The organism is Mycobacterium sp. 852002-50816_SCH5313054-b, from assembly GCF_001667185.1.
Taxonomy (GTDB): domain Bacteria; phylum Actinomycetota; class Actinomycetes; order Mycobacteriales; family Mycobacteriaceae; genus Mycobacterium.
The window spans coordinates 1-55,566 of record NZ_LZIC01000050.1 but is presented as its reverse complement, the minus strand read 5'-3'; the positions used below and the strand labels follow the sequence as shown (position 1 = coordinate 55,566).

Here is a 55,566-nt window from a genome sequence, read left to right as displayed (position 1 = left end):
GAGCCCCCGGAGACGGCTCGGCTGATCGGCTTTCACGGCGGGGCCACCCCGGCCGAGATGGCGATCCCGCTGATCGTTTTCTGAGCTGCCCAGCTACCCCGGCGCGTCACCACCAGGCCATGCGGAACCGAGCTAAGTCCCTGAGCCGGACGAGGGCATGTCGCACCCGCGTCCCGACAGTCGCAGGGACAAGCGGCCTGCCGGCCCGTCGGCGCCGACGCCCTTCCCGGCGCTGCTGAGGTGAGGCTCCCTGCGTTGCGGAATCGGTGTCCACACCCGCCAGCCACCGGGGTGCCCCGGCCAATTGAGAAGGCATGGGTTCGTGCAACATCCGGGGCCGGCGCCCGCTGCCAGGCTTCCGGCAATAGAAGCCGTTGGGATCATTTTTCAGGGAGCCGTCGCGGGGAATCCACACCCCCGACGGGTGCTGGACAATTTGCCTGCCACAGTGGCGGCAGGTGGCCCCGTACAACTTTCGCCCCCTGTGATACTCGCTGCCAGACCCGCGGCGCCCCCGACTGCATCGCTGGTTATGTCAACTTTACGTCGCAGACGCCACAAAATGAAAGCGCATGTTTTCAACACAGCGACGCGGTGTCGAGCGCCTGAGGCAAAGACGCGGCATCGGCGCGGCGACCACCTGCCGACTGCGAGCGTTTTCACAGCTCGCTCCGATCGTTCATCAGGCTTTGCCTTCTAGATTCGGGCCAGCAGCCCGTCGCCGGCGAACCAGGTATGTAACCCCGGCGTCTATCCCAGGGAAGACCCCGAATGAGGGCGAGGTGGTAATGGATTTTGCGATGCGACCGCCGGAAATCAACTCCGGGCTGATGCATTCGGGTCCCGGCGCGGGATCGCTGTTGCGGGCCGCCAAGGCGTGGGACACCCTCGCCGACCAGTTGCGCAGCGCGGCGGCGCGATCGGAAGGCCCGCAGCCCTGTCTCGACTGGCTCGACACCGTTGCCGCGCACGCCCACCAGGCGGCCACCCAGCTCGCGGCGGCGGCCGGCGCCCATCAGTCGGCACGCACGGCGATGGTGCCCCCGCCCGCGATCACCGATAACCGCGCGCGGCGGCGCTCGCTGGCCGCCGCGAACCGCCTGGGGCAGAGCAGCCCGGCCATCGCGGACACCGACGCCGAGTACGAGCGGATGTGGGCGCGCGACGCCGCCGCCATGTACGCCTACGCCCGCGCCTCGGCCGACGCGGCGGCGCTGACGCCGTTCGCTTCGCCGCCGGGCACCCACCGCACGCACACCTGGGCCCTGGCGTCGGCGCCGGACGTCGTATCGGCCGGCGTCCGGGTGATGGCAGCGATTCCCAAAGCGCTGCAAGCACTTTCGGCGTCGCTACCGACATCGCTCGACGCCTCGCTCGCGTCGGCGACGCCCGCGCTGTCGAGACTGAGTTCGCTGTCGGCGCCGACGGACTCCGCGATCAGCCGCCTCAATTCCCTCAACAAGCGGGCGGCCCTGTGGGCGCTGTTCAGGAAGCCCGCACGCGCGGCGTCGATCCCGGGACTCGGTCGCGGCACGCCGGTCGGGCAGCTGTCGGCGCCACCGGCCTGGGCAGCGGCCACGGCGCGGCACCACCACCCGGCGGTCAGAGCGGGGTGACGTAGGCCGAGCTGATGCCGCCGTCGACCAGGAACGTCGACGCCGTGACGAAGGACGCATCGTCGCTGGCCAGGAAGGCCACCGCGGCGGCAATCTCGTCGGGTTCGGCGAAGCGACCCAACGGCACGTGCACCAGGCGGCGGGCGGCCCGCTCGGGATCCTTGGCGAAAAGCTCCTGCAGCAGCGGGGTGTTGACCGGCCCCGGGCACAGGGCGTTGACGCGGATGCCCTGCCGGGCGAACTGCACGCCCAGCTCCCGCGACATCGCCAGCACCCCGCCCTTGGAGGCGGTGTAGGAGATCTGCGACGTCGCCGATCCCAGCACCGCGACAAAGGACGCCGTGTTGATGATCGACCCCTTGCCGGCGGGTACCATGTGCCGCAGCGCGGCCCGGCAGCACAGGTACACCGATTTCAGGTTGACGTCCTGGACCCGTTGCCACGCCGCAAGTTCGGTGTTCTCGATGAGGTCGTCCTCGGGCGGCGAGATGCCGGCGTTGTTGAACGCGATGTCGACCCGGCCGTAGGCCTCGGCCGCGGCGTCGAACAGCGCGTTGACGGCGTCCTCGTCCGAAACATCGGTGGGCACGAACAAACCGGACAGCTCGTCGGCGACCGCCGCGCCGGCGTCGCGGTCGACATCGCCCACCACGATGCTCGCGCCTTCGGCGCGCATCCGTCGTGCCGCGGCCAGCCCGATGCCGCCGGCGCCGCCGGTGATGACCGCCACCCGGCCGGCCAGCCGCTGCGTCAGGTCCATCACGAATCCTCCTTGACGGCGATGAACACGTTCTTGGTCTCGGTGAAATGCAGTGGCGCGTCGGGGCCGAGCTCGCGGCCCAGGCCGGACTGCTTGAAACCGCCGAAGGGCGTGTTGTAACGCACCGACGAGTGGGAATTCACCGACAGGTTGCCGGACTCGATCGCCCGCGACACCCGCAGCGCGCGAGACAGGTCGTCGGTCCAGATCGATCCCGACAGGCCATAGGCGGTGTCGTTGGCCAGCGCGACGGCGTCGTGCTCGTCGTCGAACCCCAACACGGTGACGACCGGCCCGAAGATCTCCTCGGTGACGCTGCGGTCGGTGCGCCGGGGCGTGAGGACCGTTGGCGGAAACCAGAATCCGGGGCCGGACGGCGCCGTGCCGCGAAAGGCGACGGGCGCGTCGTCGGGCACGTAGGAGGCCACCCTGGCGCGGTGGTCCGCGGACACCAACGGGCCCATCTCGGTGTCGCGGGACCTGGGGTCCCCGACGGCGACGGCCCGCACCGCGGGCTCCAGCAACTCCATAAACCGGTCATAGACGCTGCGCTGCACCAGGATCCGGCTGCGGGCGCAGCAGTCCTGGCCGGCATTGTCGAACACCCCGGCGGGCGCGGTCGCCGCGGCGCGCTCCAGGTCGCAGTCGGCGAAGACGATGTTCGCGCTCTTACCACCCAGCTCCAGCGTCACCCGCTTGACGTGGGCCGCCGCGCCGGCCATCACCTTCTTGCCCACCTCGGTGGAGCCGGTGAACACGACCTTGCGCACCCCCGGGTGCGTGACGAACCGCTCCCCCACCACCGCGCCCCTGCCGGGCAGCACCTGCAACAGGTCCGCGTCGAGCCCGGCCTGCACCGCCAGCTCGCCGAGCCGGATCGTGGTCAGCGGCGTCAATTCGGCGGGTTTGACGAGGACCGCGTTGCCGGCGGCGAGGGCGGGGCCGATGCTCCAGGACGCGATCGGCATCGGAAAGTTCCACGGCGTGATCACGCCGATGACACCCAGCGGCTCGTGGAAGGTGACGTCGAGGCCGCCGGCGACCGGAATCTGCCTGCCGGACAGGCGTTCCGGACTGCCGGCGTAGAACGTCAGCACCTCGCGGACGTGGCCGGCCTCCCATTCGGCCGACGCGATCGGGTGCCCGGAGTTGGCCACCTCGAGCGCGGCGAGTTCGTCGGTGTGGGCGCCGACGGCGGCGGCGAAGGCGCGCAGGCCTTCCGCGCGTTGCGCCGGGGACAACCGGGCCCAGCGCCGCTGGGCCGCCGCGGCACGCGCCACCGCGTCGTCAACCTCGGCGGCGTCGACGAGCTCGACCGAGGTCAGCGCCTCCTCGGTCGCGGGGTTGACCAGTTCCGTTGCGGTCATCGGCTTTCCGCGTACGATTGCGCGGCTTGCACCACCGCCTTGAACAGCCGCAGGTCGTCGAGCGACTTCTCCGGATGCCACTGCACGGCAAGGGCGAACGACTCGCCGGGCAACTCCACGGCCTCGACCACACCGTCGGCGTCCAGCGCGCTGACCACCAGGGGATCGCCGACCTTGTCGATGGCCTGATGGTGGTAGCAGGGCGCATCGGCGGATTCGCCGAGCAGCGCGGCGAGCCGGGTGCCCGCCACGGTGCGGACCGGCAACCTGGTGAACACCCCGTTGCCCGCCCGATGGCCGTTGTGGCCCAGGATATCCGGGAGATGCTGGTGCAGCGTACCGCCGAATGCGACGTTGAGGACCTGGGCGCCGCGACAGATCCCCAGCACCGGCAGCCCGCGGTCCAGCGCGGCGCGCAGCAACGCCAACTCGAGGTCGTCGCGGTCGGTGCGGGGCCGGTCGGTGGCCGGATGCGGATCCTGGCCGTAGTGAGCCGGATCGACGTCATAGCCCCCGGTGATCACCAGCGCGTCCAGGCCGTCCAGCAGCACACCGGCCGCCTCGGCGTCCATCGGTTGCGGCGGCAGCAGTGTCGCGATGCCACCGGCCATGACGACGCCCTCGAAGTAATCGGCCGGTAGATACCCCGCGGGGATGTCCCAGATCCCGGTCGTCACCTGTTCCAGATAACACGTCAGTCCTACTACAGGTCTTCCACGGCGACCCGACCTAGAGGCGTTCAAAACCCCGCATCCTCTCCCAGTCGGTGACCGCCGCGTTGAAGGCCGCCAACTCCACGCGGGCGTTGTTCAGGTAGTGCGCGACGACGTCGTCGCCGAACGCCTCCCGCGCCAGCGTCGACCCGCCGAACACCGCGGCCGCGTCGGCCAACGTGGTGGGCAGCCGTTCGAGATCGGTTGCCTCGTAGGCGTTCCCGACGTAGGGCGCGGGGGGTTCGAGGCCCCGTTCGATACCATACAGCCCCCCGGCGATCAGCGCGGCCACCGCGAGGTAGGGGTTGACGTCACCGCCGGGGATCCGGCACTCGACGCGGATGTTGCGGCCGCGCCCGACCACCCGCAGGGCACAGGTGCGGTTGTCCAGGCCCCAGGCCACCGCCGTCGGCGCAAAACTGCCGTCGGCAAACCGCTTGTAGGAGTTGATGTTTGGCGCGTAGAACAGGGTCAATTCGCGCACGGTGGCCAACAGGCCCGCGAGGAAGCCGCCGAACGTTGCCGACATGCCGTGCGGGCGGTCGCCGTCGCCGAACACGGCGGCGCCGTCCCGGTCGCGCAGCGACAGATGGATGTGGCAACTGTTGCCTTCCCGCTCATCGTATTTCGCCATGAAGGTCAGGCTCTTGCCGTGCCGGTCGGCGATCTCCTTGGCGCCGTTCTTGTAGACGGCGTGGTTGTCGCAGGTGACCAGCGCCTCGTCGTAGCGGAAGCCGATTTCCTGCTGGCCCCTGTTGCATTCCCCCTTGACCGCCTCGAACCGCAGGCCCGCCCCCTCCATGCCCAGCCGGATGTCGCGCAGCAGCGGCTCCATCCGCGCCGACGCCAGCATCGCGTAGTCGATGTTGTAGTCGCTGGCCGGCGTCAGCCCGCGGTAGCCGCCGGCCCAGGCCTGGCGATACGACTCGTCGAACACGATGAACTCCAGCTCGGTGGCGACGTCGGCGGTCAGCCCGAGCGCGCCCAGCCGCTCGAGCTGCCGGCGCAGGATCGCCCGGGGCGCCACGGCGACCTCGCCCCCGTCCGCCCAGCCGAGGTCGGCGATCACCAGGGCGGTGGCGTGCAGCCACGGGGTGAGCCGCAGGGTGGACAGATCCGGGGTCATCACCATGTCGCCGTAACCGGTCTCCCAGCCCGACATCGCATAGCCGGACACGGTGTTCATCTCGACATCGACGGCGAGCAGGTAACTGCAGCACTCGGCCCCGTGCGCGGCCACTTCCTCGACGAACAGCCCCGCCGCCATCCGTTTGCCGACCAGCCGGCCCTGCATGTCGGCGAACGCCACGATGACGGTGTCCACCGCGCCGCGTTGCACCAGCTGTTCCAGCGCGGCCAGCGACAACACCGCGGAAGGCGCTACCACGTGCTGGTGCGCAAGACGATCTCGGCGGCCAACTGCGCCGTCGACTCCTGCGCGGTGCGCCGGCCCAGGTCCACCACGCGGTATTCGGCGTAGACGTAGCGCTGGCTGGCCGCGGCGGCCGCCTTGGCGGCCGGGGAGCTGACCAGCACCGTGGTGCCGATTTCCACTGGCGGGCAATGCTCGTCGAGAACCACTCCCTTGGGGTCGGGCACCCGCGGATGCCCGCGGTCGATCACGATCAGGCCCACGAATCGGCCCAGCCGGGTCGCCGCCAGCTCCCAGGCCAGCTCGCCGCCGGCGCGGTCGCCGAACACCACGGCCCAGCGAATTCCCAGCGCATCGAGGATGCCGACCACCGATTTGGCGGTCAGCCGCTGATCGAGGCCGATGACGACGGTCCGCAGCGATGCGGTGTGCAGGCGGTCGCACACCGCGTCGTAGGCGACGGGCGCGCGTTCCTGGTCGCCGAGGATGACGACGACGACGCCCTTTTCCGGACCTGCCACGGCCACCGGGACCGGAAATCCGTCGAGCGTGTTCATCATCGAGTGCACTCACGCACGCTACAGCCAATGGGCCAGCTCGCGCGAGGTTTACTGGCCCTCACGGCCGCAGCCGGATCGCGACGTGCGGCCGTCGCGGCGGCGGCCCCTCGAGTAGGTCCAAAACGGCGTCGACGTCGAGATGGGCGGCGAGCAGGTCGGCGATCGCGTCCAGCTGGGCGTCGCGCCGCGCGGCGACGTTGGTGTCGGCCAGGACGAACCCGCTCCGGCCGGCCGCATCGGCGACCCGGGTGAGCCACCCCCGGCGGAAGTCGTCGTTGTCCAGCAGGCCGTGCCAATGGGTGCCGAAAACCGCGCCGCGCGCGATGCCGTGCGGTCGCGAACCCACCGTGAACCACGCGTCCTCGGCGCAGCGCGAGAGCCGCCCATGATGGATTTCATAGCCGCTCAGGGGCCGCTGCCAGCGCCGCAGGACCTTGGCCTGCTCGAAGGCGATGTCGGCGTCCAGCAGCCCTAGGCCGTCGACCTCCCCCGCACCGGATTCCACCGTGTCCTCGATGCGCCGGCACAGCATCTGGAACCCGCCGCAGATGCCCAGCACCGGCCTGCCGGCCCGGGCGTGGTCGACGATCGCGCCGGCCAGGCCGCGATCACGCAGCCAGGACAGGTCCGCGACGGTGGCCTTGCTGCCGGGCAGCACGATCAGGTCGGCGTCGGCCAGGTCGGCGGGGTCGGTGACCCAGCGCACCAGCACGCCCGGCTCGCAGGCCAGCGCCTCGACATCGGTGGAGTTGGAGATCCGGGGCAGCCGGACCGCGGCCACCCGCAGCCACTCGTCGCCGCGCGGCGGGGCGGGCGTGCCCACGACGCGGTGCGCGAGGACCGACAGCGAGTCCTCGGCGTCCAGCCAGAGCTCCTCGGCGTAGGGCAGCACGCCGTACGTCGGGCGGCCGGTCATGCAGCGCAGCTGCTGCAGCCCGGGTTCCAGCAGCGCCCGATCCCCGCGGAATTTGTTGACGACGAAGCCGGCGATCAGCGCCTGGTCGTCGGGATCGAGCACCGCGACCGTCCCGAACAGGTGGGCGAGCAGCCCGCCGCGGTCGATGTCACCGACCAGGATCACCGGCAACTTCGCGGCCCGGGCCAGCCCCATGTTCGCCAAATCCGTGGCCCGCAAGTTGATTTCGGCGGGCGATCCGGCGCCCTCGCAGATCACCGCGTCGAATTCGTCGCGAAGGCAAGACAAATCGTCGAAGACGATGCGGGCGAGCCGATCGCGATGCCGCACGTAGTTCGCCGCGGAGACCGACTCGGCGACCTGACCCCGGATCACCAGCTGCGACGTGCGGTCGCTGCCCGGTTTGAGCAGGATCGGGTTGAATCGCACGCTGGGCTCCAGCCCCGCCGCCCGCGCCTGGATCGCCTGGGCGCGGCCGATCTCGCCGCCCTCGACGGTGACCACCGAGTTGTTGGACATGTTCTGCGCCTTGAACGGCGCCACTTTCGTGCCGCGGCGCGCGAGCAGCCGGCACAGCCCCGCCACCACCACCGATTTCCCGGCGTCGGAGCTGGTGCCGGCGACCAGCAGGGCCCCGCTCACAAAGTCACGGCTTGCTATACCGACGTGAGGATCTCGGCGCCGGTGTCGGTGACCAGCAGGGTGTGTTCGAACTGCGCGGTCCACTTGCGGTCCCTGGTGACGACGGTCCAGCCGTCGTCCCAGATCTCGTAGTCCAGCGCGCCGAGGTTGATCATCGGTTCGATGGTGAACGTCATGCCCGGTTGGATGATCGTGGCCACGGAGGGCTGTTCGTAGTGCAGCACGACCAGCCCGTTGTGAAAAGTGGTGCCGATGCCGTGGCCGGTGAAGTCGCGAACCACGTTGTACCCGAACCTATTTGCGTACGACTCGATGACGCGCCCGACGACCGAGAGCGCGCGGCCCGGTTTGACGGCGTTGATCGCGCGCATCGTGGCCTCGTGCGTCCGCTCCACGAGCAGCCGGTGCTCCTCGGTGACGTCGCCGGCCAGAAACGTCGCGTTGGTGTCGCCGTGCACCCCGTCGATGTAGGCGGTGACATCGATGTTGACGATGTCCCCGTCCTCGATCACCGTCGAGTCGGGGATGCCGTGGCAGATCACCTCGTTGAGCGACGTGCAGCACGACTTCGGGAATCCCTTGTAGCCCAGCGTCGACGGGTAGGCCCCGTTGTCGATCATGTACTCGTGGGCGATCCGGTCCAGTTCGTCGGTCGTCACCCCCGGCGCGACGGCCTTGCCCGCCTCGGCCAGTGCGCCGGCCGCGATCCGGCCGGCGACGCGCATCTTCTCGATGACCTCGGGCGTCTGCACCCACGGCTCGCTGCCCTCCCGGGCGGTCGGCCTGCCGACGTATTCCGGGCGCGGGATGCGGCCGGGCACCGGCAGAGTCGGCGATATCACTCCGGGGGAAAGCGCGGTCCGAGCAGGCATGGGGCCAGCTTAGCGACGCGCACCCCGCCGCGCCGTCGCCGAGCCTGTAATTTTGCAGGCCCCTACTCGCGCTTCTCCTGCGGATTTACAGGCTCGGCGGATCAGACCCTGCCGCGGCGCAGCAACGAGCGGCGCGGCCCCCGGACCGTCACCGACCCGCACACCACCCGGCCCGTCAGCACGACGTGCGGCGTGCCCTCGCCCCGGGCGTCCTTGCGCCGGTCGCTGGCGCTGCCCACGTAGACCTCGACGTCGTCGATCGAGGCGCTGGCGCCGTCGGGCAGGCGGACCTCCACCGAACCGAACCTCATGTCGAGTTCGATGACCACCACCGGCCCCGCGAAGCGGGCCCTGGTCAGGTCGAGTTCGACCGAGCCCAGCCGGCGCACCAGCGCCAGCCGGGTGGGCACGGTCCATTCGCCGTGGCGCTTCAGCGAGCCGGCCCAGCCGCGCAGCTCGACGCGGTCGGCCGCGGACGTGACGATCGCGCCCGGCCCGGGCAGGTCGCCGACCAGCCCGTCCAGCTCGCCCCGGGTGCGCGCGTATGACACCTGCGACGAGCGCTGCTCGAACTCGTCGATGTCGATCAGCCCGAGCGCGACGGCGTTGTGCAGCCGGCGCATCGTGCCGTTGCGGTCGGCGTCGGAGACCCGCAGCGCCACCATGTCTCCGCCGGATGTTTCGCCCACGCTTGCAATTTACCGCCGCGACCGGGCGGGAGCTCTAGGCCAAATAGTCCCGCGGCAGCGACTCGAACATCACCTTGGTCATCCGGACCGCGTATTCCGAGCTGCCGCCCCCGACGATCAGCGCGGCGAACGCCAGGTCGCCGCGGTATCCGGCGAACCACGAGTGCGATCCGCCCGGGAACTCGGCCTCACCGGTCTTCCCGTAGATCTCGCCGCAACAACCGGCGATCTCCTTGGCGGTCCCGTTGGTCACCACCAGCCGCATCATCGGCCGCAGCGCGTCGACCATCTTCGGCGAAATCGGCGTGTCGTCGCCCTCGACCGTCGTCGGCCGCCCGGCGATCAGCTGCGGCACCGGCGTTTTGCCGGCGTCGACGGTGGCGGCGACCAGGGCCATGCCGAAGGGGCTGGCCAGCACCTTGCCCTGGCCGAAGCCGTCCTCGGTGCGCTCGGCCAGGTCGACCGTGGGCGGCACCGACCCCGTCACGGTGGTGATGCCGTCGACCGTGTAGTCCAGCCCGATGCCGTAGCGGTTGGCCGCCTGCGTCAGGCCGCGGGGCGGCAGCCTGCTGCTCAGCTCGGCGAACGTGGTGTTGCACGAACTGGCGAAGGCCCGCGACATCGGCACCACGCCCAGGTCGAAGCCGCCGTAGTTGGGGATGGTGCGGTGCCCGATGTCGATGCGGCCCGGGCAGCCCAGCATCGTGTTGGGCGTGGCCATGTCGCGGTCGACGGCGGCGCCGGCGGTGACCATCTTGAAGGTCGACCCCGGCGGGAACAGGCCGTTGGTGGCCGGCAGGCCGTCGGCGTCGGCGCCCTTGTTCTGCGCGATCGCCAGGATCTCCCCGGTCGACGGCTTGATCACCACGATCATCGCCCTGCCGCCGCGGGTGTCCACCGCGTGCTGCGCGGCGTTCTGCACCGCGCGGTCCAGCGTGATCGACACCGACGGCGCCGGGGAGCCCTCGACCTCGTGCAGCACGGCCACGTCGACGTTGTTCTGGTTGACGCTGACCACCCGCCAGCCGGCCTGGCCGTCGAGCTGGTCCAGCACGGCCTTTTTCACCTCGCCGATGACGGCCGGCGCGAAATGCGGGTCGGTCGGCAGCATCTCGGCCTGCGGCGTGACCACGATGCCGGGCAGCCTGCCGATCGCGGGGAACACCTTGTCGTTGTCGTCGGGATGCAGCGTGACCCCCAGGTCCAGCGGCTGCGTCGCCGAGGTCGCCTGCTCGGCCAGCAGCTGCGGGTCGGTGAGCGTGCCGTTGAACGGCCGCAGCACGTCCACCACCGCGTGCGTCGTCCCGATCAGGGCGGGCCCGGCCTGCGTGGCGTCCAGCGTGTAGTGGTACAGGTAGCCCGGCGCGAGCACATCGCTGCCGCCGAGCTCGTTCACCGAGGCCCGCCGCGGCCGGTCGGCCCGCAGCGCGAACGTCTGATGCTCGCCCAGCTTCGGGTGCAGCCCGGTGGTGGCCCAGCGGACCTCCCAGCGGCTCTCGTCGCGGGCCATCTGCAGCTGGCCGTCATAGCTCCAGGTGCGGTTCTTGGGCAGGTGCCAGGTGAAGCGGTAGTTGACCGTGCCGGTGTCCTCGGCGTACTTGGCGCCGAGGACCTGCGCGTCCAGGTGGGTCGCCTGCAGCCCCGCCCAGGCGGCGTTCAGCGCTTCGCGGGCCTCGTTGGGGTTGTCGCTGAGCTGGGCGGCCGTCGCGGTGTCCCCGACTCCCAGGGCGCGGAAGAACTTCTCCGCGGCCGGGCCGGGGCCGTCGGGCCTCGGGGTGCACCCGGACAGGGCGATGACCGCGACCAGCAGCACGCCGGCCGCCGCTGATACCAATGGGGTTTTTGTGACCATCGGTACAGATGTTATAACCGCGCCCCCGTCACGGGCGCCGACACACCGAGACCGAACCGTTATGGCGTTCTTCTTGCCGAGCGATGGCCCCGCGGATCAGTCCAGCAGGACCGTCGCGAAGGTGCCGACCTCGGCGAAGCCCACACGCGCGTATGCGGCGCGGGCGACCGTGTTGAAGTTGTTCACGTACAGGCTCGCGATCCGGCCGCTGCCGACGATCACGGCGGCCACCGTCGCGGTGCCCCTGGTGCCGATGCCCAGGCCACGCCACTCCGGGTGCACCCAGACCCCCTGGATCTGACCCACCCCGGGCGACTGCGACCCCACCTCGGCCTTGAAGACGACCTGGCCGTGCTCGAAGCGCGCCCACGCCCGCCCCGCCGCGATCAGGCTGGCCACCCGCCGCCGGTAGCCGCGGCCTCCGTCGCCGACCCGCGGGTCGACACCGACTTCGCCGATGAACATGTCGACGGCGGCCACCAGGTAGGCGTCCAGCTCGTCCGGCCGGACCTGGCGCACGCCGACGTCGATGTCGCAGTTGGGGTGCTTGGTCAGCGCCATCAGCGGCTGGTCGTCGCGCACGTCGCGCGCCGGGCCCCAGGCCGACTCGAGCCGCTCCCACATCGGCATTACCAGGTGCGCCCTGCCGACCAGCGAGGAACAGCGCCGCGTCCCGCTCATCGCCTCGTCGGCGAAGGCGTTCAGGTCGGCCGGCGCGCCGCGCAGGGGGATGAGGTTGGCACCGGCGAAGCACAGCGACTCCTCCGGCCCGCGGCGGGTCCACAGTTCCCCGCCGATCGAATCCGGGTCGATGCCGTGGTCGGCCACCCGGGCCGCGACCATGCACGAGCCGACCGGGTCGTCGTCGAGCACCCGCCAGACGGCGGCGGCGTCACGCACCACGGACACCCGCCGCTCGCCGACAAGGCGCATGATGGGCGGAGCCGACATCTACGGAACTCTCTGTGGTGCGAAAAGACGATCAGTGCGGGACGCAAAAACCCCTATCAGCTTACGGTCACAATCGGCGAACCGCTCGCTTCTGTTTGAGGATCGTGACCGGTCCCCATCTCGGCCGCCAGCCGCATGGCCTCCTCGATGAGCGTCTCGACGATCTGGGCTTCCGGCACGGTCTTGATCACCTCGCCCCGAACGAAGATCTGGCCCTTGCCATTTCCGGACGCGACGCCCAGGTCGGCCTCGCGGGCCTCCCCCGGGCCGTTGACGACGCAGCCCATCACGGCCACCCGCAGCGGCACGTCGAGACCGTCCAGCCCGGCGGTGACCTCGTTGGCCAGGGTGTAGACGTCGACCTGCGCGCGACCGCACGACGGGCACGACACGATCTCCAGCCCGCGCGGCCGCAGGTTGAGCGACTCGAGGATCTGGGTGCCGACCTTGACCTCCTCGACGGGCGGGGCCGACAGCGACACCCGGATGGTGTCGCCGATGCCGCGCGAGAGCAACGCACCGAAGGCGACCGCGGACTTGACGGTGCCCTGGAACGCCGGACCGGCCTCGGTGACGCCCAGGTGCAGCGGGTAATCGCACTGGGCGGCCAGCTGCTCGTAGGCGGCGACCATCACGACGGGGTCGTTGTGCTTGACGCTGATCTTGATGTCGCCGAAGCCGTGCTCCTCGAACAGCGAGGCCTCCCACAGCGCCGACTCGACCAGCGCCTCGGGCGTCGCCTTGCCGTACTTCTCCATGAACCGCTTGTCCAGCGAGCCGGCGTTGACGCCGATGCGGATCGGGATGCCCGCGGCCGCCGCGGCCTTGGCCACCTCGCCGACCCGGCCGTCGAATTCCTTGATGTTGCCCGGGTTTACCCGCACCGCGGCGCAGCCGGCGTCGATCGCGGCGAAGATGTACTTCGGCTGGAAGTGGATGTCGGCGATCACCGGGATCTGGCTGTGCCGGGCGATCTCGGCCAGCGCGTCGGCGTCCTCCTGACGCGGGCAGGCCACCCGGACGATGTCGCAGCCGGCGGCGGTCAGCTCGGCGATCTGTTGCAGCGTCGAATTGACCTCGTGCGTCTTGGTGGTGCACATCGACTGCACCGAGATGCGATAGTCGCTGCCGACCCCGACGTCGCGGACCATCAATTGCCGCGTTTTGCGCCGGGGGGCAAGGGTGGGCGCCGGGGCGTCCGGCATGCCCAGGCCAATCGTCACTCTCTGCCTTCTCTCACTTACTGGCTCTCAGTTACTGGAAAAGCCTGATGGGGTTGACCAGATCGGCGGTCACGGTCAGCAGCATGTAGCCGACCACGAATACCAGCACCACGTACGTGGCGGGCATCAGCTTGAGGTAGTTCACCGGCGCCGCCGCGACCATGCCGCGCGCCGAGCGGATCAGGTTGCGGACCTTCTCGAACACGGCGATGGCGATGTGGCCGCCGTCGAAGGGCAGCAGCGGCACCAGGTTGATCGCGCCCAGGATGAGGTTCAACTGGGCCAGGAAGAACCAGAACGCCACCCACAGCCCGTGGTCGACGGTGTCGCCGCCGATGATGCTGGCGCCGACCACGCTCATCGGCGTCTGCGGGTCGCGCTGCCCGCCGCCGATGGCGTGCACCAGCGCCCCGACCTTCGTCGGGATCGTCACCAGCGCCTTGCCCACCTCGGCGGTCAGGTCGCCGGCGAAGGCGACGGTGGCCGGTATCGCCGACAGGACGTTGTAGTGCGTCGGCGCGGTCTTGATGGCGCCGACGCCCATGGCACCGACCGTGGTGGGTTCGGGCTTGCCGCCCTGGCCCTTCGAGATGTAGCGCTGGGTGGGTGTGACGTCGACGTAGGTGGTGATGGTGGCGCCGCCGCGCTCGACGACGACGGGAGCGGTGCCGTGCAGCTTGCGGATGGCCGCGGCCATGTCCTCGAAGGTGGACACCGGGGTGTCGCCCACCTTGACGACGACGTCGCCGGAGCGAATCCCGGCCAGCGCCGCCGGACCGGGCCCGGTGCAGTCGCCGACCTTGCCCGGGGCCACTTCCGGTGCGACACAAGCGGTCTCGCCGACGATGGCCTTAGTGGGCGGGTGCAGGTTGGGCAGCCCCCAGACGAGCGCGATGCCGTAGATCAGCACCAGGCAGATGACGAAGTTCATCCCCGGGCCCGCGAACAGCGTCGCGACCCGCTTCCAGGTCGCCTGCTTGTACATCGCGCGGTCGGTCTCGTCGGGCTCCAGGTCCTCGACCGGGGTCATGCCGGCGATGTCGCAGAAGCCACCCAGCGGGATGGCCTTGACCCCGTACTCGATCTCACCCCGGCGCGTCGACCACAGCGTGGGCCCGAAGCCGACGAAATAGCGCCGCACCTTCATGCCGGTGCCGCGGGCGACCCACATGTGGCCGCACTCGTGCAGGGCCACCGAGATCAGGATGGCGAGCGCGAACAGCACAATGCCGATAACGAACATCATCAGGCTGCCAGGACCTTTCTCACACCATTCCGGGGATCTTGTGGGCACTCGCGTCTCCGACCGCACGCTGCGCCCGCTCCCTTGCCCAGCGCTGCGCGTCGAGTACCTCATCCACGTTAGCCGGTACTTCGCTGAATTTGGGGGCCCATTGGTCGGCGGCGTGCAGCACGTCGGCGATGGTGTTGACGATGGCGGGGAACCCGATGCGGCCCCGCAGGAACGCCGCGGCGGCTTCTTCGTTGGCCGCGTTGTACACGGCGGTCATGCAGCCGCCGGTCACCCCGGCGTGGCGGGCCAGCTCGACGGCGGGGAAAATCTCGCTGTCCAGCGGCTCGAACTCCCAGCTAGAGGCTGTGGTGAAGTCGCAGGAGGCCGCCACCCCGGCCACCCGGTGGGGCCAGCCCAGGGCCAACGAGATGGGCAGCTTCATGTCCGGGGGGCTGGCCTGGGCGATGGTCGAGCCGTCGATGAAGGTGACCATCGAATGAACAATCGACTGGGGGTGCACGACGACCTCGATGCGGTCGTAGTCGATGCCGAACAACAGGTGCGTTTCGATGAGCTCGAGCCCCTTGTTGACCAGCGACGCCGAGTTCAGCGTGTTCATCGGGCCCATCGACCAGGTGGGGTGGGCGCCGGCCTGCTCGGGCGTGACGCCCTCGAGGTCCGCGGCGGCCCAGCCGCGGAAGGGGCCGCCGGAGGCCGTCAGCACCAGCTTGGCGACCTCGTCGGGGCTGCCGCCGCGCAGGCACTGGGCCAGCGCGGAGTGCTCGGAGTCGACGGGCACGATCTGGCCCGGCCGCGCCGCCTGCAACACCAGCGGACCGCCGGCGATCAGCGATTCCTTGTTGGCCAGGGCCAGCCGGGCCCCGGAGTCCAGGGCGGCCAGCGTCGGTCGCAGGCCCAGGGCGCCGACCAGCGCGTTGAGGACGACGTCGGCGTCGGTCTCCTGGACCAGCCGGGTCACCGCTTCCGGGCCGCTGTAGGGGACGTCGCCGACCTGCTGCGCCGCACGCTCGTCGGCGACGGCGATGTTGGTGACCCCCGTCTCGGCGCGCTGTCGCGCCACGGTCTCGGGGCTGGCCCCCCCGGCGGCCAGCCCGACCACCTGGAAGCGGTCCGGGTTGGCCGCGATGACCTCGAGCGCCTGGGTGCCGATCGAGCCGGTGCTGCCCAGCACCAGCACGCGCAGGCGGCGCTCGGTAGTCGCGTTGGTCACTCACCCATTGTGCCCGCTCGGACTCGCGGCGGATGTGCCAGAATCTCACCTACCAGCCGATCACGAAAGGGATTCGCCGTGGCCAGTACCGAGGTGGAGCACTTCAACGGCGTCGACGTCGCCGAGGTGCCGTCGGCAGCGTGGGGGTGGAGCAGGATCAATCACCGCACCTGGCACGCCACCGGGCTGGTCATCGTGATCTTCCTACTGGCCATGCTGCGCGGGAACCACGTCGGCCACATCGAGAACTGGTTCCTGATCGGGTTTGCCGCGCTGACGCTCTTCGTTCTGGTGCGCGACCTGTGGGGCCGCCGCCGCGGCTGGGTCAGGTAGCCGCCGCACCCGGCGATACCAGGCGGCCGCGACCGCCCCGGACACCAGCACGAACAGGGCCACCGCCCAGGGCGCGACGCCGTGTTGGTGAACCCAGCCGGCCAGCGCGCCCTGCAGCCGGCCGGCCGAGGTGATCACCGTGTCCCCGGGACTCGCGTAACCGTTGAAGAGGCGCAACTCGTAGACGCCGTAGTAGCCGACGTAGAGCCCGACCAGCACCAGCAGCGCGCCGCTGATCCGGTTGACGAACGGCAGGGCGCGGCGCAGCCGATCGGCCAGCGCCGAGCTGGCGCAGGCCGCGGCGATCGCCAGGACCCCCACGACCAGGGTCAGCCCCGCGACGTAGGCGAGGTAGACCGAGACGCCCGTGAGGACCGATCCCTTGACGCCGGCGGCGGTGACCGCCAGGAACGGCCCGACGGTGCACGACAGCGAGGCGATGGCGTAGCTGACGCCATACGAATACATGGAGCCCAGCCGCACCGTCGGGGCCCACCGCGGGCCGAGTGGGCGGGGCGCCAGCGCCGTCAGGTCCCGCCCCGAGAGCAGCCAAACCCCAAGCGCGACAAGCACAATCCCGATCACCACGGTCCCATAGGGCAGGTAGCGCTGCACGGTGCTGGCCGCCGAGATGGTCAGCGCGCCGAACAACCCGAAGACGGTCACGAAGCCCAGCGCCATCCCGAGGGTGGCCGCCAGGGCACGGCCGAGCGGGACCAGGGGGCCCGTCCCGTACCGTGCGCCGAACGTGCAGCGGCGGCGAGATTTCGGTGATTTTTTCGCCGTGAGTGCACGTTCGCGGGACCGCGGCCCGCGCACCACGAGCAGCAGGTATCCGGGCAGCATGGCAAACCCGCAGGGGTTCAGGGCCGCGACCAATCCGGCGGCGAAGGCCAGGCCCACCAGAGCGCGGTCCATCCGATCAGCGCAGCGCGGCCACCCGGCCGGCCAGTTCACTCTGGGGCATGGCCGCGGTGGGGTTGTTGACGAACGTCGAGCTGCCGTCGGCCCGGTAGAACACGTAGGCCGGCTGCCACGGAACGTTGTAGCGGGCCCAGATCGAGCCGTCGGTGTCGTTGAGGTTGGTGAAGTTCAGGTTGTACTTGGAGACGAAGTTCTGCATGGCCCCGACGTCCGAGTGCGCCGCGACGCCGACGAAGGTGACGCCCGGGTTGGCGGCCGCGACCTGGCTGACCCCGGGGGCCTCGGCGTTGCAGAACGGGCACCACGGCGTCCAGAACCACAGCACCGCGGGCTTGCCCTGCAGGCTGGCGCCGTTGAACGCCGCGCCGCCGAGCGTGGTCCCGGTGAATTGCAGGCGGTCGTCGGCGGCCGCCGAGCGCGGGGCCTCGGCCAGGCCGAAGATCAGTGCTGCGGCGAAAACGGCCGCGGCAAACAACTTGAGCGGAGACAACAAGCGAAGCATCATGGCACCCCCTGGTTTGCTGGGTTATGCCTTGAAGACGCACCGGCGGGCCGCCCGGTTCACCCCGAGGGCTCAGTGCTCGGCGGCCAGCTGCCCGCACGCGGCGCTGATCTCACGCCCGCGCGTATCCCGCACCGTGCAGGACACCCCGGCGGCTCGCACCCGCCGCACGAATTCCCGCTCCACCGCCTTGGGGCTGGCATCCCAGTCGCTGCCCGGGGTCGGGTTGAGCGGGATCAGGTTCACGTGCACCAGCGGGCCGAGCGCGCGATGCAGCCGCTTGCCCAGCAGGTCGGCCCGCCAGGGCTGGTCGTTGACGTCGCGGATCAGGGCGTACTCGATTGACACCCGCCGGCCAGTCACGTCCGCGTAGTACCGGGCCGCCTCGAGCGCCTCGGCGATCTTCCACCGGTTGTTGACGGGGACCAGCGTGTCGCGCAGTTCGTCGTCGGGCGCGTGCAACGACAGCGCCAGCGTGACGGCGAGGCGCTCGTCGGCGAGTTTGCCGATCGCCGGGGCCAGGCCCACCGTGGACACCGTCACCGAGCGGGCCGAAATGCCGAAGCCGTGCGGCGGGGGTTCGGTGATGCGCCGCACCGCGGCCAGCACCCTGGCGTAGTTGGCCAGCGGCTCCCCCATGCCCATGAAGACCACGTTGGACAACCGGTCCCCGAAGTCGTCGCGCAGCGCCGCCGCGCCGGCCCGCACCTGTTCCAAGATTTCGGCGGTGGACAGGTTGCGGGTCAGCCCGCCCTGGCCGGTGGCGCAGAACGGGCACGCCATGCCGCACCCGGCCTGCGACGAAATGCACACCGTGTTGCGGTCCGGGTAACGCATCAGCACCGACTCGACGGTGGCGCCATCGAGGGCCCGCCACAACGTCTTTCGCGTCTGCCCTTCATCACAGGTGACCTCGGCCGCCGCGGTGAGCAGCGTCGGGAACATCGCCTGGGCGATCACGTCACGCACGGCCGCGGGAAGGTCCGTCATCTGTTGCGGATCGGCGATCAGCCGGCCGTAGTACTGGTGCGCGAGCTGCTTGGCGCGAAAAGCCGGCAGGCCCAGCTCCGCGACGGCCGACGCGCGGCCCGCGGCGTCGAGGTCGGCCAGGTGCCGCGGCGGCTTGCCCGGGCGGGATTCGGTGAAGACCAGTTGTTGGACCATGACCCGTCCAGTATCGGCCACCTCAGCGCACGAGCGTCAGCACCGTCCACGCCGCGACCGCCGAGGGGAGCACACCGTCGAGCCGGTCCATCAGGCCGCCGTGACCGGGCAGCAGCCGGCCCATGTCCTTGATCCCGAGGTCGCGCTTGATCTGCGACTCCACCAGGTCACCCAGCGTGCACGTCAAAACCAGGACGACGCCGAGCAGCGCGCCGACCCAGATCGGTTTGTGGGCCAGGAAGGTCGCGGTCAGGATCGCGGCCGTGATCCCGAACACCAGCGAGCCGACGAGCCCCTCCCACGACTTCTTCGGGCTGATCGCCGGGACCATCGGATGCTTGCCCAGCAGCACCCCCACGGCGTAGCCGCCCACGTCGGAGGCGACGACGGTGATCATCAGGCAGAACACCCGCCCGGCGCCGTCCTTCGGGTAGACCAGCATGGCGGCGAAGGAGGCGAACAGCGGGACCCAGGCGGCCAGGAAGACGGTGGCGGACGCGTCGCGCAGGTAGTTCGCCGAGGGTGAACCGGCGAACGGCTCCGGCCGCCTGCTGTTGTCCTGCTGGAACAGCCGCCACACCATGCAGGCCACCACGGTAGCCCCGAAGCCGGCCAGCGCACCGGCCGAACGATACGGCCAGGTCAGCCAGAGGGTGACCTGCCCGCCGATCAGCAACGGGATGAGCGGAATGACGTATCCGGCCTCGCGCAGTCGCCGCACCACCTCATGGCTGGCGACCAGGATCGCCCCCGAGCACAGGATCACCCAGCACCGCGGGGCGAACACCAGCGTCGCGACGAGAACGCCGCCGATGCTGAGGCCCACCGCGATCGCGGCCCGCAGGTCGCGCCCGGCCCGCGAAGTCTTCTTGGCCGGCTGCTGCGTCGCCTCCCGGGACCCACGCCGCGGCTCGTCGGACGGGCTGCCTGCGCCGGTAGTCACCACGGATACGTTGCTGAACGGCCGCTAGACCTCCAGCAGCTCGCCTTCTTTGTGCTTGACCAACTCATCGATCTGGGTGACGTACTGATGGGTGGTCTTGTCCAAATCCTTTTCCGCCCGGCCGACGTCGTCCTCGCCGGCTTCGCCGTCCTTGCGGATGCGGTGCAGCTCCTCCATGGCCTTGCGGCGAATGTTGCGCACCGACACCCGCGCCTCCTCACCCTTGTGCTTGGCCTGCTTGACCAGCTCGCGGCGACGCTCCTCGGTCAGCTGCGGCACCGCCACCCGGATCAAGGTGCCGTCGTTGGTGGGATTGACGCCCAGGTCCGAGTTGCGAATGGCCGTCTCGATGGCGTGCAGCTGACCGGCCTCGTAGGGCTTGATCACGACGAGCCGCGCCTCGGGAACGTTGATGCTGGCCAGCTGGGTGATGGGCGTGTTGGTGCCGTAGTAATCGATCACGATCCGGTTGAACATGCCCGGGTTGGCGCGCCCGGTGCGGATGGTGGACAGGTCGTCGCGGGCGACCGATACGGCCTTCTCCATTTTCTCTTCCGCGTCGAAGAGAGCCTCATCAATCATGGGCGCCACTCCTCTCCCCCGCAAGCGGGTGGTACCCCCACATCGCCGCTTTTGCACTATCGCCGGCGCAAATCATTTCCGCGTCTTCCCCTCAGGTGGTGACCAGCGTCCCGATCTTCTCACCAGCGACCGCCCGAGCGATATTCCCATTGGTCAGCAGGTTGAACACCAGGATCGGCATGCCATTGTCCATGCACAGGCTGAACGCGGTGGCATCGGCCACTCGCAGCCCGCGGTCGATGACCTCGCGATGGCTGATCGCGGTGATCAGCTCGGCCTCGGGGTTCAGGCGCGGGTCCGCGGAGAACACCCCGTCGACCGCCTTGGCCATCAGCACCACGTCGGCGCCGATCTCCAGTGCCCGCTGCGCGGCCGTGGTGTCCGTGGAGAAGTACGGCAGGCCCATGCCGGCGCCGAAGATCACCACCCGGCCCTTCTCCAGGTGCCGGACGGCCCGCAACGGCAGGTAGGGCTCGGCCACCTGGCCCATCGTGATCGCGGTCTGGACCCGGGTGACGATGCCCTCTTTCTCCAGGAAGTCCTGCAGGGCGAGGCTGTTCATGACGGTGCCGAGCATGCCCATGTAGTCCGAGCGCGTGCGCTCCATGCCACGCTGCTGCAGCTGCGCGCCCCGGAAGAAGTTGCCCCCGCCGATCACCACGGCGACCTGCACGCCGCCGCGGACCACCTCCGCGATCTGGCGGGCGACCTGGGCGACGACGTCGGGATCCAGCCCGACCTGGCCGCCGCCGAACATTTCGCCACCGAGTTTGAGCAGGACTCTCGAATACTGGGATCGGCTTTCCGGTACGCCGTTGGCGCTTCTCGTCGGCTCCGTCATCAGACTCCTCGCATGAGAGTGCCATCCCGGGCGAACTCATCCGGAACGGCATTTCACATCCTGCCTCATCGCAACACAATGTGGCGCGGGCGGGGTGCATTATCTGCACAGTTGGCGATTTAAGTGGATTCCGGCGCCGCTTCCCTTCCGGCATCGGATGTTTGAGCGGGCGGCGGCACGGGGAATAGTCACCATCGCGGGGGGCGAACTTACGGTCTGGAGAATAAGGACCACGCCCCACCGTGTAACGGGCCGATCGCTTGTGCGATCGGCGCTGAGCAGTTGCTCAACCACGTACGCCAATGAGGAGGAACAATCCATGGCGGACAACGAGAACAAGTCAGGACCTGCCGAGGCGGTCAAGGGCGTCGTCGAGGACGTCAAGGGCAAGGCCAAGGAGGCCGTCGGTGCGGTGGCCGGGCGTGATGATCTCACGCGCGAGGGCCAGGCCCAGCAGGACAAGGCTGAGGCTCAGCGCGACGCGGCAAAGAAGGAAGCCCAGGCCGAGGCCGCGCGCGGCGGTGCCAAGGCGGCCGAGGAGCGCCAGAAGTCCAACCAGTAGCAGCTTGTCGCAAGGATGGGTCCGGTCCGTGTAAACGGGCCGGACCCATCGGCATTCCCGGGCCGGAGCATGGACCCCGCGAACTGGGGCAATAAACTTTGCATAGTTTGGCTCTGAATCGGGTACCCAGCGCTGCGCTGGCAGACATCTCGCCGTGAGGTGCCTACGGGTGGGGGGCGATGACAAACTCACGAGTTTGGAGATGTCGTTGGACGTTTTACTACTTACGGGTGTAGACGACTTCGAAACGGCCCTGCCCACCCTGAAGCATTTCGCGCACCAGGTGCGGCGTGTTCCCCTCACCGGCGGCGTCCCCGATAACGGCGACGTAGCGATCATCGACGCGCGCACCGATCTCGAGGCCGCACGCAGTGCCTGCCGCCGGTTGGCTTCCGACGCGCCGTCCATCGCGGTGGTGGCCGTGGTGGCGCCGGCGGACTTCGCGGCGGTGGACGTCGACTGGCACGTCGACGACGTGCTGTTGCCCGCCGCCGGGGCCGACGAGCTGCAGGCGCGGCTGCGGCTGGCGATCTCGCGCCGCCGCAGCGCGATGGACGGCACCGTGAAATTCGGCGATCTGCTGCTGCACCCGGCCAGCTTCACCGGGTCGCTCGACGGTGCGGACCTGGGGCTGACGCTCACCGAGTTCAAACTGCTGAATTTCCTTGTGCAGCATGCCGGCCGGGCGTTCACACGTACCAGGTTGATGCACGAAGTGTGGGGCTATGACTGCAACGGTCGCGTCCGCACGGTCGATGTTCACGTGCGGCGGCTGCGCGCCAAACTGGGACCCGAACACGAATCCTTGGTCGACACGGTGCGTGGGGTGGGCTACATGGCGTCCACGCCGCCGCACCCCGAATGGGTCCTCAGCGGGTCGACGCTGCCCCCCCTCTGGACGTCGACGACACGGCCGGCCAGCGACCCAGTGGCGCACTAGCCGCGACGAATCCCGTGGCGCAAGGTTTTTCGCGGATCGGCTCACGCGAAGAGCGGCAGCGCCCGCTTTCGCGCCAGCGCGTCCATGCCTTCCTGAATCGAGTCCTCGACCTCGTGGTACTTGCGGTCGACGTAGTCGTCATCGTCGGCACGTGCCGGGTCGCGCTCGAGCTCGACGGCGGGCATGAACCGGGTCCTGATCTTGGCCGGCACCGGCAACTGCGGCAGCGCCGCCGGGGCGATACCCCACGGTATGGACACGGCAACCGGGAAGACCTTGAGCCGCAGCAGCCGGTCAAGCTTGAGCGCCCTCGACAAGCGGTCGCCGCGGATCAGCACCGGCATCGCGTCGGCTCCGCCGACGGTCGCGATCGGCACGATCGGGACGCCGGCACGAATCGCCATTTTCACGAAGCCCTTTCGCCCGGCGAGGTTGGCGCGGTCCCGCTCGATCCACGGACGCAGCGAGTCCACTTCCCCGCCGGGCCACAGCGCCACGTCGCGCCCCTCCGCCAGCGCGGTGGCGATCGCGTCCGGGGCCGCCGGCAGCACGCCCATCGAGCGGAAGTAGCGCCCGAAGACCGGGATCGCCATCAGCGCGTCGTGGGCCGTGCCGTGCAGCGGGCGGTCCTGGCCGAAGCGCCGCCACCACTGCAGGCCGACGGTCCAGGCGTCCCAGACGAACGGGGCGCCCGAGTGGATGCCCACCAGCAGCGCCGGCGGCTGCGGCGGGATGTTCTCCCAGCCGTCGACCTCCATCCGGAACCAGTAGTCCACCAGCACATTCCAGAAAAACTTCTGGCGCTGCAGGGTGGCCTCGTCCTGGCCGCTGAGGTCCCACCTGCCGGCGCGGTCCGCAACCCAGCCGGCGATCCCGCCGTCCGTCTTGCTGCGTCGCTCGTCCATCGCCACGCGCGCCCGTCTGGCATTGAGCTTGGCTTGGGCGCGTACTTCGGCTGGTCTGTGATCGGGATTACTCATGAGTGTCGGGTACCCGATTCGGGCGCGCGGGACTCCCGGATACGCAAATCTCCCCGCGCCATCGGGGTGGCGCGGGGAGATGGCTGCTACCGGACTACGCGTGGGGCGCCGGGGCCGGCGGTTGGCCCGGTGCCGGACTTGCGTTCGGCGGCTCGCCAGGCGTCGAGGCGCCGGGCACGTTCGACGTCCACATCAGGATGTCCTGCATTCCGTCGTTGTAGACGACGCCGTTCGGCGGCGCGCCGGTCACGTCGAAGTACAGCGTTCCGGTGGACTCTTGGCCCTGCGGGATCGGCGCCGGGTTGAGGCTGCCCGGCGCACCGGCCTTGTCGATCAGCTTGTAGGTCTGACCGTTAGGCCCGCGGGCGCTGAAGTCCTTGACCATCGGGGTGACGATCCCGGCATCCGACCTGGCCGTGATGTCGGCCTGGTAGAGCGTTCCCTTGGGCGTGTAGCCCGGAATCGAAACGTTGCTGGGCTGCAGATTGCTCACCGTGTAGTTGGTGACCATGGGCCCGTCGACGAGCTGTTCGCTGGTGCCGAAGCCCTGGATGTTGGGCGCGGCGGAAGCGGTTGCTGCTGCGAAAACGCCTGCAGCCGCTACAGCTCCGGCAGCAATAGCACTCTTTACAGCGGTAGTGGTGACCTTCATCGTATTCCTTTCGTGTCGAACAATCGCTCCCACACAGAGGGCGATAACCGCACTGCGTGGAGATAACCCTTTGGCCGGGCCGCTAAACTCCGAATCACCGCCGAATTGTCCGAAATGTGCGCCGCTACCTGCATTAACGGTGCCGGTGATTATTTTTTCCCGCAGCGACTTTCACGCCACAGAATTAACATTGGCACCATTGCCATCACCCCGTGAGGACGCGATTAGTTCCGCCCGCGCGGGGTAGCCGCAGCCAAAGGGGGGGTGTTGAAGCCAATGCGAAAGCGTGAAAGGACCTGTCAGAAATGAGTTTTGCGGCGCAGCAACAAGAAGTTCCGGGTGTGCAGGCGCAAATGGATCCCGTCCCGGACTGCGGCGAAAACAGCTACCGGGGCTCGGGCAAACTCTCCGGCAAAAAGGCGATCATCACCGGAGGCGATAGCGGCATAGGCCGCGCCGTCGCCATCGCATTTGCGCGTGAAGGCGCCGACGTGCTGGTCTCCTACCTCAACGAGGACGACGACGCGCGCGATGTCGCCCGCTATGTCGAAGACGCCGGCCGCAGCTGCGTGCTGATGCGCGGCGACCTCTCCGACCCGGCCCACTGCCGCGCCGTGGTCGCGCGGGCGGTCGAGGAATTCGGCGGCGTCGACATCCTCGTCAACAACGCGGCCTACCAAATGATGCACAAGAGCCTCGATGAGATCAGTGACGAGGAATGGGACTACACGTTCCGGCTCAACATCGGCGCCTATTTCCACCTCGCCAAGGCCGCCGTGGCGCACATGAAACCGGGCTCGTCGATCATCGGCAGCTCGTCGGTCAACTCCGATTCGCCCAACCCCACCCTGGCGCCCTACGCGGCGACGAAGGCGGCGATCGCCAATTTTTCGGCCAGCCTGGCGCAGCTGCTGGGCGACAAGGGAATCCGGGTCAACAGCGTGGCGCCGGGCCCGATATGGACGCCGCTCATCCCGTCGACGATGCCCCCGGAAAGCGTGGAGTCGTTCGGCGACAACGTACCGCTGGGGCGCGCCGGCCAGCCGGCCGAGCTGGCCCCCATCTACGTGCTACTGGCCTCCGACGACGCGAGCTATATCTCCGGCGCGCGAATCGCCGTCACGGGAGGCCGGCCAATCCTGTAGCACCCGAACCGTTGAGGAGCCCCGGTCCTCGCCCGACTCCCCGACGATCGGGCTTTAAAGAGCCGACTTCCCGGCGCCATCGCCGCCCAAACGCCGTCAGCGGCCGCGCACCCGCCGGTTCTGCTTCTTGATCGCGTCGACCAATTCCGACTTGTTCATCGTCGACCTACCGCGCACATCAAGCCGGCGCGCCACGTCGAGCAGATGCTTCTTGCTGGCGTTGGCGTCAACACCTTCGGCCGACCGGCCGCTGTTGTCCGGACCGCCGCGCTCGGCCAGCTCGTCCGACGGGCCCTTCTGTTCCTTGGGCTCCCAGTGGTCTCCGACCTTCTCGAAACCGTGCTTGAGAGCCGAGTACGCCACCCGGTGGGCGCGCTCCTCGCTGCCGTACTCCTCGGCGGCCGAGTCGTGGGTCTTTGCGAACGTGCGTTGCGCTTTGGCGTCGGAGCGCTGCAGGGTGCTCGGCAATTCGCTCTTCTTTGCCGCGCCGCCTTTCGTCGTCTTGGGCACTGGACCTCCTCGGTTGTCAGCCCTCGGCCAGCTGCTGGGCCCGCGCGTAGGCCAGCTGCAAGAAATCGGCGCCGGCCAGGGCGGTGAAGGTGCCCGCGATCAGCCGGGTCGGTCTCGGCACGAAGATCAACCCGATGACGAACGCGGTGGCCACCCACATGTCCAGGCAGAAGGGGCATGTCAACAACTCCCCCAAGCTGTGCCGCAGCGCGCTGCCGTGGCGCGTTTCCTCCATCACCTCGGCCGGGCCGCCGGAACCCGCGTAGCGCGCAAACGGCGCCCGTAAGGGGCTGGTCACGGCGTCCTTGGACACCGTGCGCGACAGCTTGTGGGTGCCGATGGTGACGGTCAGGAGGTCCTGGACACTCCAGCGCTCTGGCAGCGTGCGTCCGGTGGCCGCGGCGATGACGCCGGCCAGGGCGACCAGGGCGCCGTAGATCGCGAGGACCACGGTGTAGCCCTCCAGCGGTCGGGGGTTGTCGCCGCGGTAGGCGTCGGCTTCCCGCCGCGCGTGCTCGGCCACCCCTTGAGTCATTTCGATTGCATCGCCCATCGGCGCTCCTTCACGTCTGGATCCCCTGTGGGTTACCCCGTTGGGCGCCCGGGAACCACGTCTGCGCTGAACCGCACCGGCGAAGATGCGCAGCCCGGCGCCCCGGATATGTCAAGATCGCTGACATGGGCCAGGCCGAAGACGCTCCGCTGGGTTACCTGCTGTACCGGGTGGGAGCCGTGCTGCGGCCGGAGGTTTCCGCGGTGCTGGGTCCGCTGCGCCTGACGCTGCCCGAATTCGTCTGCCTGCGCATCCTTTCGATGCACCCGGGAATGTCGAGCGCGGAATTGTCCCGGCACACCAACGTCACACCGCAGGCGATGAACACGGTGCTGCGGGGGCTGGAAGACGTTGGGGCCGTGGAGCGGCCGGCGTCGGTCTCCTCCGGCCGGGCGCTACCGGCCACGCTGACCGGTCAGGGCCGCGCGCTGCTGAAGCGCGCGGAGGCCGCGGTCCGCGTCGCCGATGCCCGTATCCTGGGCAAGCTGACCGACGCGCAGCAGCGCGAGTTCAAGCGCATGCTCGAGAAGCTCGGATCCGACGGCTGATCACACGGCGATCGCGAGGGCGGCGAAGCCGGGCGAAACGGGTCGCCGCCACCAAGCTACGCGGCCTGGATGCGGGCCCACGGCCGCGCCTCTTCGAGTTCGTAGGCGAGTTCCAGCAGCGTCGATTCCTGCCCCAGGTCGGCCGACAGCATCATGCCCACCGGCATGCCGTCGGCGGATTGGGCCAGCGGCAGCGAAATCGCGGGCTCGCCGGTGACGTTCTGCAGCGGGGTGAACGACACCCAGTCGATCAGCCGGTCGATGACCTGGTGATAGTCGGTGGGCGCCAGGTAGCCAATGCGGGGTGTCTCGTCGGCGAGCGTCGGGGTCAGCACCGCGTCGTAGGTGCCGAAAAGCTGCGCGGTGCGCCGACGGATTCGGCGCAGGCGCACGATCGCCAGCGGGAGCCGGTGCAGGTTGCGGCCGGTGTTGCGCTCCAGCCCCAGCGTCAGGCTGTCCAGCTTCGTGCGGTCGAACGTCTTGCCGAACAGGCGGGTCCCGGTGCGCACCTGCGCCAGCGCCAAGAATCCCCAGTACAGCACGAAGTCGTCGACGAAACTGGCCGGCACCGGCGGTTTGTCGAGGTACTCGACACGGTGGCCGAGTTCCTCGAGCAGGGCGGCGGACTTCAGCGTCAGCTCACGCACTTGCGGGCTGCACTCGCGCAGGACTGACCGCGTCACCACGGCGATCGTCAGGCGCCGCCTGCCGGGGCCGGCGACGTCGCCCACCGGCGCCAGCTTGGGGTTGCGCCAGATGCGTTCGGCCTCGCGATAGAACGCCGCGGTGTCGCGCACCGAGCGGGTCACCACCCCGTTGGCGACGATCCCCACGGGCATCCGGCGCAGCTGCGGGTCCAGCGGCAGCCGCCCCCGCGACGGCTTGAGCCCGACCAGCCCGTTGCAGGCGGCCGGGATCCGGATCGAGCCGCCGCCGTCGTTGGCGTGCGCGATCGGCACCACGCCCGCGGCGACGAACGCGCCCGACCCCGACGACGAGGCGCCGGCGCTGTAATCGGTGTCCCAGGGGTTGCGGACCGGCCCCAGCCGCGGGTGTTCGGCGGACGCGCTGAACCCGAATTCCGACAACTGCGTCTTGCCCACGGGCGCCACCCCGGTGGCCAGGTAGAGCCGGGTGAATTCGCTGTCGGAGGTCGCGTTCCACGGCGTCCACGCGTCGGTGCCGTGCATCGTCGGCTGGCCGGCGACGTCGACGTTGTCCTTGACGAACGTCGGGACGCCGCTGAAGAAACCCGCGGCGGGGCCGCCGGCCGCGGCGGCCCGCGCCTGCTCGTAGGCCTTGTGCGCCGTTCCGTTCAGGACCGGGTCGACGGCCTCGGTCCGGGCGATGGCGGCCTCGGTGACCTCGGCTCTGCCGACTGAACCCGCCCGGAGGGCGTCGGCCAGGCCGACTGCGTCGAGGTCACCGAGGGCATCGTCACCGAAAGCGTGCACGCGTCGCATGACAACGACGCTAGCCGCTGTGGCGCGCCGGTTAAGCCTGACCCACCTCAAAGCGAACGAACCGCGTCACCGTCACCCCGGCCTCGTCGAGCAGGGCCTTGACGGTCTTCTTGTTGTCGGACACCGACGGCTGCTCGAGCAGCACGGCGTCCTTGAAGAAGCCGTTGAGGCGGCCCTCGACGATCTTGGGCAGCGCCTGCTCGGGCTTGCCCTCGGCCTTGGCGGTCTCCTCGGCGATGCGGCGCTCGCTGGCCACCACGTCCTCGGGGACGTCGTCGCGGGACAGGTAGCGGGCCTTCAGCGCCGCGATCTGCAGTGCGACGGCATGCGCCGCGTCCTGGCTCTCGCCCTCGAACTCGACCAGCACGCCGACGGCCGGCGGCAAGTCGGCCGCGCGCTTGTGCAGGTAGGCCTCGACGTTACCGTCGAAGTACTGCACGCGGCGCAGTTCGAGCTTCTCGCCGATCTTGGCCGACAGGTCGGCGATGGCCTGCTCGACGGTCGTGTCGCCGATCTTGGCGACCTTGAGGGCGCCGACGTCGGTGGCCTTGGCCTGCAGCGCGGCCTCGACGACCTGGTCGGCAAGCTTCTGGAACTCGGCGTTCTTGGCGACGAAGTCGGTCTCGCTGTTCAGCTCGATCAGCGCGCCGCCCTTGGCGGCGACCAGTCCCTCGGCCGTGGCCCGCTCGGCGCGCTTGCCGACGTCCTTGGCGCCCTTGATCCGCAGCGCCTCAACGGCCTTGTCGAAGTCGCCGTCCGTCTCGGCCAGCGCGTTCTTGCAGTCGAGCATGCCGGCGCCGGTGAGTTCCCGAAGCCGCTTGACGTCGGCAGCGGTGAAATTCGCCAATGGTCAGCCTTCCTATGAAGGGTCAGTTGTCGATTCGGTGGGGCCCGCAGCGGCGTCGGTGGGGGCGGTAGCGGTGGCGGCGGCCGTTGCTGTGGCCGAGGCCAGCAGCTCCTGCTCCCATTCGGCCAGCGGCTCGGCGGACTCCGCCTCGGGCTTGCCGTCGCCGCGGCCCAGCCCGGCGCGCGCCTGCAGGCCCTCGGCGACCGCGGAGGCGATCACCTTGGTCAGCAGGGCGGCGGAGCGGATCGCGTCGTCGTTGCCCGGGATCGGGTAGTCGACCTCGTCGGGGTCGCAGTTGGTGTCCAGGATCGCGATGACCGGGATATTGAGCTTGCGGGCCTCGCCGACGGCAATGTGCTCCTTGTTGGTGTCGACGACCCAGATCGCCGACGGCACCTTGTTCATGTCGCGGATGCCGCCGAGGCTGCGCTCCAGCTTGTTCTTCTCGCGGGTCAGGCCCAGGATCTCCTTCTTGGTGCGACCCTCGAAGCCGCCGGTCTGCTCCATCGCCTCGAGCTCCTTGAGGCGCTGCAGCCGCTTGTGCACCGTGGAGAAGTTGGTGAGCATGCCGCCCAGCCAGCGCTGGTTGACGTACGGCATGCCGACGCGGGTCGCCTCGGCCGCAACGGACTCCTGCGCCTGCTTCTTGGTGCCGACGAACAGCACCGTGCCTCCGTGGGCGACGGTTTCCTTGACGAACTCGTACGCCTTGTCGATGAAGGTCAGCGTCTGCTGCAGGTCGATGATGTAGATGCCGTTGCGGTCGGTGAAGATGAACCGCTTCATCTTGGGATTCCAGCGACGGGTCTGATGCCCGAAGTGGGTGCCGCTGTCAAGCAGCTGCTTCATGGTTACGACAGCCATTGCCGCGATTCCTTTGTTGTCGGTTGTCGCCCGGCATCGGGTGAAGCCGGGCCCTGGCGCCTGCGGAATGCCGCACCCGTCCTGGATGTCCCGGACGGGACCGCACGGCAATCTCTTGGTTGCAGGCGCGCGAAGTCAGCCCGCTAACGAGCTGCGACCAGGAGTTTACACCGTCTCAGCAGGTGCTTTTTCCACAGCGGTGAGTGGCGGGGTCGCGCGGGCCCCGCTGTACTCGCCCAGTGCGGCCGGCGATGCTCCTGATCCTGGCACTGCTGTGCGCCGCGCCGGCGCGGGCCGACGACGTGCGGCTGGACTGGCCGCTGCGGCCGCCGCCGGCCCTGGACCGGCAAGCCCGCGGATTCGACGCCCCGTCGCCCGACTGGCATCCCGGGCACCGGGGCGTGGACCTGCCGGGCTCCCCGGGTCAGCCGGTCTACGCCGCCGGCCCCGCGACCGTGGTGTTCGCCGGGCTGTTGGCCGGGCGGCCCGTGGTCTCACTGGCGCATCCCGGCGGGTTGCGCACCAGCTACGAGCCGGTCCGGGCGGTGGTGCGCGCCGGCCAGGCGGTGACGGCCGGGACCGTGATCGGGTCGCTGGAGGCCGGGCACGCCGGCTGCCGGGCCGCGGCCTGCCTGCACTGGGGGGCGATGTGGGGGCCCGCGTCGGGCGCCGACTACGTCGACCCGCTGGGGCTGTTGAGGTCGACGCCGATCCGGCTGAAGCCGCTCGGCGGGTAGGTCGCCCCGGCCGTCACGCCCGCGGATGCGCCTGGTCGTGCACCGCCCGCAGCCGCGACACCGCGACATGGGTGTAGAGCTGGGTGGTCGCCAAACTGGAATGGCCGAGCAGCTCCTGGACGACGCGCAGGTCGGCGCCGCCTTCCAGCAGGTGCGTGGCCGCGCTGTGCCGCAGCCCGTGCGGCCCCATGTCGGGCGCGCCGTCCACCGCGGCGACGGTCTGGTGCACGACGGTGCGGGCCTGACGCACGTCGAGCCGCCGGCCGCGCGCGCCGAGCAGCAGCGCCGGCCCGGAGTCCGCGGTCACCAGGGCGGGGCGGCCGTCGGTCAGCCACGCGGTCAGGGCCTCGGCGGCCGGCATCCCGAACGGCACGGTGCGCTGCTTGTTGCCCTTGCCGAGCACCCGGACCAGCCGATGGTGGGCGTCCACGTCGTCGAGGTCCAGGCCGCACAGCTCGCTGACCCGGATTCCGCTGGCGTACAACAGCTCGACGATCAGGCGGTCTCGCAACGCGAGCGGATCGCCTTGCTGGGCACCGGATTTCGCGGCGGCCATTGCGTCGAGCGCCTGATCCTGGCGTAGCACCGACGGCAGGGTGCGGTGCGCCTTGGGCACCTGCAGCCGGACGGCCGGATCCGCCGCGAGCAGGCCGCGCCGCGCCGCCCACGCGGTGAACGCCTTGATCGCCGAGGTGCGACGGGCCAACGTGGTGCGGGCCGCGCCGGCACCGGCGGCCGCGGCAAGCCACGCCCGCAGCACCGGCAGGCTCAGCGCCTCCAGGCCCCGGCCGTCGAGGAACGCGAACAGCGAGCGCAGGTCACCGAGGTACGCGCGGCGGGTGTGCGCCGAGCGGCCGCATTGCAGGTCCAGGTACTGGTCGAACTCGTCGAGGATCGCCTCCACGCCTTTACGTTCGCAGGCGCCGGGGCTTGGGCTCAGGTGACGCGCCGGAGCGTGTCCGGGGTGAGATCTTTGCGGGTGGGATAACCGTCGACGGCCATGATCAGGTCGGCCTCGGCGAGGATCGCCCGCAGCACGTGCACGATGCCGTCGACGCCGCCGAGGGCCAGGCCGTAGGCGTACGGGCGGCCGATGCCGACCGCCGTCGCGCCCAGCGCGAGCGCCTTGACGACGTCGGCGCCGCTGCGGATGCCGGAGTCGAAGAGCACCGGCAGCCCGTCGGCGGCCGCCACCACCCCCGGCAGGCAGTCGATCGCGGGCAGGCCGCCGTTGGCTTGCCGCCCGCCGTGGTTGGAGCAGTAGATGCCGTCGACGCCGCCGTCGATGGCGCGCCGCGCGTCGTCGGGGTGGCAGATCCCCTTCACCAGCAGCGGCAGGTCGGTCAGCGAGCGCAGCCAGGGCAGGTCGTCCCAGGTCAGGGGGTTTCCGAAGACCTGGACCCAGCGCAGCGTGGCGCCCTGCGGGTCCTCCTCAGGCGGCCGCGGCAGGCCGGCGCGGAAGACGGGGTCGCTGGTGTAGTTGGCCAGGCAATGCCCGCGCAGTTGCGGGAAGTTCGACGTGCCCAGGTCGCGGGGGCGCCACCCGGTGACCCAGGTGTCGAGGGTGACCACGATGCCCTTGAAGCCCGCGGCCTCGGCGCGCTGGACCAGGCTGGCGGCCAGGTCGCGGTCGGTCGGTGTGTACAGCTGGAAGAAGCCGGGGGTGTCGCCCAGGGCGGCGCCGACGTCCTCCATCGGGTCGACCGTCAACGTCGAGGCCACCATCGGGACGCCGGTGCGCGCGGCCGCGCGCGCGGTGGCCAGGTCGCCGTGGCCGTCCTGGGCGCACAGGCCGATGACGCCGATGGGCGCCATGAAGACCGGCGATGGCAGGGTCATGCCGAACAGCTCGACGGACAGGTCGCGTTGGGCGGCGCCGACGAACATGCGCGGGATCAGGCCCCACCCGTCGAAGGCCGTGCAGTTGGCCCGCTGCGTGCGCTCGTCGCCGGCCCCGCCCGCGACGTAGGACCAGACCGAGGGTGGCAGCGCCGTGGCGGCCTTGGCCTCCAACTCCGCGAAGGCCATCGGCAGCGGCGGCACCACTCCGGCCAGGCCCTGCAGGTAGATCTCGTTCTGGTAGTCGCCGAAGTGGGCCATGGGTTAAGCGCCCGCCTCCGCCTCGGCCAGTTCCCTCTTCCACTGCCGGAACGTCTCCTCGGTGCGGCCACGCCGCCAGTAACCCGAGATCGACGACGCCCATTTCGCGTCCACGCCACGCTCTTTGCGGATGTAGGGCCGCAGGTTGTGCATGACGGCCTGGGCCTCGCCGTGGATGAACACGTGCACCTGCCCGGGCAGCCACGGGGCGGTGGTGACCGCCTCGATGAGCGGCGCGAAATCCCCGGCGCGGTCCTCGGGCACCAGGTCGGCGCGGCCGCCGCGGTAGACCCAGCTCACCTCGACGTTCTCCGGCGCGGTCAGCGGGATCTCGTCTTCGGGCCCGGCGACCTCGAGGAAGGCCTTGCCGACGGCGTTGGGGGGCAACGCTTCCAGCGCGGCGCCGATGGCCGGGAGCGCCGATTCGTCGCCTGCCAGCAGGTGCCAGTCGGCGGCCGGGTCGGGGGTGTAGGCGCCGCCGGGGCCCATCAGGTAGATCGGCTGACCGGGCCGGGCCGACGCCGCCCACGCGCCCGCGATCCCGTGCTCGCCGTGCACCACGATGTCCAAGGTCAGCTCGCGGGCAGCGACGTCGACGCCGCGGACCGTCATGGTCCGCACCGAAGGCCTCTTCTCCGGCGACAGGTCGGCGAAGCTGTCCAGGGTCAACGGCTGCGGCAGCCCGGCCACGTCGACGTCCTCGGCGACGAATGCCAGCTTGACGTAGGAGTCGGTGAACTTGCTGGGCGTGAACGTGTCGAAATGACGGCTGCCGAGCACCACCCGAACCATATGCCGGGTGAGTTGCTCGGTGCGGACAACTTCGAAGCTTTGCAGAGGTCGACCCGCCACTTGTCCTCCTGTCCAGACCCGACCCCCGTCGACTATACGAGCCGCGCCGCTGAGCTCCCGGCCGCGGAGTGGCGGCCGGCGGCCCGGACGATCCGCCACCGCCCGTCCTGGCGCTGCGCCAACCCGGCCAGCTCGAGGATCGCCAGCGGCCCGAGCACCTGCTGCGGGGGCAGCGCCGACGCGACGGCGACCTCGTCGACGGTGGCGGCGCCGCGGCCGGGCAAGGCCTCAAACACCCGGCGCTCGGTGTCGCCCAGCCCGTCGAGTGCGGTGGTGGGGCGCGATTGTTCGGGTGCCAGCTCACCGATGCGGCCCACCAGCTCGACGACGTCGTCGGCGCGGGTGACCAGCTGCGCGCCATTGCGCAGCAGCGCGTGACAGCCCGCCGAGGCCGAGGAGGTCACCGGCCCGGGCACCGCGGCCACCACCCGGCCCAGCGCCCGTGCCCAGGCGGCGGTGTTCGCGGCGCCGCTGCGCAGGCCCGCCTCCACCACCACCGCCGCCCCCGCGACCGCGGCGACCAGGCGGTTGCGGGTGAGAAACCGGTGCCGGGCCGGGCGGACCCCCGGCGGGTATTCGCTGAACAACAGCCCGGTTCGGCCGACGCGATGCAGCAGCCCGGAATGTCCTGCGGGATAAGGGATGTCGAGACCGCCCGCCAAGACGGCCACGGTGCTTCCCTCGCAATCCAGCGCGGCGCGGTGCGCCGCGCCGTCGATGCCGTAGGCGCCGCCGGAGACCACCGTGACGTCGCGCTCGACCAGCCCGGCGGCCAGGTCGGCGGCCACCTGCTCGCCGTAGGCGGTCGCGGCGCGGGTCCCGACCACCGCGGCCGCGCGGTGGGCCACCTCGTCGAGGCGCTCGGGGCCCATCGCCCACAACACCATCGGCGGCCCGCCGCGCGACCTGACCTCGGCGTTTCCGAAGGCCGCGAACGCGAGCAGCGGCCACTCGTCGCAGTCGGGTGTGATCAATCGCCCGGCGCGGTCGCCGAGAAGCTCGAGATCCGCCGCGGCCCGGTCTATTTCGCGCCTGGCCTCGGTGTGCCGCGCCAGCTCGGCATCGACCGACCCGCGCCGGACCCGGTCGGCAGCCTCCACCGGGCCCACGCGTCGTACCAGCGCGGCGAGCGGCTGGCAGGGCGGTTCGGCCACCCGGGACAGGTAGGCCCACGCCAGCGACACCGGATCGTTCATCGCCGCGCCCCCGGCTGCCGGAAGCTGAGCGCGGTGGAGACCTCGTCAAGCCCCGGCGAGACCCGGCCGGCCAGGTCCGCCAGGCTCCACGCGACCCGCAACGTGCGGTCCAGGCCGCGGATGCTGAGCAGCCCGTGGTCCAGCGCCCTTTTCAGCGGCTCCATCGCGGCGTTGCTGGGGCGAAACTTGCGCCGCAGCAACGTCCCGCTGACCTCGGCGTTGGTGCGGAAACCGTGTGGTTTCCAGCGTTCGGCGGCCGCGTCGCGGGCCGCCGCCACCCGCCGGCGCACCTGCGCCGTCGATTCCCCCGCGGTGACCGCGAACGCCCCGGCACGCACCGGATGCATCTCCACCCGCAGGTCGACCCGATCCATCAGGGGCCCGGACAGCTTGCCCAGGTAGCGGCGTTTGGCCGCGGCCGCGCACAGGCAGTCCTGCGGGTCCGCCGGCGCGCACGGGCACGGGTTGGCGGCCAGCACCAGCTGGAAGCGGGCGGGGTAACAAGCCACGCCGTCGCGTCGGGCGAGGCGAATCTCCCCGTCCTCCAACGGGGTTCGCAGGGCTTCCAGCGCGCTGACGCTGATCTCGGCGCATTCGTCGAGGAACAGCACCCCGCGGTGCGCCCGGCTGACGGCGCCCGGGCGCGCCATCCCCGATCCCCCGCCGACGAGCGCCGCGACGCTGGAGCTGTGGTGCGGCGCCACGAACGGCGCCCTGGTGATCAGCGGCGTGTCCGCCGTCAGCAACCCGGCCACCGAGTGGATCGCGGTCACCTCGAGGGACTCACCGTCCGACAGCGGCGGCAACAATCCCGGAAGGCGTTGCGCCAGCATCGTTTTGCCCACCCCGGGCGGCCCGGTCAGCATGAGGTGATGCGCCCCGGCGGCCGCGACCTCCACCGCGAACCGCGCCTGCGCCTGTCCGATCACGTCGGCCAGATCCGCCGCCGGCTCCGGGTCCGTGGGCCCCGCGCCGATCCTGGGCTCCAGCCCGCCGGAGCCACTAAGCCAACCCTGCAAGTGCCGCAGCGTGCGCACGCCCCAGACGTCGATCCCGTCGATCAGGCTGGCCTCGGCCAGGTTGTCCACCGGGACGACGACGGCCGGCCAGCCGTCGCGCTTGGCGGCCAGCACCGCCGGCAGGACCCCGCGCACCGGGCGCACCCGGCCGTCCAGCGAGAGCTCACCCAGCAGCACCGTCTTCTCCAGCCGCTCCCACGGGCGCTTGCGCTGCGCCGACAGCACCGCGGCGGCCAAGGCGATGTCGTAAACCGACCCCATCTTCGGCAGCGTCGCCGGCGACAGCGCGAGCGTGAGCCGGGCCTGGGGCCAGTCGTTGCCGCAGTTGGTGACCGCCGCCCGGACCCGGTCGCGCGACTCCTGCAGGGCCGCATCGGCGAGGCCCACCAGGTGCACCCCGGGAAGGCCGGACGAGATGTCGGCCTCGATTTCCACTGTCGCGCCGTCCAATCCGCGCACCCCGACCGAGAACGCCCGCCCGAGCGCCATCAGCCGACTCCCTGCAAGTGGGTGATCTCCGGGATCCGGCGGCGCCCGACCCGCACGCCGATCACGTCGATGCGCAGCGCCGCCCACCGCCTGTCCTGGCCGGCCAGCCACAGCCCGGCCAGCCGGCGCAACCGCCAGACCTTCCGCGGTGTCACCGCGTGCGCCAGCCCGCCGTAGCCGTCGCCGGTGCGGGTCTTCACCTCGACGAAGACCACGGTGCGGGTGGCCTCGTCGGCGGCGATCACGTCCAGCTCGCCGTAGCGGCAGCGCCAGTTGCGGCCCAGGATCCGCAACCCCATCCGGGTCAGGTGATCCACGGCGAGCGCCTCGCCCATCGCGCCCAGCTGGACACGAGTCATCGTCTTATGGGTCGTCATGGGGGCCACGGTGCCCGTTGACCGCGACAGGGCGGACCGCCACTGCCGCCCGCGCCCGCCGCAAACACCGGGTTATCCCCAGTCGGGCGCCCATCCACAGCGACTACGTGACGCGGTCCGCCCTGGTGTAGACGTTCATCGAGTCCTTGCGCAGGAAGGCCACCAGCGTCAGCCCGGCGTCCTCGGCCAGCGACACCGCCAGCGACGACGGCGCCGACACCGCCGCCAGCACGGGAATCCCTGCCATCACGGCCTTTTGCGTCAACTCGAACGACGCCCGCCCGCTGACCAGGAGAATGCAGGCCTGCAGCGGTACCCGCTCATGCTCCAGTGCCCAGCCGATCACCTTGTCGACCGCGTTGTGCCTGCCAATGTCCTCGCGCGCCACCAGCGCGGTGCCGTCGACGCCGAACAGGGCCGCGGCGTGCAGCCCCCCGGTGCTGTCGAAAACCTTTTGCGCGGAGCGAAGTTGGTCGGGCATGGCCTTCAGCGTGGCCGCGGCGACGGTCGCCGGATCCGCGCCGGGCGAGAAGCGGCTCGTCAGCCGCACCGCCTCCAGCGACGCCTTGCCGCACACCCCGCACGACGAGGTGGTGTAGAAGTTGCGGGTGACGTCCAGCTCGGGCGGTTCGACCCCGGGAGCCAGGGTCACGTCCACGACGTTGTAGGTGTTGGTTCCGTCCTCGCCGCGGCCGCCGCAGTAGCGGATGGTCAGCACGTCGTCGCGGCCCGCGATGACCCCCTCGGTAAGCAGAAACCCTTGCGCCAGTTCGAAATCCGAGCCGGGGGTGCGCATCGTCACCGTGACCGGGGCGCCGTTGACGCGGATCTCCAACGGCTCCTCGACGGCCAGGGTTTCCGGTCGGGTGACGGCCCGATCGGCGGTGAGATGCTGCGCGCGTCGACGCGCCGTCACATGGCTCACCGGCGCCGGAACCTCATGCGATCAAACTACATGGGCCAGCGCCGCCAGCGTCTCCTGCGCCGAGTGGACCGGCCGCCAGCCCAGCTGGGTCCTCGCCTTGGTGGTGTCCATCACCACCGATGTCCGAGCGACGTGCAGCCATTCCAGCATGGACGGGACGAACGGGACCCGCGAAATCGCCGCGGACGCCGCCGAGGCGGCCACGGCGGGCACCCGTACCGGCCGGCCGCCCAGCGCCTTGACCACCTCGGAAACCGTCACCAGGCCGTCGCCGGCGATGTTGTATGCCCCGGGCGGCGCCGGGGCCGTCGCCGCCAACGCGATCGCTTCGGCGACGTCGTCGTGGTGGACCAACTGCAGCGGGAAACCCGGATCGGGCACCACCGGCTTGAGCATCGGCGCCACCTTGGAAATGGCGCGCACCGGGCCGGGCAGCTGATTCCACGGCATCGCGTCGGCCAGCGCGGTCGCCTTGGGCCCGGCGACGATGCACGGCCGCAGGACGAACACCTCGAGCGACGAGCCTTTGGTGATGTCGGCCAGCAGCGCCTCACACGCCGCCTTCTGCGCCGAGTAGTAGTGCTCGGCGGATCCCCGGGTGGGCACGTCCTCGGTCAGCGGGACCGGATTGTCGGAGTGGTAGCCGTAGGCCGCCACCGACGACGTGTACACCAGGCGCCGCGGGCGCTCGGCGGCGACCGTCGCCTCGAATACGTTTCGGGTGCCCTGCAGGTTGATGCGCGAGCTCTCCTCGCGGGAGCCCATGATGATGAACGCCAGGTGGACCACCACGTCGGCCTGCGCCACCAGGGCGTCGACGGCCTCGCGGTCGAGGATGTCGCCCCGCTGGTAGACGGTCTTTTGCCAGCCGCACGAAACCGGGTCGAACGGCCGTCGCGCCATCCCGATGATGGTGTCCACCGCGGGCTCACGCTCGAGCGCCGTCACCGCCGAGATGCCGATCTCCCCGGTCGGTCCGGTCACCGCAACGGTCAGCCCCATTTGGGATGACCTTCCCTCCCGCACGGCTTCGAAACCACGAGTGACCAAACTCGCAAGTCGATACTCTCGACAGGGAAGCGTGAGCAGCCACGCCGCCCATTTGCCCGGCAACCGGCCATACAGCGTGTGGGACCCGTGTTGGCTACCGATAATCTACGGCGATTGCGGGTCAACACCGGCACCGCAGGAACGGGGACACGACGTGGCAGACGACGCACATGCCGTCGCGGACGGTCCGACACCGGGCGGGGACAAGGCCGACCCGGCGACCGTCTTCGCCGCCCTCGCCGAGATCATCTATCAGGGCTCGGACGCCGCCCAGATGTACGCCGCCATCTGCATCGCCGCGACCCTGACCGTCCGCGGCTGTGACCACGCCAGCCTGATGCTGCGGGAGGGCGACCGCTACGTCACGGTCGGCGCGAGCGACCGCCTCGCACACCAGGTCGACGAGCTGGAGCGGCGCGCCGGAGACGGTCCCTGCATCGACGCCATCGAGGAGGAGACGCCCCAGATCGACACCGACCTGACCACGCCGTCGCTGTGGCCCAAGCTGGCCGCCGTCCTGGTCGCGGAAACCCCGGTGCGCGGGGCCATGGGCTTTCGGCTGTTGGTTGAGAAGCGCAAGGGGGCCGCGCTGAACCTGTTCAGCGACACGCCCAACATGTTCGACGCCGAGTCGGCCGGCCGGGCGGCGGTGCTGGCGGCGTTCGCCAGCGTGGCCATCAACGCGGTCGTCAAGGGCGAGGACGCCTCGAGCCTGCGGCGGGGGCTGCTGAGCAACCGCGAGATCGGCAAGGCGGTCGGCATGCTGATGCTGCTGCACAACATGACCGAGGATCAGGCGTTCGACCTGCTGCGGCGCCACTCCCAGGCGCTGAACATCAAGCTGGCGGACGTGGCGCGCGCCGTCATCGAAGGCCGCGGTCAGCTGCCGTCCGACGGCGAGACGACGCTCCCGCCGAACACCTAGACGCTCGCGCTACTCGGGCAGCCGCAGTTCGGGCTTTTCGACCTCTTCGATGTTGACGTCCTTGAAGGTGACCACCCGCACCTGCTTGACGAAACGGGCCGGCCGGTACATATCCCACACCCAGGCGTCGGACAGTCGCAGCTCGAAGTACACCTCGCCGTCGGCGTTGCGCGGCACCATCTCCACGCTGTTAGCCAGATAGAAGCGCCGCTCGGTTTCCACGACGTAGCTGAACTGACCGACGATGTCCTTGTATTCGCGGTAGAGCGAGAGCTCCATCTCGGTTTCGTACTTTTCGAGATCTTCTGCGCTCATCTGCCACTCATCTGCTCAGACGCCTCCGTCGCCACGTGGGAACCTGTCCCATCTTTCCTCACCGGTACCCGTCCCGGTCGGCGGGAGGGTCGGGTTTGCACTCCGCCACCACCCGGGCGCCCGATCCGTCTGGCCCTAGAGCCACGCGCCGGACGTTGATGAACGAATAGCGGTGCTCGGCGCAGGGCCCCAGCCGGGTCAGCGCCGTCGAGTGCGCCGGGGTGCTGTAGCCCTTGTGGTCGGCGAAGCCGTAGCCCGGGTGGTCGGCGTCCATGGCGACCATCAGCCGGTCGCGGCTGACCTTCGCCAGCACGCTCGCCGCGGCGATGCAGGCGGCCGCGGCGTCCCCCCCGATCACCGGCAGCGACGGCATCGGCAGCCCGGGCACGCGGAAGCCGTCGCTGAGCACATACCCCGGACGGACGGACAGGCCGGCCACCGCGCGCCGCATGCCCTCGATGTTGGCCACGTGTACCCCGCGGCGGTCGACCTCGGTCGAAGGGATGAACACCACGTGGTAGGCCAACGCGTAGCGGCGGATCAGGGGGAACAGTCGCTCCCGCAGCTTTTCGGTAAGCTTCTTCGAATCGTCAAGGGCGGCAAGGCTTTCCAATCTGCCCGGACCGAGCACGCAGGCCGCCACCACCAGCGGGCCCGCGCAGGCGCCGCGGCCCACCTCGTCCACCCCGGCCACCGGCCCCAGGCCGCTGCGATACAGCGCCGACTCCAGGGTGCGCATCCCGGACGACTTGCGGATCACCGTCCGCGGCGGCCACGTGGTGGTCACGGCTATTGACCCTGTTGGGGATTCACCGATCCGACCCCGCCCCAGCGCGACGGCGGCCACACGATGAACCTCGCCTTGCCGATGACGTTGGACACCGGCACCGTTCCCGAATTCGGGTCACCGGTGCACAGGATGCCTTTGAGAGCTTCGGCCGGGACGCTGGTGCAGTGGGCCCGGGAGTCCGCCGAGTGCGTCCGGTTGTCGCCCATCACCCACAGCCGTCCCTGCGGGACGGCGACGGGCCCGAACTCGCTGCCCAGGCACGGGTACTTCGCCGGGTCGGCCATCATGGTGTTCGGATCCAGGTACGGCTCCTTGAGCGGCTTACCGTCGACCGTCAGCCCGGTGTCGGCCCGGCACTGCACGGTCTGTCCCCCGACCGCGATGACGCGCTTCACCAGGTCGTTTTCGTCGGGCGGCACGAAACCGATGACCGACAGACCGTCCTGCACCCAGCGCAGCGCGGTGTTGTTCGAACGGATCGATTTGTATCCGGCGTTCCACGCCGGCGGCCCCTTGAAGACGATGACGTCACCGGGGCGCGGAGCGCCGAAAAACCGGTAAGTGACCTTGTCCACCATGATCCGGTCCCCGACGCACCCGGTGCAGCCATGCAGGGTGGGCTCCATCGATTCCGACGGAATCAGGTACGGGCGGGCGATGAACGTCAGCATGAAGTAGTAGAGCGCGATCGCGATCACCGCGAGGATCGCGAGTTCGCGCAGCGTGGACTTCTTCTTGGGCTCCGGCTCGGCCGCGTCGAGCGACGGGGACGCGTCGGACGCGTCGGGGTCGCGGGTGGAGACCTTCGGCTCCGGCTGGCCGGCGTCGGACTGGGGCGCAGATGGGTCCGGGTTGTCGGTCACGGGATCAGCGTAGCCAGCATTGATTGTGGCCTGGTGAACCGCGTCCGGTCAGCGCTTTTCCTTGATCTTGGCCTTCTTGCCGCGGAGTTCACGCAGGTAGTACAGCTTCGCGCGGCGCACGTCGCCACGGGTTACCACCTCGATGTGGTCGATGTTCGGCGAGTGCACCGGGAAGGTCCGCTCGACGCCGACGCCATAGCTCTCCTTGCGCACGGTGAACGTCTCGCGGATGCCTCCGCCCTGTCGGCGGATCACCACGCCCTTGAACACCTGGATACGCTCCTTGGCGCCCTCGATGACCTTGACGTGCACGTTGATGGTGTCGCCCGGGCTGAAGGCCGGGATGTCGTCGCGCAGCGACGCCTGGTCGACGAAGTCCAGCCTGTTCATCGTAGAAAGACACATCCTTGCGGTCGCGGCCTACGACGCGTGCCACACGCCGGGCGTGGGGCGGTCACAAGCCGATGGGTTTCGGGCTTTTATGCGTATCTCGCAGCGGCCGGCAAGCGGCCCGGCCCGCTGACGGGTTCGAGACAACTGAGCAATTGTGCCAGATGGCCCGCGTGCATTGAAAATCACATGTAAACGTCGCGGTTCATACGCAGCCGAAGACGCTGGTGAGTGGTTACATATGACTCGGGTCCAAACGCGCCAATCGGCCCGTTTGCGCCCGAGGCAACCAAGGAGATCCACACATGCGCCCCCGCCCGCTCACCGTGCTCGCCGCCGTGGCGGCGGTGACGCTGGTGCTGGCGGGGTGCGACGAGGCTCTGGTGGACCGCCAAAGCCAACCGAAGGTGTCGGAAAGCCCGGAGACCAGCGCGCCCGTGCGTCAGCCGCTCAAGCAGCCCGAGATGGTTCAGCTGCTGCTGGACGCCGTGCCGATGCACGGGCCACCGCAGGCGCTGGCCGGAACCGTGTTCGGCGGTCTGCCGGCGCGGATTCAGCAGGCCATCGACGATTCCGCCGTCGCCGGGGCCACGCTGTCGGTGGCCGTGCTCGATCGCAAGACGCATGAGCTGGTCTCCAACGGCAACAGCCAGGTCATCGGCACCGCCTCGGTGGCCAAGCTGTTCATCGCCGACGACCTGCTGCTGGCCGAGTCCCAGGGCAGGACCACCCTGTCCCCGGAGGACCGGCAGGCCCTGGACGTCATGTTGCAGTCGTCCGACGACGGCGCGGCAGAGAAGTTCTGGGGTCAGGGCGGCGGCGACGCGATCATCAGCCAGGTCGCGACCCGCTACGGCCTGTCATCCACCACCCCGCCCAGCGACGGGCGCTGGTGGAACACGATGAGCTCGCTGACCGACCTGGTCCGCTACTACGACATGCTGCTGGACGGGTCGGGCGGGCTGCCCGCCGAGCGCGGCATGATCATCGTCAACGACCTGGCCCAGTCCACCCCCACCGGGATCGACGGCTACCCGCAGCGGTTCGGCATTCCGGAGGGCCTGTTCGCCGAACCGGTCGCCGTCAAGCAGGGCTGGATGTGCTGCATCGGCAGCGACTGGGTGCACCTGTCGACGGGCGTGATCGGCGCGGACCACCGCTACGTCATGGTGGTCCAGTCGCTGCAGTCCTCCGACGACGCCACCGCGCGGCAGACCATCACCCAGGCCGTCAAGACGATCTTCCCCAGCGGTCGGATCTGAGCCTCGCCGGTTACGGCGCAGGGCTGCTACTCGTCCAACAGATCGGGGCGGCGTTCCCGCGTGCGCTGCAGCGAGACCTCGCGGCGCCAGGCGGCGATGCGCGCGTGATCACCGGACAACAGGACCTCGGGGACGTCGAGGCCACGCCAGCTCGGCGGCCGGGTGTAGCTGGGGCCCTCCAGCAGCCGGTCCAGCGCCGGCGAGTGCGAATCCTCCTGCAGCGACGCGGGATTGCCCAGCACGCCGCCCACCAGCCGTAGCACGGCTTCGATCATCACCACGGCCGCGGACTCCCCGCCCGGCAACACGTAGTCACCGATCGACACCTCTTCGACCCGGATCCGTCGGGCGGCGTCCTCGATGACCCGCTGGTCGATGCCCTCGTACCGCCCGCAGGCGAACACCAGGTGCCGCTCGGCGCTCCAGCGCTGCGCGGTCGCCTGCGTGAACAGCGCGCCGGCGGGGGTGGGCACGACCAGAAGCGTGTCGCCGGAACACGTTTCGTCCAGCGCCTCGCCCCACACCGGCGCCTTCATCACCATCCCCGGGCCGCCGCCGTAGGGCGCGTCGTCCACCGAGTGGTGCACGTCGTAGGTCCAGCGCCGCAGGTCGTGCACCTGCAGATCCACCAGGCCCGACGCAATCGCCTTGCCGGGCAACGATTGTCGCAGGGGCTCGAGATAGGCCGGGAAGATGGTGACGACGTCGATCCTCATGCCAGGTCCAGCAGACCCTCGGGCGGATCGATCTCGACAGTGCCGTCGTCCAGCGACACCGACGTGACGATCGCGCCGACGAACGGAACCAGCACCTCCCCGCCGTCGCCGCGCCGCACCGCCAGCAGCTCACCGCCGGCGGTGTGCAGCACCTCGGTGACGACGCCGACGTCCCGCCCCGTCGTGGTGCGGACGCTCAGGCCCTCGAGTTGGTGGTCGTAGTAGGTATCCGGCTCGTCGATCGGCGGCAGCTCCGCGGAGTCCACCAGGAACAAGCTGCCTCGTAACGCGTCGGCGGCGTCGCGGTCGTCCACCCCGGCCAACCGAACCAGCAGCCGCGCGCCGTGCTCGCGCACCTGATCGACGACGAAGCTGGCTTCGTCGCCGCTCCGAGAGTTCTTGGCGCGCAACGTGTTACCCGGGGCGAAGCGGGCGGCGGGATCGTCGGTGCGGACCTCCACGACAAGCTCGCCGCCGATGCCGTGCGCCTTGACCACGCGCCCGACCGTCAACTCCAAGGGAGTTCCATCCGCAGCGCCCCGCTACTGGTCGGTGTCCACCACGTCGACGCGGATACCGCGGCCACCGATCCCGGCGACCAGTGTGCGCAACGCGGTCGCGGTGCGTCCGCCCCGACCGATCACCTTGCCGAGGTCGTCGGGGTGGACGTGCACCTCGACGGTGCGCCCACGCCGATTGGTCACCATGTCCACCCGGACATCGTCCGGATTGTCGACGATCCCGCGGACCAGGTGCTCGACTGCGTCAACGACGACCGTGCTCACCTGGGTCAGCTTTCCGCGGCGGGTGCGGCGGGCTCGGGCTGCTCGCCGGCCTCGGCAGGCGCGTCGGCGGCCGGCTCGGCGGCGGCGGCGGCCGGCTCGGCAGCGGCGGCGGCGGCCGCGGGCGCCTCTTCGGCGGCCTTGGCGGCCTTCTTGGCCGGTGCCTTCTTCTTCGGCTTGGCGGCCTCGGTGGTGGGACCGCCGTCGGCCTCGGCCAGCGCGGCGTTGAACAGCTCCAGCTTGGAGGGCTTGGCCGGCTTGGTCTTCAGGCTGCCCTCGGCGCCGGGCAGCCCCTTGAACTTCTGCCAGTCACCGGTGATCTTCAGCAGCTTGAGGACGGGCTCTGTCGGCTGGGCGCCCACCGACAGCCAGTACTGGGCGCGCTCGGAGTTGATCTCGATGAGGCTCGGCTCTTCCTTCGGGTGGTACCGGCCGATGACCTCGATCGAGCGGCCGTCGCGGCGGGTGCGCGCGTCGGCGACGGCGATGCGGTACTGGGGATTGCGGATTTTGCCAAGCCGGGTGAGCTTGATCTTCACAGCCATGGTTAAGCGATATCTCCTGTGGTGTCACGCTGCAATTCAGCGATTCGGGCGGGATACCCGGATCCGGTTTTGCCTCGCGTGTGTGACCACCGGCCGGTCGTAACCGCGCGGCGGACAGCCGCCCATTGTGCCAGAACGCGGCCCCCGGACTGAAATTCCGTCACATCACCTTCTGGAAGACCTTCGCTTCGACTCGCCGGGTCATCCGCCAGCCCTCCGCGGTGCGCAGGAACTCGTCGTCGTACCAGAGCCCGCAGAACAGCACCTGGCCCTTGTCGCCGCCGAGCACCATCGGGTTGAAGCAGATCACCCGCGATGAGGCCTTATCCCCGTCGACGTTCACCGAGAAGTTGCCGAGCATGTGTGCGTACACCGGGAAGTTCGGCAGCACCTCCGACAGCCACTTCTTGACCTCCGGATAGTGGCCCTCGATGCCCCCGAGGGCGGTGTAGTCGATGTACGCGTCTTCGGTGAACACCCTGTCCAGGTCGTCGAATCGGCGGTTGTCGATGGCGGTGGAGTAGTCGACCAGCAGCTGCTGGATCTCGAGGCGGTCGGAAATTTCTTCCAGGCTCAACATGCATCGATTCAACACCGCAGCTGATCGGAGGTTGGGATCGGTAGCCACGCGGGCGGTGTGCACTTGCCGCACGACCGCCAGCAACGAAGGAGCCCCACATGAACCCAGCGCGGCAATTTTCCCGTCTTCGCAGGACACCAGCGGCGAGCACGGGGAATAATCCCCGGTTTATGAAAGCGGCATTCGTGGGATTAGCAACGACGCTGTTGATGTTCGGGGGTGCGGGGCCGGCCGCGCCTTCGGCCGAGGCCGCCCCCTGCCCGGCCGGGAAATCCTGCCAGCACTGGTGCCCCGGCGATGTCCTTCCGGCGGGCCGGCCGGTCCCGTGGGACGGCAACGTCTGCCACGACTACTTCTGGGACTACTACGGCGTGCACGACATCGGCGACGGAGCGAACTACTCCTGGCGCGACATGCCCTGGCACTGAGGCCGAAATAGCCGGGGCCCAAGCCCGGAAGTTAAACTTTGCGGCCATGCGAAAGCTTGTGGCAGTGGTCGCCGCCCTGCTGGTGGCCCTCGCTTCCGGTGCGACCGTCGGAGTGACGCCCGCCAGGGCCGACCAGGCGCAGCCCATCGGCTCGGTGCCCATCCCGGAGGGCCCGGCCCAGACCTGGATCGTCGCCGACCTCGACGGCGGTCAGGTGCTGGCCGGCCGCGACCAGAACGTGCCGCACCCACCCGCGAGCACCATCAAGGTGCTGTTGGCGCTGGTGGCGCTGGACCAGGTGAGCCTGGACTCGACCGTCGTCGCCGACGTCGCCGACACCGAGGTCGAGTGCAACTGCGTCGGCATCAAGCCCGGCCGCACCTACACCGCGCGCCAGTTGCTGGACGCGCTGCTCCTGGTGTCGGGCAACGACGCCGCCAACACGCTCGCCCACCTGCTGGGCGGGACCGACGCGACGGTCGCCAAGATGAACGCCAAGGCCGCGTCGCTGGGTGCGACGAGCACCCACGCGGCGACCCCGTCGGGCCTGGACGGCCCGGGTGGCTCCGGGACCTCGACGGCGCACGACCTGGCCGTCATCTTCCGGGCCGCCATGGCCAACCCGGTGTTCGCCCAGATCACCGCCGAACCGTCGGCGATGTTCCCCGGCGATCACGGCAACGAACCCATCACCAACCAGGACGAGCTGTTGGCGCGCTACCCCGGCGCCATCGGCGGCAAGACCGGCTTCACCGACGCGGCCCGCAAGACCTTCGTCGGCGCCGCGGCGCGCGGTGGCCGCCGGTTGGTGATCGCGATGATGTACGGGCTGGTGAAAGCCGGCGGTCCCACGTATTGGGATCAGGCCGGCAGCCTGTTCGACTGGGGCTTCGCGCTCAACCCCGAGACCGGCATCGGATCGCTGTAATCGCCTGCTATAAGCCAACATTCGGCAGCGCCGCGGTCAGCAGCGCCGTGAGCACCGGAATCCGCTGCTCCGCGATCGCCCGCTGCGGCAGCACGCCCTCCACCACGGCGGCCCCGTCGAACACGTTCGTCATCAGCGCCACGACGACCGGGAACGTCTCCTCGGGGAAGCCCTCGGCGCCGGGCAGGGCCCGGGCGGCCTCGACGATCTTGGCGGAGTACTGGCCCAGCTCGTGTTGCAAAGTCTCCCTGAGCTTTTCGTCGGTGCGCGCGGCGACCAACAGCTCGTAGACCACCGCATTGGTGGGCCCGCCGGTGATGTCGCGGAGTATCGTCAGCGCGGCCTCGAGCGCCGGCCGGTCGGCCGGGATTTCGGCGACGCCCTTGGTGAAGGACTCCAGCTGTCGACGCAATACCTCGGATGCGGTGGCGGCCATGAAGTCGCCCATGGTCTCGTAGTGGCGGAACAGGGCGCCGACGGACACCCCGGCGCGCTTGGTGATCACGGCGGCCGATGCCCGGGCGTAGCCGACCTCGACGATCGTGTCGATGCAGGCGTCGATGAGCCGCCCGACGGTTTCCTCCCGCCGCTGCTGCTGGGTCCTGGCCATGTCAGGCGCTCACACTCAGGGCGGCGCGTTCCCCCGCCCGCAGATAGCGCCCGGACTTCACGGATTGGCCGTAGCCGTCACGGAATTGGCCCTTACCGAAGACGACGGCGCCGCCCACACCGGTCGCGACGACGGCGTCGTCGTTGCGGTTGACCATGCGTCGCAGGCCGCCGTAGAACGGCACGGTTTCCTCGTGATAGCCGTCCACCGCCTCGTTGAGCCCGGCCGGATCGATCACGACGAAGTCGGCGCGGTCGCCCTCGCGCAGCGTGCCGGCGTCGATACCGAACCACTCGGCCAGTTCGCCGGTCAGGCGATGCACCGCCCGCTCGGTGGACATGAACGGCGCGCCGGCCCGCTGCGCGTCGCGGGTGCGCTTGAGCATCTTCAGGCCGAAGTTGTAGAAGGCCATGTTGCGCAGGTGCGCGCCGGCGTCGGAGAAGCCCATGTGGATGCTCGGCTCGTTGGCGAGCTTGTCGAGCTGCTTGGGCCGGTGATTGGCCACGACGGTCGTCCACCGCACGTTGCGCTCGCCGTTTTCGACGAGCACGTCGAGGAACGCGTCGAGCGGGTGCAGCCCGCGCTCGTCGGCGATCGCGCCGAAGCTCTTGCCGATCAACGAGGCGTCGGGGCATTCGACGATGACGGCGTCGTGGAAGTCGCGGTGCCACAACGACGGTCCGAGCTTGATCCGGTCGAACTCGCGGCGGAACTTGCGGCGGTATTCCTGGTCGGCCAGCAGCTCGTTGCGTTGCAGTTGGTCGCGCAGGTGCAGGGCCGCCGTTCCGGCGCCGAACTCCTCGAAGACCGGCAGGTCGATCCCGTCGGAGTACAGCTCGAACGGGACCGGCAGGTGCTGGAATCGCACGGCCGAGCCCAGGAACTTGTTCAGCATGCGGGTGCCGAACCCGAACGTGTGGACCGCCAGCGGCATCGACTTGGCGTCCGCGGACACCAGCATGCTCATGCGAACGCCCTTGCCGCGGCCGAAGATTCGGCTGCTGGTCAGGAAGAACATCAGCGCCGACGACGGGTTCTCGACATCGGGGGCGCTCTGCAGCATCCGCCCGCGCGTGCGCAGGACCTTGATCAGCTTGCGCCGTTCCCGCCAGGTGGCGAACGTCGACGGCAGCGCGCGCGACCGGAAGCGGTCGCCGTCGAGCTTGTCGATGGCCGCGTCCATGCCGGACATGCCGAGCATCCCGGCGTCGAGCGCCTCCTCCAACAGCGCCGCCATCCGGTCCATCTCGGCATCGGTGGGCCGGACGGTGGCGTCGGTGGCGCGGTCGAGACCCAGCACCGCGGTGCGCAGGTCCGAATGACCAAGCAGGGAGCCGACATTCGGCCCGAGCGGCAGGGCGTCGATCGCCTCGACGTACTCCGCGGCCGTCGACCACGTCTTGTTGGAATCCAAAGCGCCGTGCACGAATTCCCGCGGCACGGCCTCGACGCGGCTGAACAGGTCGGCCGCGTCCTCGGAATCGGCGTAGACCGTCGACAGCGAGCAGTTGCCCAGCAGCACGGTGGTGACGCCGTGGCGCACCGACTCCCGCAGCCCCGGGTCCAGCAGCACCTCGGCGTCGTAGTGGGTGTGCACGTCGATGAAGCCCGGCGCGACCCACTTGCCGGCCGCGTCGATCACCTCGGGGCAACCTGTCTCGTCCAGCGGCGCGGCCGACACCGTGGCGACCACGCCGTCGCGGATGCCGAGCGTGCGGGTTTGCGGCGCGCTGCCGGTGCCGTCGAACCACAGCCCGTCGCGAATGATCACGTCGTAGGTCACGGTTTCCTCCAGGGTTGTCGAGTTGCCAGGAACCGTAACATAGATAGCAAGCACTCGCAATCTTTTCCGCAGAGTCGGCGAGTCCCGGCAAAAGCGCTGATCAAGCGGGGTTAGCGAGGGGGCCCGGGCGCCGGCGAAGCGGGGCCGACGGGGGCGGGTGCGGCCGGCGCGCTCGTCGTCGGGCGCCCGGCGGGGGCGACGGTCGCGTCGGTCTTGCGCCCGATGAGGAAGCCGAGCGCGAGCATCGCCGCGACGAGCAGCACCGCGACCGCGCCCACCGCGCGCCTGCGCGTCCAGCGCCTGCGGGGTGCGGTCTTCGCCGCCCCGCGCTCGTCGGGCGCGGTCGCCCCGGACGCCCCGGACGGGCTCTCCCGGCGGGGGGCCGGCGATCCGGCCCGCCCGCGCGCGGCCCGGCGCGCATACGCCGGGAACTCGGCCACGAGGACGGCTTCGGGACCCCGATCGCCGCCGGCAGCGCCCGCCTGCTCGTTCGCCGCCGCGGCGAACTCGCCGCAGCTCCCGAACCGGTCCTCAGCGGCGTTGGCGAGCGCCCGGGCGAACACGCCGTCGAGGCGCGCCAGTTCCGGGCGTTGTTCGCTGATCCTGGGCGGTGCGCCGTCGGGCGGCGGCGGCGCGCCGGTCAGCAGGTGAAACGCGGTCGCGGCCAATGCGTACTGGTCGGCCCGCGCGTCGAGGCCGGCGCCCAGCAGTTGCTCGGGGGCGGCGTAGCCGGCCGTGCCGGGGCGGCGGACCACCCCGAAGTCCGTCAACAGAGTCCGTTCCTCGCCCTCATCCCGACCCGTCAACAAGACGTTGGCGGGTTTGACGTCGCGATGCAGCAGCCCGCGCTGGTGCGCGTAGTCGAGGGCGCCGGCGAGGGCGGTCACGATGGCGAGCACCTCGCCCGCCGGTGCGACCGCTGGGAATCGATCGGCGATCAGCCGCGCGGCGTTGATCCCCTCGACATACTCCATCGCGACGTAGAGCTGACCGTCGAAGTCGCCGCGGTCGCGCGCCTCCACGATGTTCGGGTGATGCAGGCGCGTCGCGGCCGAGATCTCATCGGTGAACCGCCGGCGGAATTCGCCGTCGTCCGACAGCGCCGGCGAGAGGACCTTCAACGCCTGCCAGCGCGACGCCCGGGGATCTTGGGCAAGGTACACCGTGCCAGTCGGTCCGGATCCCAGCCTCCGCGCGACCAGGTAACCGGCGAAGGTCGCGCCGCTGGCCAACGCCATTCCAAGCATCCTATCCGCGATCGCGACGTCTCGCGCGCCTAGCCGTGGGGCCGAAAGGCCTTGCCCCGCAGTATCACCAGGTCGGGCCGGTTCAACACACCGGGACCCTGTCGCGGGTCCTCGGCGTAGCACAACAGGTCGGCCGGCGCCCCGTATTCCAGGCCGGGCCGGCCCAGCCAGCGGCGGGCGTCCCAGCACGCCGCGCCCAGCGCCTCGGTCGGGCTCATCCCGATGCCCTTGAGGGCCTCGACCTCGTCGGCGATCCGCCCGTGCGCGATCATGCTGCCCGCGTCGCTGCCGGCGTACACACGCACGCCCGCCTCGCGTGCCGCGGCCGTCCGCGCCGGGCAGCGGGCGTGCAGGTCCCGCATGTGCGAGGCGTAGGCGGGGAAGCGCCCCGCCGCCTCCGCGATGCCCGGAAAGTTCTCCAGGGTGTTGATCAGCGTCGGCACCAGCGCCGTCTGATGCTCGACCATCAACGCGATCGTGTCGTCGGTGAGCCCGGTGCCGTGCTCGATGCAGTCGATGCCGGCGTTGATCAGGCCGGGCAGGGCCTCCTCGCTGAAGACGTGCGCGGTGACGCGCGCGCCGTGTTCGTGCGCGGCCGCGATCGCGGCCTTGAGCACGTCGTCGGACCACAGCGGGGCCAGGTCGCCGACGCCGCGGTCGATCCAGTCGCCGACCAGCTTGATCCAGCCGTCGCCGCGCTTCGCCTCCCGGGCGACCGCCTCCGGCAGCTGGGATTCGTCGTCGAGCTCGACGGCAAAGCCCCGCGCATAGCGCTTGGGCCTGGCCAGGTGCTTCCCCGCGCGGATGATGCGCGGCAGGTCATCGCGGTCGTCGAGGCTGCGGGTGTCGGTCGGGGCGCCGCAGTCGCGCAGCAGCAGCGCACCGGCGTCGCGTTCGGCCTCGGCCTGGCCGATCGCCTCCTCGAGCGGGATCTCGCCGTCATCGCCGAGCCCGACGTGGCAGTGCGCGTCGACCAGCCCGGGCAACACCCAGCCGCCGTCGAAAACGGTGTCGGCGCCGGCGACCGGCTCGGTGCTGATGCGGCCGTCGACGATCCAGAGCTGCAGCTCGGTCTCGCCGGGCAGCGCCCGACCGCGCACGTGCATCCGCACGGCGCGGCTAGTTCTTGCCCGGGTTGCCGGGGAACTTCAGCTTGGACAGGTCGAAGTCGGCCAGCCCCGGCGGCAGCTCGTTGAGACCTTCGGGCATCTGCGACAGATCGGGGAACCCGGCCGGCATGCCCGGCATGCCCTGCATGAGCGGGTTCCTGGCCTTCGGCGGCGTCGGCCCGCGCCCGCCCTTCTTGCCCTTCTTGCCTTTTGCCCCCTTGGCCTTTCGGGTCGCCGACTTGCGGCCCAGGCCGGGGATGCCCATGCCGCCGAGCATCGACGACATCATCTTGCGGGCCTCGAAGAAGCGGTCGACCAGCTGGTTGACCTCCGACACCGTCACCCCCGAGCCGTTGGCGATGCGCAGCCGCCGCGACGCGTTGATGACCTTCGGGTCGGCGCGCTCCTGGGGCGTCATCCCGCGGATGATGGCCTGCAGCCGGTCGAGCTGCTTGTCGTCGACCTCGGCCAGGGCGTCCTTCATCTGGCCGGCGCCGGGCAGCATGCCCAGCAGGTTGCCGATCGGGCCCATCTTGCGGATGGCGAGCATCTGCTCGAGGAAGTCCTCCAGCGTGAGCTCGCCGCTGCCGATCTTGGCGGCGGCCTCCTCGGCGCGCTGCGCGTCGAAGACCTGCTCGGCCTGCTCGATCAGCGTCAGCACGTCGCCCATGCCCAGGATGCGGCCGGCCATTCGGTCGGGGTGGAAGACGTCGAAGTCCTCCAGCTTCTCGCCGCTGGACGCGAACAGGATCGGCACGCCGGTCACCTCGCGGACCGACAGCGCGGCGCCACCGCGGGCGTCGCCGTCGAGCTTGGTGAGCACCACGCCGGTGAATCCGACGCCCTCGCGGAACGCTTCGGCGGTGGTGACGGCGTCCTGGCCGATCATCGCGTCGAGGACGAACAACACCTCGTCGGGGTCGACGGCGTCGCGGATGGCCGCGGCCTGGCCCATCAGCTCGTCGTCGATGCCCAGCCGGCCGGCGGTGTCGACGATGACGACGTCGAAGTGCTTGGCCCGGGCTTCCGCCAGCCCCGCCGCCGCGACGGCGACGGGATCGCCGAGTGGCCCGGTATCCGGGCCAGCAGATGGAGCGCCGGGATGCGGCGCGAACACCGGTACGCCGGCGCGTTCGCCGACGACCTGCAGCTGGTTGACCGCGGCGGGCCGCTGCAGGTCGCAGGCCACCAGGAGCGGCGTGTGGCCCTGGCCGCGCAGCCACGCGGCCAGCTTGCCGGCCAGCGTCGTCTTACCGGAACCCTGCAGGCCGGCCAGCATCACGACCGTCGGCGGCGCTTTCGCGAACGCCAGCTGGCGGGTCTGGCCGCCCAGGATGCCGACGAGTTCCTCGTTGACGATCTTGACGACCTGTTGCGCCGGGTTGAGGGCACCCGAGACCTCGGCGCCCTTGGCGCGCTCCTTGATCCGGCCGACGAACGCCCGCACCACGGGCAGGGAAACGTCGGCTTCCAGCAGAGCCAGCCGGATCTCGCGGGTGGTCGCCTCGATATCGGCGTCGGTCAGTCGACCCTTGCCGCGCAGCCCCGAAAGGGCACCGGTCAATCGGTCGGACAGGGATTCAAACACCCCGCCAGCCTAGTGGCCTTGGCCGGCGGGCTCGCCAGTGTCCCAGTCGGGCGCGGGGTCCATTACCGCGACACTGCAACTACGCAGACGACACGCCGATGCGGGCGCGCGTAGTTTCAGTCTCGGCGACGGCATGGGACTGGCTCCCGCAGCCGAAACCCTCCCACGAAAAGGATCCCGTCGGGTGAGGTTACTGGCCGGGCCGTCGTAGTTGGCCGGACGCGATGATGACCTCTGTCGCATCTCGCCATCTCTGCAGTTGCGAGGGCGTGGTCATGGCTTCGGGCAGGTGCCGGCTCAGATGCGAGTTCAGCATGAACATGCCGAGCACCAGGGTCAGGGGGTTGAGCACCATCCAGACCGGGTCCAGGTCGGGCTGGGTAAGGCCTTGTTCTTGGATCTGAGCCCAGTAGCCGGTGCAGATCTCGACCAGGCCGTCGAAGACGCGCACCCCGATCGGGGTGCCGTCGATCAGAGCCCGGCACAGGTAGTCCACGACCTCGATGTGTTCGGCGAACAGCGAAGTCACCCGGTCTGCGGCGTCCGCGACGGGATCACCCGGCACCGAGGCCAAGGGCGCCGCCAGCGACTCGGTGAGCACCGTCATCACATACTCATCGACAGCGTGAATGAGGTTGCCCTTGGTGGTGAAGTGGTGCTGGACCAGCCCCAGCGAGACCCCTGCGGCTTTGGCGATCGTGCGCATTGAGACGGCTTCGGCGCCGTGGACGGCGAAAAGTCCCAACGCCGCATCGCGGATGCGCAGGATGCTCGACGGCTCGACCCCGCTGTTCGAAGCAATCGCCACCTCGCCGGTCATCACCTCAGAGTAGACAGGCTGCCAACAGCGCCTTCGCGACACGCCCGGAGCGGCACCATACAATCGTATCGTCGCCAGCGCACGGCTCGACCAGCGTCGATTCGAGGTGGTGCGGTGCGGACTGTGCCCGGCCGCAGCAACGCCCCATGGGGATCGCCCCCACCAAAAAAATGATTCGGACGAAACTGCCGCTTTTCCTGTGGCTGGTGACGGTACACCTGTATGGTCCGTGCTGACGATACGACTGTATCGTGCGACACGGTCGTGTCGGTCCTTTCCGGGAGGAGTCCCCGCGTGGCGTCGTTTGTGGTTGCAGCACCGGAATTGTTGGTGACGGCGGCGGCTGATGCGACCGGTATCGGGTCGTCATTGACCGCGGCGAGCGCGGCGGCATCGGCCCCCACGACAGCGGTGATCGCGGCGGCCGGTGACGAGGTCTCGGCGGCGATCGCCGCCCTGTTTTCCGATCATGCCCAGCAGTTTCAGGCGCTTAACGCCCAGGCGGCGGCGTTTCACGCGGACTTTGTGCAGGCCTTGCACAGCGCGGCGGGCTCGTATGCGGCCGCCGAGGCGGCAAATGTGTCGCCGTTGCAGACCCTCGAGCAAGACGTCCTGGGCATGATCAATGCACCCACCAACACTTTGTTGGGGCGCCCGCTGATCGGTGATGGCACCAATGGCGCGACGGGCACTGGGCAGGCCGGCGGGGCTGGCGGCATCTTGGTCGGCAACGGCGGCAACGGCGGGTCGGGGGCGCCCGGGCAGAGCGGCGGCGCCGGCGGCAACGGC

60 protein-coding genes and 2 pseudogenes (1 of these 62 only partly in view) are annotated in these 55,566 nt (G+C 70.0%); 13 read left to right on the top strand and 49 right to left on the bottom strand.

The window, feature by feature from the left end:
• Together A5787_RS10460 and A5787_RS10455 are read left to right on the top strand one after the other, a co-directional pair.
• Positions 1-84 carry the final stretch of an alkaline phosphatase family protein gene (locus tag A5787_RS10460; RefSeq protein WP_066965615.1) on the top strand. It extends 1,029 nt beyond the left edge of the window, so 84 of the gene's 1,113 nt are visible here — the last part of the coding sequence; its start codon lies off the left edge, out of view; the stop codon is at positions 82-84.
• A gap of 716 nt (positions 85-800) precedes the next feature.
• Complete coding sequence (locus A5787_RS10455; protein WP_231993923.1) at positions 801-1,616, top strand: PPE domain-containing protein; 816 nt, start codon at positions 801-803, stop codon at positions 1,614-1,616.
• On the opposite strand, the gene A5787_RS10450 is transcribed toward A5787_RS10455, so the two are convergent.
• From A5787_RS10450 to dxr, 13 genes are all read right to left on the bottom strand, one after another.
• Positions 1,603-2,379 carry a 3-oxoacyl-ACP reductase gene (locus A5787_RS10450; RefSeq protein ID WP_197507068.1) on the bottom strand — a complete coding sequence of 259 codons (777 nt, stop codon included), beginning with the start codon at positions 2,377-2,379 and terminating at the stop codon, positions 1,603-1,605. The two genes, A5787_RS10455 and A5787_RS10450, sit on opposite strands and share 14 nt — an antisense overlap.
• Positions 2,376-3,743, bottom strand: a complete 1,368-nt coding sequence (locus A5787_RS10445) for an aldehyde dehydrogenase (protein WP_066965608.1) — start codon at positions 3,741-3,743, stop codon at positions 2,376-2,378. The genes A5787_RS10450 and A5787_RS10445 overlap by 4 nt, the downstream gene beginning before the upstream one ends.
• Positions 3,740-4,486: a gamma-glutamyl-gamma-aminobutyrate hydrolase family protein gene (locus tag A5787_RS10440; protein WP_066965606.1), complete on the bottom strand. Its 747-nt coding sequence runs from the start codon at positions 4,484-4,486 to the stop codon at positions 3,740-3,742. The genes A5787_RS10445 and A5787_RS10440 overlap by 4 nt, the downstream gene beginning before the upstream one ends.
• Positions 4,473-5,843 carry a glutamine synthetase family protein gene (locus tag A5787_RS10435; RefSeq protein WP_066965604.1) on the bottom strand — a complete coding sequence of 457 codons (1,371 nt, stop codon included), beginning with the start codon at positions 5,841-5,843 and terminating at the stop codon, positions 4,473-4,475. Before A5787_RS10435 ends, A5787_RS10440 begins: the two co-directional genes overlap by 14 nt.
• The gene (locus A5787_RS10430; RefSeq protein ID WP_066965603.1) at positions 5,837-6,388 is read right to left on the bottom strand and encodes an alpha/beta hydrolase; all 552 of its coding nucleotides are present in this window, start codon (positions 6,386-6,388) and stop codon (positions 5,837-5,839) included. The genes A5787_RS10435 and A5787_RS10430 overlap by 7 nt, the downstream gene beginning before the upstream one ends.
• Positions 6,389-6,446: 58 nt before the next feature.
• A complete protein-coding gene (locus A5787_RS10425; protein ID WP_066965601.1) occupies positions 6,447-7,946 on the bottom strand; it encodes a cobyric acid synthase in 1,500 nt (499 codons plus the stop codon).
• 14 nt (positions 7,947-7,960) lie between these two features.
• A complete protein-coding gene (gene map / locus A5787_RS10420; RefSeq protein WP_066965599.1) occupies positions 7,961-8,818 on the bottom strand; it encodes a type I methionyl aminopeptidase in 858 nt (285 codons plus the stop codon).
• A gap of 101 nt (positions 8,819-8,919) precedes the next feature.
• On the bottom strand, positions 8,920-9,483 hold the full coding sequence (locus A5787_RS10415) for a DUF1707 domain-containing protein (protein WP_066965597.1): 564 nt from the start codon (positions 9,481-9,483) through the stop codon (positions 8,920-8,922).
• A gap of 58 nt (positions 9,484-9,541) precedes the next feature.
• Positions 9,542-11,359 (bottom strand): penicillin-binding transpeptidase domain-containing protein, encoded by a 1,818-nt coding sequence (locus A5787_RS10410; protein WP_066965594.1) that lies wholly within the window; start codon positions 11,357-11,359, stop codon positions 9,542-9,544.
• Between the two features lie 96 nt (positions 11,360-11,455).
• Complete coding sequence (locus A5787_RS10405; RefSeq protein WP_066965591.1) at positions 11,456-12,310, bottom strand: GNAT family N-acetyltransferase; 855 nt, start codon at positions 12,308-12,310, stop codon at positions 11,456-11,458.
• Between the two features lie 56 nt (positions 12,311-12,366).
• On the bottom strand, positions 12,367-13,533 hold the full coding sequence (gene ispG, locus A5787_RS10400; protein ID WP_066965588.1) for a flavodoxin-dependent (E)-4-hydroxy-3-methylbut-2-enyl-diphosphate synthase: 1,167 nt from the start codon (positions 13,531-13,533) through the stop codon (positions 12,367-12,369).
• Between the two features lie 31 nt (positions 13,534-13,564).
• Positions 13,565-14,779 carry an RIP metalloprotease gene (locus A5787_RS10395; RefSeq protein ID WP_066965585.1) on the bottom strand — a complete coding sequence of 405 codons (1,215 nt, stop codon included), beginning with the start codon at positions 14,777-14,779 and terminating at the stop codon, positions 13,565-13,567.
• A gap of 19 nt (positions 14,780-14,798) precedes the next feature.
• The gene (gene dxr / locus A5787_RS10390) at positions 14,799-15,998 is read right to left on the bottom strand and encodes a 1-deoxy-D-xylulose-5-phosphate reductoisomerase (protein WP_066965582.1); all 1,200 of its coding nucleotides are present in this window, start codon (positions 15,996-15,998) and stop codon (positions 14,799-14,801) included.
• Between the two features lie 9 nt (positions 15,999-16,007).
• On the opposite strand from dxr, the pseudogene A5787_RS28105 reads away from it, so the two are divergent.
• A pseudogene (locus tag A5787_RS28105) lies at positions 16,008-16,211 on the top strand (DUF2631 domain-containing protein); the annotation flags it as partial.
• Here A5787_RS28105 and A5787_RS10385 read toward each other — a convergent pair.
• The 6 genes from A5787_RS10385 to pyrH all read right to left on the bottom strand — a co-directional run bounded on the left by A5787_RS10385 (position 16,203) and on the right by pyrH (position 21,287).
• Positions 16,203-17,249, bottom strand: coding sequence for a cytochrome c biogenesis CcdA family protein (locus A5787_RS10385; RefSeq protein ID WP_197507066.1), 1,047 nt, complete (start codon positions 17,247-17,249; stop codon positions 16,203-16,205). The pseudogene A5787_RS28105 and the gene A5787_RS10385 sit on opposite strands and share 9 nt — an antisense overlap.
• A 4-nt stretch (positions 17,250-17,253) precedes the next feature.
• The gene (locus A5787_RS10380; protein WP_066965579.1) at positions 17,254-17,760 is read right to left on the bottom strand and encodes a protein disulfide oxidoreductase; all 507 of its coding nucleotides are present in this window, start codon (positions 17,758-17,760) and stop codon (positions 17,254-17,256) included.
• Positions 17,761-17,829: 69 nt separating this feature from the next.
• A complete protein-coding gene (rlmN, locus tag A5787_RS10375) occupies positions 17,830-18,921 on the bottom strand; it encodes a 23S rRNA (adenine(2503)-C(2))-methyltransferase RlmN (RefSeq protein WP_066965576.1) in 1,092 nt (363 codons plus the stop codon).
• 22 nt (positions 18,922-18,943) lie between these two features.
• A complete protein-coding gene (locus tag A5787_RS10370; protein WP_082977151.1) occupies positions 18,944-19,867 on the bottom strand; it encodes a phosphatidate cytidylyltransferase in 924 nt (307 codons plus the stop codon).
• Between the two features lie 21 nt (positions 19,868-19,888).
• The gene (gene frr, locus A5787_RS10365; protein WP_066965711.1) at positions 19,889-20,446 is read right to left on the bottom strand and encodes a ribosome recycling factor; all 558 of its coding nucleotides are present in this window, start codon (positions 20,444-20,446) and stop codon (positions 19,889-19,891) included.
• Between the two features lie 91 nt (positions 20,447-20,537).
• A complete protein-coding gene (gene pyrH / locus A5787_RS10360; protein WP_066965569.1) occupies positions 20,538-21,287 on the bottom strand; it encodes a UMP kinase in 750 nt (249 codons plus the stop codon).
• A gap of 319 nt (positions 21,288-21,606) precedes the next feature.
• Here pyrH and A5787_RS10355 point away from each other — a divergent pair, with 319 nt between their 5' ends.
• Complete coding sequence (locus A5787_RS10355) at positions 21,607-21,849, top strand: general stress protein CsbD (protein WP_066965566.1); 243 nt, start codon at positions 21,607-21,609, stop codon at positions 21,847-21,849.
• A gap of 202 nt (positions 21,850-22,051) precedes the next feature.
• Positions 22,052-22,789 (top strand): winged helix-turn-helix domain-containing protein, encoded by a 738-nt coding sequence (locus A5787_RS10350; protein ID WP_066965562.1) that lies wholly within the window; start codon positions 22,052-22,054, stop codon positions 22,787-22,789.
• Positions 22,790-22,830: 41 nt separating this feature from the next.
• On the opposite strand, the gene A5787_RS10345 is transcribed toward A5787_RS10350, so the two are convergent.
• Together A5787_RS10345 and A5787_RS10340 are read right to left on the bottom strand one after the other, a co-directional pair.
• Entirely contained in the window at positions 22,831-23,769 is a 939-nt protein-coding gene (locus A5787_RS10345) for a lysophospholipid acyltransferase family protein (protein ID WP_066965559.1), read from the bottom strand.
• Positions 23,770-23,863: 94 nt separating this feature from the next.
• The gene (locus tag A5787_RS10340) at positions 23,864-24,421 is read right to left on the bottom strand and encodes an MPT63 family protein (protein WP_066965556.1); all 558 of its coding nucleotides are present in this window, start codon (positions 24,419-24,421) and stop codon (positions 23,864-23,866) included.
• Between the two features lie 305 nt (positions 24,422-24,726).
• On the opposite strand from A5787_RS10340, the gene A5787_RS10335 reads away from it, so the two are divergent.
• Entirely contained in the window at positions 24,727-25,566 is an 840-nt protein-coding gene (locus A5787_RS10335; RefSeq protein ID WP_066965553.1) for a glucose 1-dehydrogenase, read from the top strand.
• Positions 25,567-25,662: 96 nt separating this feature from the next.
• Here A5787_RS10335 and A5787_RS10330 read toward each other — a convergent pair whose 3' ends face one another.
• Entirely contained in the window at positions 25,663-26,076 is a 414-nt protein-coding gene (locus A5787_RS10330) for a ChaB family protein (protein WP_066965551.1), read from the bottom strand.
• 16 nt (positions 26,077-26,092) lie between these two features.
• A complete protein-coding gene (locus A5787_RS10325) occupies positions 26,093-26,629 on the bottom strand; it encodes a DUF1360 domain-containing protein (protein ID WP_066965548.1) in 537 nt (178 codons plus the stop codon).
• A gap of 125 nt (positions 26,630-26,754) precedes the next feature.
• Here A5787_RS10325 and A5787_RS10320 point away from each other — a divergent pair, with 125 nt between their 5' ends.
• The gene (locus A5787_RS10320; RefSeq protein WP_066965545.1) at positions 26,755-27,177 is read left to right on the top strand and encodes a MarR family winged helix-turn-helix transcriptional regulator; all 423 of its coding nucleotides are present in this window, start codon (positions 26,755-26,757) and stop codon (positions 27,175-27,177) included.
• A gap of 56 nt (positions 27,178-27,233) precedes the next feature.
• Here A5787_RS10320 and A5787_RS10315 read toward each other — a convergent pair whose 3' ends face one another.
• The 3 genes from A5787_RS10315 to rpsB are packed head-to-tail and all read right to left on the bottom strand — an operon-like array spanning position 27,234 to position 30,351.
• Positions 27,234-28,640 (bottom strand): amidase, encoded by a 1,407-nt coding sequence (locus A5787_RS10315; protein WP_066965535.1) that lies wholly within the window; start codon positions 28,638-28,640, stop codon positions 27,234-27,236.
• Between the two features lie 31 nt (positions 28,641-28,671).
• Complete coding sequence (gene tsf, locus A5787_RS10310) at positions 28,672-29,487, bottom strand: translation elongation factor Ts (protein ID WP_066965532.1); 816 nt, start codon at positions 29,485-29,487, stop codon at positions 28,672-28,674.
• A 12-nt stretch (positions 29,488-29,499) separates the two neighbouring features.
• Positions 29,500-30,351: a 30S ribosomal protein S2 gene (rpsB, locus tag A5787_RS10305; protein WP_066965529.1), complete on the bottom strand. Its 852-nt coding sequence runs from the start codon at positions 30,349-30,351 to the stop codon at positions 29,500-29,502.
• 251 nt (positions 30,352-30,602) lie between these two features.
• Between rpsB and A5787_RS10300 the strand changes: the two are divergent.
• Positions 30,603-31,079: pseudogene (locus tag A5787_RS10300) on the top strand (M23 family metallopeptidase); the annotation flags it as partial.
• Between the two features lie 22 nt (positions 31,080-31,101).
• On the opposite strand, the gene A5787_RS10295 reads toward A5787_RS10300, so the two are convergent.
• From A5787_RS10295 to A5787_RS10260, 8 genes are all read right to left on the bottom strand, one after another.
• Positions 31,102-31,992, bottom strand: coding sequence for a tyrosine recombinase XerC (locus A5787_RS10295; RefSeq protein WP_066965523.1), 891 nt, complete (start codon positions 31,990-31,992; stop codon positions 31,102-31,104).
• Positions 31,993-32,024: 32 nt separating this feature from the next.
• On the bottom strand, positions 32,025-33,188 hold the full coding sequence (locus A5787_RS10290) for a lactate 2-monooxygenase (protein ID WP_066965521.1): 1,164 nt from the start codon (positions 33,186-33,188) through the stop codon (positions 32,025-32,027).
• 3 nt (positions 33,189-33,191) lie between these two features.
• Positions 33,192-34,040 carry a siderophore-interacting protein gene (locus A5787_RS10285; RefSeq protein ID WP_066965518.1) on the bottom strand — a complete coding sequence of 283 codons (849 nt, stop codon included), beginning with the start codon at positions 34,038-34,040 and terminating at the stop codon, positions 33,192-33,194.
• A gap of 32 nt (positions 34,041-34,072) precedes the next feature.
• Positions 34,073-35,236: a DNA-processing protein DprA gene (gene dprA / locus A5787_RS10280; protein WP_066965516.1), complete on the bottom strand. Its 1,164-nt coding sequence runs from the start codon at positions 35,234-35,236 to the stop codon at positions 34,073-34,075.
• Positions 35,233-36,744 (bottom strand): YifB family Mg chelatase-like AAA ATPase, encoded by a 1,512-nt coding sequence (locus tag A5787_RS10275; RefSeq protein WP_066965514.1) that lies wholly within the window; start codon positions 36,742-36,744, stop codon positions 35,233-35,235. The genes dprA and A5787_RS10275 overlap by 4 nt, the downstream gene beginning before the upstream one ends.
• A complete protein-coding gene (locus A5787_RS10270) occupies positions 36,744-37,121 on the bottom strand; it encodes a YraN family protein (protein WP_066965511.1) in 378 nt (125 codons plus the stop codon). Before A5787_RS10270 ends, A5787_RS10275 begins: the two co-directional genes overlap by 1 nt.
• Positions 37,122-37,224: 103 nt before the next feature.
• Positions 37,225-38,046, bottom strand: a complete 822-nt coding sequence (gene fdhD / locus A5787_RS10265; RefSeq protein WP_066965509.1) for a formate dehydrogenase accessory sulfurtransferase FdhD — start codon at positions 38,044-38,046, stop codon at positions 37,225-37,227.
• Between the two features lie 21 nt (positions 38,047-38,067).
• On the bottom strand, positions 38,068-39,048 hold the full coding sequence (locus tag A5787_RS10260) for an NAD-dependent epimerase/dehydratase family protein (protein WP_066965507.1): 981 nt from the start codon (positions 39,046-39,048) through the stop codon (positions 38,068-38,070).
• Between the two features lie 202 nt (positions 39,049-39,250).
• Between A5787_RS10260 and A5787_RS10255 the strand changes: the two genes are divergently transcribed.
• The gene (locus tag A5787_RS10255) at positions 39,251-40,021 is read left to right on the top strand and encodes a GAF and ANTAR domain-containing protein (protein ID WP_066965505.1); all 771 of its coding nucleotides are present in this window, start codon (positions 39,251-39,253) and stop codon (positions 40,019-40,021) included.
• A gap of 9 nt (positions 40,022-40,030) precedes the next feature.
• Here A5787_RS10255 and A5787_RS10250 read toward each other — a convergent pair whose 3' ends face one another.
• Genes A5787_RS10250 through rplS form a run of 4 tightly spaced genes read right to left on the bottom strand, consistent with a single transcriptional unit; the run spans position 40,031 to position 42,379 of the window.
• Positions 40,031-40,336 (bottom strand): DUF2469 domain-containing protein, encoded by a 306-nt coding sequence (locus tag A5787_RS10250; protein ID WP_007171389.1) that lies wholly within the window; start codon positions 40,334-40,336, stop codon positions 40,031-40,033.
• 58 nt (positions 40,337-40,394) lie between these two features.
• A complete protein-coding gene (locus tag A5787_RS10245) occupies positions 40,395-41,123 on the bottom strand; it encodes a ribonuclease HII (protein ID WP_066965502.1) in 729 nt (242 codons plus the stop codon).
• A gap of 2 nt (positions 41,124-41,125) precedes the next feature.
• On the bottom strand, positions 41,126-41,989 hold the full coding sequence (gene lepB, locus A5787_RS10240; protein ID WP_066965500.1) for a signal peptidase I: 864 nt from the start codon (positions 41,987-41,989) through the stop codon (positions 41,126-41,128).
• Between the two features lie 48 nt (positions 41,990-42,037).
• Positions 42,038-42,379 carry a 50S ribosomal protein L19 gene (gene rplS, locus A5787_RS10235; RefSeq protein WP_012393605.1) on the bottom strand — a complete coding sequence of 114 codons (342 nt, stop codon included), beginning with the start codon at positions 42,377-42,379 and terminating at the stop codon, positions 42,038-42,040.
• Positions 42,380-42,684: 305 nt separating this feature from the next.
• Between rplS and A5787_RS10230 the strand changes: the two genes are divergently transcribed.
• Positions 42,685-43,641, top strand: coding sequence for a hypothetical protein (locus tag A5787_RS10230; protein WP_066965498.1), 957 nt, complete (start codon positions 42,685-42,687; stop codon positions 43,639-43,641).
• A 26-nt stretch (positions 43,642-43,667) separates the two neighbouring features.
• Here A5787_RS10230 and trmD read toward each other — a convergent pair whose 3' ends face one another.
• From trmD to A5787_RS10205, 5 genes are all read right to left on the bottom strand, one after another.
• Positions 43,668-44,357, bottom strand: coding sequence for a tRNA (guanosine(37)-N1)-methyltransferase TrmD (gene trmD / locus A5787_RS10225; protein ID WP_066965495.1), 690 nt, complete (start codon positions 44,355-44,357; stop codon positions 43,668-43,670).
• Positions 44,354-44,875, bottom strand: a complete 522-nt coding sequence (gene rimM, locus A5787_RS10220) for a ribosome maturation factor RimM (RefSeq protein WP_066965493.1) — start codon at positions 44,873-44,875, stop codon at positions 44,354-44,356. Before rimM ends, trmD begins: the two co-directional genes overlap by 4 nt.
• Before the next feature lie 24 nt (positions 44,876-44,899).
• On the bottom strand, positions 44,900-45,142 hold the full coding sequence (locus A5787_RS10215; RefSeq protein WP_029114920.1) for an RNA-binding protein: 243 nt from the start codon (positions 45,140-45,142) through the stop codon (positions 44,900-44,902).
• 5 nt (positions 45,143-45,147) lie between these two features.
• The gene (gene rpsP, locus A5787_RS10210) at positions 45,148-45,684 is read right to left on the bottom strand and encodes a 30S ribosomal protein S16 (RefSeq protein ID WP_066965488.1); all 537 of its coding nucleotides are present in this window, start codon (positions 45,682-45,684) and stop codon (positions 45,148-45,150) included.
• A gap of 160 nt (positions 45,685-45,844) precedes the next feature.
• Complete coding sequence (locus tag A5787_RS10205; protein WP_066965484.1) at positions 45,845-46,264, bottom strand: nuclear transport factor 2 family protein; 420 nt, start codon at positions 46,262-46,264, stop codon at positions 45,845-45,847.
• A 185-nt stretch (positions 46,265-46,449) separates the two neighbouring features.
• Between A5787_RS10205 and A5787_RS10200 the strand changes: the two genes are divergently transcribed.
• Both A5787_RS10200 and A5787_RS10195 read left to right on the top strand, forming a co-directional pair.
• Positions 46,450-46,692, top strand: a complete 243-nt coding sequence (locus A5787_RS10200) for a hypothetical protein (protein ID WP_156763874.1) — start codon at positions 46,450-46,452, stop codon at positions 46,690-46,692.
• A 46-nt stretch (positions 46,693-46,738) separates the two neighbouring features.
• Positions 46,739-47,620 carry a D-alanyl-D-alanine carboxypeptidase family protein gene (locus A5787_RS10195; protein WP_066965479.1) on the top strand — a complete coding sequence of 294 codons (882 nt, stop codon included), beginning with the start codon at positions 46,739-46,741 and terminating at the stop codon, positions 47,618-47,620.
• A 7-nt stretch (positions 47,621-47,627) separates the two neighbouring features.
• Here the strand turns inward: A5787_RS10195 and A5787_RS10190 are convergent, their stop codons facing one another.
• The 6 genes from A5787_RS10190 to A5787_RS10165 all read right to left on the bottom strand — a co-directional run bounded on the left by A5787_RS10190 (position 47,628) and on the right by A5787_RS10165 (position 54,777).
• A complete protein-coding gene (locus A5787_RS10190) occupies positions 47,628-48,230 on the bottom strand; it encodes a TetR/AcrR family transcriptional regulator (RefSeq protein WP_066965476.1) in 603 nt (200 codons plus the stop codon).
• A gap of 1 nt (position 48,231) precedes the next feature.
• Complete coding sequence (locus A5787_RS10185; protein WP_066965708.1) at positions 48,232-50,025, bottom strand: amidohydrolase family protein; 1,794 nt, start codon at positions 50,023-50,025, stop codon at positions 48,232-48,234.
• A 98-nt stretch (positions 50,026-50,123) separates the two neighbouring features.
• A complete protein-coding gene (locus tag A5787_RS10180) occupies positions 50,124-51,251 on the bottom strand; it encodes a serine/threonine-protein kinase (protein WP_066965473.1) in 1,128 nt (375 codons plus the stop codon).
• 38 nt (positions 51,252-51,289) lie between these two features.
• On the bottom strand, positions 51,290-52,366 hold the full coding sequence (locus A5787_RS10175) for an amidohydrolase family protein (RefSeq protein ID WP_156763878.1): 1,077 nt from the start codon (positions 52,364-52,366) through the stop codon (positions 51,290-51,292).
• 13 nt (positions 52,367-52,379) lie between these two features.
• A complete protein-coding gene (ffh, locus tag A5787_RS10170; RefSeq protein WP_066965468.1) occupies positions 52,380-53,957 on the bottom strand; it encodes a signal recognition particle protein in 1,578 nt (525 codons plus the stop codon).
• A 190-nt stretch (positions 53,958-54,147) separates the two neighbouring features.
• Positions 54,148-54,777, bottom strand: coding sequence for a TetR/AcrR family transcriptional regulator (locus A5787_RS10165; RefSeq protein WP_066965466.1), 630 nt, complete (start codon positions 54,775-54,777; stop codon positions 54,148-54,150).
• A gap of 294 nt (positions 54,778-55,071) precedes the next feature.
• Here A5787_RS10165 and A5787_RS10160 point away from each other — a divergent pair.
• On the top strand, positions 55,072-55,566 hold a 495-nt coding region (locus tag A5787_RS10160), incomplete at its 3' end, for a PE family protein (protein ID WP_231993921.1).

Coding starts and splice junctions, on each gene's coding strand:
- A5787_RS10455 (WP_231993923.1), top strand. CDS start 801: ATGCGACCGCCGGAAATCAACTCCGGGCTGATGCATTCGGGTCCCGGC.
- A5787_RS10445 (WP_066965608.1), bottom strand. CDS start 3,743: ATGACCGCAACGGAACTGGTCAACCCCGCGACCGAGGAGGCGCTGACC.
- A5787_RS10430 (WP_066965603.1), bottom strand. CDS start 6,388: ATGATGAACACGCTCGACGGATTTCCGGTCCCGGTGGCCGTGGCAGGT.
- map (WP_066965599.1), bottom strand. CDS start 8,818: ATGCCTGCTCGGACCGCGCTTTCCCCCGGAGTGATATCGCCGACTCTG.
- A5787_RS10415 (WP_066965597.1), bottom strand. CDS start 9,483: ATGGTGGCGCTGCGGGTCTCCGACGCCGACCGCAACGGCACGATGCGC.
- A5787_RS10410 (WP_066965594.1), bottom strand. CDS start 11,359: ATGGTCACAAAAACCCCATTGGTATCAGCGGCGGCCGGCGTGCTGCTG.
- A5787_RS10405 (WP_066965591.1), bottom strand. CDS start 12,310: ATGTCGGCTCCGCCCATCATGCGCCTTGTCGGCGAGCGGCGGGTGTCC.
- A5787_RS10395 (WP_066965585.1), bottom strand. CDS start 14,779: ATGATGTTCGTTATCGGCATTGTGCTGTTCGCGCTCGCCATCCTGATC.
- A5787_RS10385 (WP_197507066.1), bottom strand. CDS start 17,249: ATGGACCGCGCTCTGGTGGGCCTGGCCTTCGCCGCCGGATTGGTCGCG.
- A5787_RS10380 (WP_066965579.1), bottom strand. CDS start 17,760: ATGATGCTTCGCTTGTTGTCTCCGCTCAAGTTGTTTGCCGCGGCCGTT.
- rlmN (WP_066965576.1), bottom strand. CDS start 18,921: ATGGTCCAACAACTGGTCTTCACCGAATCCCGCCCGGGCAAGCCGCCG.
- frr (WP_066965711.1), bottom strand. CDS start 20,446: ATGATTGATGAGGCTCTCTTCGACGCGGAAGAGAAAATGGAGAAGGCC.
- pyrH (WP_066965569.1), bottom strand. CDS start 21,287: ATGACGGAGCCGACGAGAAGCGCCAACGGCGTACCGGAAAGCCGATCC.
- A5787_RS10355 (WP_066965566.1), top strand. CDS start 21,607: ATGGCGGACAACGAGAACAAGTCAGGACCTGCCGAGGCGGTCAAGGGC.
- A5787_RS10350 (WP_066965562.1), top strand. CDS start 22,052: ATGTCGTTGGACGTTTTACTACTTACGGGTGTAGACGACTTCGAAACG.
- A5787_RS10345 (WP_066965559.1), bottom strand. CDS start 23,769: ATGAGTAATCCCGATCACAGACCAGCCGAAGTACGCGCCCAAGCCAAG.
- A5787_RS10340 (WP_066965556.1), bottom strand. CDS start 24,421: ATGAAGGTCACCACTACCGCTGTAAAGAGTGCTATTGCTGCCGGAGCT.
- A5787_RS10335 (WP_066965553.1), top strand. CDS start 24,727: ATGAGTTTTGCGGCGCAGCAACAAGAAGTTCCGGGTGTGCAGGCGCAA.
- A5787_RS10325 (WP_066965548.1), bottom strand. CDS start 26,629: ATGGGCGATGCAATCGAAATGACTCAAGGGGTGGCCGAGCACGCGCGG.
- A5787_RS10320 (WP_066965545.1), top strand. CDS start 26,755: ATGGGCCAGGCCGAAGACGCTCCGCTGGGTTACCTGCTGTACCGGGTG.
- A5787_RS10315 (WP_066965535.1), bottom strand. CDS start 28,640: ATGCGACGCGTGCACGCTTTCGGTGACGATGCCCTCGGTGACCTCGAC.
- rpsB (WP_066965529.1), bottom strand. CDS start 30,351: ATGGCTGTCGTAACCATGAAGCAGCTGCTTGACAGCGGCACCCACTTC.
- A5787_RS10290 (WP_066965521.1), bottom strand. CDS start 33,188: ATGGCCCACTTCGGCGACTACCAGAACGAGATCTACCTGCAGGGCCTG.
- dprA (WP_066965516.1), bottom strand. CDS start 35,236: ATGAACGATCCGGTGTCGCTGGCGTGGGCCTACCTGTCCCGGGTGGCC.
- A5787_RS10275 (WP_066965514.1), bottom strand. CDS start 36,744: ATGGCGCTCGGGCGGGCGTTCTCGGTCGGGGTGCGCGGATTGGACGGC.
- A5787_RS10270 (WP_066965511.1), bottom strand. CDS start 37,121: ATGACGACCCATAAGACGATGACTCGTGTCCAGCTGGGCGCGATGGGC.
- A5787_RS10260 (WP_066965507.1), bottom strand. CDS start 39,048: ATGGGGCTGACCGTTGCGGTGACCGGACCGACCGGGGAGATCGGCATC.
- A5787_RS10250 (WP_007171389.1), bottom strand. CDS start 40,336: ATGAGCGCAGAAGATCTCGAAAAGTACGAAACCGAGATGGAGCTCTCG.
- rplS (WP_012393605.1), bottom strand. CDS start 42,379: ATGAACAGGCTGGACTTCGTCGACCAGGCGTCGCTGCGCGACGACATC.
- A5787_RS10230 (WP_066965498.1), top strand. CDS start 42,685: ATGCGCCCCCGCCCGCTCACCGTGCTCGCCGCCGTGGCGGCGGTGACG.
- trmD (WP_066965495.1), bottom strand. CDS start 44,357: ATGAGGATCGACGTCGTCACCATCTTCCCGGCCTATCTCGAGCCCCTG.
- rpsP (WP_066965488.1), bottom strand. CDS start 45,684: ATGGCTGTGAAGATCAAGCTCACCCGGCTTGGCAAAATCCGCAATCCC.
- A5787_RS10205 (WP_066965484.1), bottom strand. CDS start 46,264: ATGTTGAGCCTGGAAGAAATTTCCGACCGCCTCGAGATCCAGCAGCTG.
- A5787_RS10195 (WP_066965479.1), top strand. CDS start 46,739: ATGCGAAAGCTTGTGGCAGTGGTCGCCGCCCTGCTGGTGGCCCTCGCT.
- A5787_RS10190 (WP_066965476.1), bottom strand. CDS start 48,230: ATGGCCAGGACCCAGCAGCAGCGGCGGGAGGAAACCGTCGGGCGGCTC.
- A5787_RS10180 (WP_066965473.1), bottom strand. CDS start 51,251: ATGGCGTTGGCCAGCGGCGCGACCTTCGCCGGTTACCTGGTCGCGCGG.
- A5787_RS10175 (WP_156763878.1), bottom strand. CDS start 52,366: ATGCACGTGCGCGGTCGGGCGCTGCCCGGCGAGACCGAGCTGCAGCTC.
- A5787_RS10165 (WP_066965466.1), bottom strand. CDS start 54,777: ATGACCGGCGAGGTGGCGATTGCTTCGAACAGCGGGGTCGAGCCGTCG.